Source organism: Flavivirga aquimarina (assembly GCF_030540835.1).
Taxonomy (GTDB): domain Bacteria; phylum Bacteroidota; class Bacteroidia; order Flavobacteriales; family Flavobacteriaceae; genus Flavivirga; species Flavivirga aquimarina.
Genome location: NZ_JAUOEK010000068.1, coordinates 57,672 through 102,447, shown reverse-complemented (window position 1 = coordinate 102,447; position 44,776 = coordinate 57,672). Strand labels below are relative to the sequence as shown.

Annotated in this window: 45 protein-coding genes, 1 tRNA gene and 1 pseudogene (1 of these 47 running past the window's edge); 27 read left to right on the top strand and 20 right to left on the bottom strand. The window is 30.9% G+C overall.

The genetic code is table 11. The features are described 5' to 3' along the window. The coding region (locus Q4Q35_RS05680) for a TlpA family protein disulfide reductase (protein ID WP_303276978.1) at positions 1-302 on the top strand (302 nt) is incomplete at its 5' end. Between the two features lie 270 nt (positions 303-572). Continuing rightward, positions 573-1,946, top strand: a complete 1,374-nt coding sequence (locus Q4Q35_RS05675) for a TlpA family protein disulfide reductase (protein WP_303276977.1) — start codon at positions 573-575, stop codon at positions 1,944-1,946. Between the two features lie 404 nt (positions 1,947-2,350). Here the strand turns inward: Q4Q35_RS05675 and Q4Q35_RS05670 are convergent. Next, positions 2,351-2,424: transfer RNA gene (locus Q4Q35_RS05670), tRNA-Ala, on the bottom strand. A 595-nt stretch (positions 2,425-3,019) separates the two neighbouring features. On the opposite strand from Q4Q35_RS05670, the gene Q4Q35_RS05665 reads away from it, so the two are divergent. The 6 genes from Q4Q35_RS05665 to Q4Q35_RS05640 all read left to right on the top strand — a co-directional run bounded on the left by Q4Q35_RS05665 (position 3,020) and on the right by Q4Q35_RS05640 (position 9,115). Next, positions 3,020-4,183, top strand: a complete 1,164-nt coding sequence (locus Q4Q35_RS05665; RefSeq protein WP_303276976.1) for a hypothetical protein — start codon at positions 3,020-3,022, stop codon at positions 4,181-4,183. A 13-nt stretch (positions 4,184-4,196) separates the two neighbouring features. Next, positions 4,197-4,859 (top strand): hypothetical protein, encoded by a 663-nt coding sequence (locus Q4Q35_RS05660; protein ID WP_303276975.1) that lies wholly within the window; start codon positions 4,197-4,199, stop codon positions 4,857-4,859. A gap of 9 nt (positions 4,860-4,868) precedes the next feature. Next, complete coding sequence (locus tag Q4Q35_RS05655) at positions 4,869-6,311, top strand: sensor histidine kinase (RefSeq protein ID WP_303276974.1); 1,443 nt, start codon at positions 4,869-4,871, stop codon at positions 6,309-6,311. Next, the gene (locus Q4Q35_RS05650) at positions 6,308-6,988 is read left to right on the top strand and encodes a LytR/AlgR family response regulator transcription factor (protein WP_303276973.1); all 681 of its coding nucleotides are present in this window, start codon (positions 6,308-6,310) and stop codon (positions 6,986-6,988) included. The genes Q4Q35_RS05655 and Q4Q35_RS05650 overlap by 4 nt, the downstream gene beginning before the upstream one ends. A gap of 725 nt (positions 6,989-7,713) precedes the next feature. Next, positions 7,714-8,385 carry an ATP-binding cassette domain-containing protein gene (locus Q4Q35_RS05645; protein ID WP_303276972.1) on the top strand — a complete coding sequence of 224 codons (672 nt, stop codon included), beginning with the start codon at positions 7,714-7,716 and terminating at the stop codon, positions 8,383-8,385. A 31-nt stretch (positions 8,386-8,416) separates the two neighbouring features. Beyond that, on the top strand, positions 8,417-9,115 hold the full coding sequence (locus Q4Q35_RS05640; protein ID WP_303276971.1) for a DUF6796 family protein: 699 nt from the start codon (positions 8,417-8,419) through the stop codon (positions 9,113-9,115). 11 nt (positions 9,116-9,126) lie between these two features. Here Q4Q35_RS05640 and Q4Q35_RS05635 read toward each other — a convergent pair whose 3' ends face one another. Beyond that, a complete protein-coding gene (locus Q4Q35_RS05635; RefSeq protein ID WP_303276970.1) occupies positions 9,127-9,783 on the bottom strand; it encodes a DUF4253 domain-containing protein in 657 nt (218 codons plus the stop codon). Between the two features lie 13 nt (positions 9,784-9,796). Then, positions 9,797-10,108 (bottom strand): helix-turn-helix domain-containing protein, encoded by a 312-nt coding sequence (locus tag Q4Q35_RS05630; protein ID WP_303276969.1) that lies wholly within the window; start codon positions 10,106-10,108, stop codon positions 9,797-9,799. Positions 10,109-10,215: 107 nt separating this feature from the next. On the opposite strand from Q4Q35_RS05630, the gene Q4Q35_RS05625 reads away from it, so the two are divergent. Continuing rightward, entirely contained in the window at positions 10,216-10,494 is a 279-nt protein-coding gene (locus Q4Q35_RS05625; protein WP_303276968.1) for a hypothetical protein, read from the top strand. Positions 10,495-10,521: 27 nt separating this feature from the next. On the opposite strand, the gene Q4Q35_RS05620 is transcribed toward Q4Q35_RS05625, so the two are convergent. The 6 genes from Q4Q35_RS05620 to Q4Q35_RS05595 are packed head-to-tail and all read right to left on the bottom strand — an operon-like array spanning position 10,522 to position 16,369. Then, positions 10,522-10,887 (bottom strand): hypothetical protein, encoded by a 366-nt coding sequence (locus Q4Q35_RS05620; RefSeq protein WP_303276967.1) that lies wholly within the window; start codon positions 10,885-10,887, stop codon positions 10,522-10,524. Positions 10,888-10,892: 5 nt separating this feature from the next. Next, entirely contained in the window at positions 10,893-11,249 is a 357-nt protein-coding gene (locus Q4Q35_RS05615; RefSeq protein ID WP_303276966.1) for a DUF6686 family protein, read from the bottom strand. Between the two features lie 27 nt (positions 11,250-11,276). Continuing rightward, positions 11,277-13,460: a PepSY domain-containing protein gene (locus Q4Q35_RS05610; RefSeq protein WP_303276965.1), complete on the bottom strand. Its 2,184-nt coding sequence runs from the start codon at positions 13,458-13,460 to the stop codon at positions 11,277-11,279. A 12-nt stretch (positions 13,461-13,472) separates the two neighbouring features. Then, on the bottom strand, positions 13,473-13,967 hold the full coding sequence (locus tag Q4Q35_RS05605; protein ID WP_303276964.1) for a DUF2271 domain-containing protein: 495 nt from the start codon (positions 13,965-13,967) through the stop codon (positions 13,473-13,475). Between the two features lie 4 nt (positions 13,968-13,971). Next, positions 13,972-15,459 carry an ankyrin repeat domain-containing protein gene (locus Q4Q35_RS05600; protein WP_303276963.1) on the bottom strand — a complete coding sequence of 496 codons (1,488 nt, stop codon included), beginning with the start codon at positions 15,457-15,459 and terminating at the stop codon, positions 13,972-13,974. Positions 15,460-15,463: 4 nt separating this feature from the next. Next, complete coding sequence (locus Q4Q35_RS05595) at positions 15,464-16,369, bottom strand: DUF6607 family protein (protein ID WP_303276962.1); 906 nt, start codon at positions 16,367-16,369, stop codon at positions 15,464-15,466. A 338-nt stretch (positions 16,370-16,707) separates the two neighbouring features. Between Q4Q35_RS05595 and Q4Q35_RS05590 the strand changes: the two genes are divergently transcribed. After that, positions 16,708-17,217: a DinB family protein gene (locus Q4Q35_RS05590; protein WP_303276961.1), complete on the top strand. Its 510-nt coding sequence runs from the start codon at positions 16,708-16,710 to the stop codon at positions 17,215-17,217. 40 nt (positions 17,218-17,257) lie between these two features. After that, the gene (locus Q4Q35_RS05585) at positions 17,258-17,608 is read left to right on the top strand and encodes a hypothetical protein (protein ID WP_303276960.1); all 351 of its coding nucleotides are present in this window, start codon (positions 17,258-17,260) and stop codon (positions 17,606-17,608) included. Position 17,609: 1 nt separating this feature from the next. Here Q4Q35_RS05585 and Q4Q35_RS05580 read toward each other — a convergent pair whose 3' ends face one another. Further along, the gene (locus tag Q4Q35_RS05580) at positions 17,610-18,080 is read right to left on the bottom strand and encodes a CBS domain-containing protein (RefSeq protein WP_303276959.1); all 471 of its coding nucleotides are present in this window, start codon (positions 18,078-18,080) and stop codon (positions 17,610-17,612) included. 213 nt (positions 18,081-18,293) lie between these two features. Between Q4Q35_RS05580 and Q4Q35_RS05575 the strand changes: the two genes are divergently transcribed. Further along, the gene (locus Q4Q35_RS05575; RefSeq protein WP_303276958.1) at positions 18,294-19,007 is read left to right on the top strand and encodes a tetratricopeptide repeat protein; all 714 of its coding nucleotides are present in this window, start codon (positions 18,294-18,296) and stop codon (positions 19,005-19,007) included. A gap of 60 nt (positions 19,008-19,067) precedes the next feature. Here Q4Q35_RS05575 and Q4Q35_RS05570 read toward each other — a convergent pair whose 3' ends face one another. Further along, a complete protein-coding gene (locus tag Q4Q35_RS05570) occupies positions 19,068-19,589 on the bottom strand; it encodes a hypothetical protein (protein ID WP_303276957.1) in 522 nt (173 codons plus the stop codon). A gap of 194 nt (positions 19,590-19,783) precedes the next feature. Between Q4Q35_RS05570 and Q4Q35_RS05565 the strand changes: the two genes are divergently transcribed. The 3 genes from Q4Q35_RS05565 (at position 19,784) to Q4Q35_RS05555 (ending at position 22,598) form a co-directional block, all read left to right on the top strand. Continuing rightward, positions 19,784-20,374 carry a HupE/UreJ family protein gene (locus Q4Q35_RS05565; protein WP_303276956.1) on the top strand — a complete coding sequence of 197 codons (591 nt, stop codon included), beginning with the start codon at positions 19,784-19,786 and terminating at the stop codon, positions 20,372-20,374. Between the two features lie 197 nt (positions 20,375-20,571). Beyond that, on the top strand, positions 20,572-21,003 hold the full coding sequence (locus tag Q4Q35_RS05560) for a deoxycytidylate deaminase (RefSeq protein ID WP_303276955.1): 432 nt from the start codon (positions 20,572-20,574) through the stop codon (positions 21,001-21,003). Next, positions 21,003-22,598 (top strand): S41 family peptidase, encoded by a 1,596-nt coding sequence (locus Q4Q35_RS05555; protein WP_303276954.1) that lies wholly within the window; start codon positions 21,003-21,005, stop codon positions 22,596-22,598. Before Q4Q35_RS05560 ends, Q4Q35_RS05555 begins: the two co-directional genes overlap by 1 nt. Positions 22,599-22,620: 22 nt before the next feature. On the opposite strand, the pseudogene Q4Q35_RS05550 reads toward Q4Q35_RS05555, so the two are convergent. Both Q4Q35_RS05550 and Q4Q35_RS05545 read right to left on the bottom strand, forming a co-directional pair. After that, positions 22,621-22,846 (bottom strand): annotated as a pseudogene (locus tag Q4Q35_RS05550) (hypothetical protein). Positions 22,847-23,058: 212 nt separating this feature from the next. Beyond that, positions 23,059-23,313 carry a helix-turn-helix domain-containing protein gene (locus Q4Q35_RS05545; RefSeq protein ID WP_303276953.1) on the bottom strand — a complete coding sequence of 85 codons (255 nt, stop codon included), beginning with the start codon at positions 23,311-23,313 and terminating at the stop codon, positions 23,059-23,061. A 392-nt stretch (positions 23,314-23,705) separates the two neighbouring features. Between Q4Q35_RS05545 and Q4Q35_RS05540 the strand changes: the two genes are divergently transcribed. Then, entirely contained in the window at positions 23,706-24,041 is a 336-nt protein-coding gene (locus Q4Q35_RS05540; RefSeq protein WP_303276952.1) for a hypothetical protein, read from the top strand. Positions 24,042-24,086: 45 nt separating this feature from the next. Further along, positions 24,087-24,503 (top strand): sigma-70 family RNA polymerase sigma factor, encoded by a 417-nt coding sequence (locus Q4Q35_RS05535; RefSeq protein ID WP_303276951.1) that lies wholly within the window; start codon positions 24,087-24,089, stop codon positions 24,501-24,503. Between the two features lie 33 nt (positions 24,504-24,536). Here the strand turns inward: Q4Q35_RS05535 and Q4Q35_RS05530 are convergent, their stop codons facing one another. Genes Q4Q35_RS05530 through Q4Q35_RS05520 form a run of 3 tightly spaced genes read right to left on the bottom strand, consistent with a single transcriptional unit; the run spans position 24,537 to position 25,948 of the window. Continuing rightward, positions 24,537-25,145, bottom strand: coding sequence for an FAD-dependent oxidoreductase (locus Q4Q35_RS05530; protein WP_303276950.1), 609 nt, complete (start codon positions 25,143-25,145; stop codon positions 24,537-24,539). Continuing rightward, positions 25,145-25,348, bottom strand: coding sequence for a hypothetical protein (locus Q4Q35_RS05525; protein ID WP_303276949.1), 204 nt, complete (start codon positions 25,346-25,348; stop codon positions 25,145-25,147). The genes Q4Q35_RS05530 and Q4Q35_RS05525 overlap by 1 nt, the downstream gene beginning before the upstream one ends. Positions 25,349-25,360: 12 nt before the next feature. After that, positions 25,361-25,948 (bottom strand): MarC family protein, encoded by a 588-nt coding sequence (locus tag Q4Q35_RS05520; RefSeq protein WP_303276948.1) that lies wholly within the window; start codon positions 25,946-25,948, stop codon positions 25,361-25,363. Positions 25,949-26,038: 90 nt separating this feature from the next. Here Q4Q35_RS05520 and Q4Q35_RS05515 point away from each other — a divergent pair, with 90 nt between their 5' ends. From Q4Q35_RS05515 to Q4Q35_RS05495, 5 genes are all read left to right on the top strand, one after another. Then, positions 26,039-26,611 carry a DUF3109 family protein gene (locus tag Q4Q35_RS05515; protein WP_303276947.1) on the top strand — a complete coding sequence of 191 codons (573 nt, stop codon included), beginning with the start codon at positions 26,039-26,041 and terminating at the stop codon, positions 26,609-26,611. A 292-nt stretch (positions 26,612-26,903) separates the two neighbouring features. Beyond that, entirely contained in the window at positions 26,904-27,884 is a 981-nt protein-coding gene (locus Q4Q35_RS05510; RefSeq protein WP_303276946.1) for a ribonucleotide-diphosphate reductase subunit beta, read from the top strand. Between the two features lie 205 nt (positions 27,885-28,089). After that, a complete protein-coding gene (locus Q4Q35_RS05505) occupies positions 28,090-30,576 on the top strand; it encodes a ribonucleoside-diphosphate reductase subunit alpha (protein WP_303276945.1) in 2,487 nt (828 codons plus the stop codon). A gap of 112 nt (positions 30,577-30,688) precedes the next feature. Continuing rightward, positions 30,689-31,183, top strand: coding sequence for an RDD family protein (locus Q4Q35_RS05500; protein WP_303276944.1), 495 nt, complete (start codon positions 30,689-30,691; stop codon positions 31,181-31,183). A 30-nt stretch (positions 31,184-31,213) separates the two neighbouring features. Next, positions 31,214-31,654: a DinB family protein gene (locus Q4Q35_RS05495; protein WP_303276943.1), complete on the top strand. Its 441-nt coding sequence runs from the start codon at positions 31,214-31,216 to the stop codon at positions 31,652-31,654. Between the two features lie 38 nt (positions 31,655-31,692). Here Q4Q35_RS05495 and Q4Q35_RS05490 read toward each other — a convergent pair whose 3' ends face one another. After that, a complete protein-coding gene (locus Q4Q35_RS05490; RefSeq protein ID WP_303276942.1) occupies positions 31,693-33,819 on the bottom strand; it encodes a Tex family protein in 2,127 nt (708 codons plus the stop codon). 391 nt (positions 33,820-34,210) lie between these two features. Here Q4Q35_RS05490 and Q4Q35_RS05485 point away from each other — a divergent pair, with 391 nt between their 5' ends. Further along, complete coding sequence (locus Q4Q35_RS05485) at positions 34,211-35,020, top strand: hypothetical protein (RefSeq protein WP_303276941.1); 810 nt, start codon at positions 34,211-34,213, stop codon at positions 35,018-35,020. A 43-nt stretch (positions 35,021-35,063) separates the two neighbouring features. Here Q4Q35_RS05485 and Q4Q35_RS05480 read toward each other — a convergent pair whose 3' ends face one another. Both Q4Q35_RS05480 and Q4Q35_RS05475 read right to left on the bottom strand, forming a co-directional pair. Continuing rightward, complete coding sequence (locus tag Q4Q35_RS05480; protein WP_303276940.1) at positions 35,064-38,357, bottom strand: DUF2723 domain-containing protein; 3,294 nt, start codon at positions 38,355-38,357, stop codon at positions 35,064-35,066. Positions 38,358-38,438: 81 nt separating this feature from the next. After that, positions 38,439-39,356, bottom strand: coding sequence for a response regulator transcription factor (locus Q4Q35_RS05475; protein WP_303276939.1), 918 nt, complete (start codon positions 39,354-39,356; stop codon positions 38,439-38,441). A gap of 828 nt (positions 39,357-40,184) precedes the next feature. Here Q4Q35_RS05475 and Q4Q35_RS05470 point away from each other — a divergent pair. The 4 genes from Q4Q35_RS05470 (at position 40,185) to Q4Q35_RS05455 (ending at position 43,454) form a co-directional block, all read left to right on the top strand. Continuing rightward, the gene (locus Q4Q35_RS05470) at positions 40,185-40,472 is read left to right on the top strand and encodes a hypothetical protein (RefSeq protein WP_303276938.1); all 288 of its coding nucleotides are present in this window, start codon (positions 40,185-40,187) and stop codon (positions 40,470-40,472) included. Positions 40,473-40,604: 132 nt separating this feature from the next. Beyond that, complete coding sequence (locus Q4Q35_RS05465; protein ID WP_303276937.1) at positions 40,605-41,390, top strand: MbnP family protein; 786 nt, start codon at positions 40,605-40,607, stop codon at positions 41,388-41,390. 53 nt (positions 41,391-41,443) lie between these two features. Next, on the top strand, positions 41,444-42,487 hold the full coding sequence (locus Q4Q35_RS05460; protein WP_303276936.1) for a cytochrome-c peroxidase: 1,044 nt from the start codon (positions 41,444-41,446) through the stop codon (positions 42,485-42,487). Next, entirely contained in the window at positions 42,462-43,454 is a 993-nt protein-coding gene (locus tag Q4Q35_RS05455) for a transporter family protein (RefSeq protein ID WP_303276935.1), read from the top strand. The genes Q4Q35_RS05460 and Q4Q35_RS05455 overlap by 26 nt, the downstream gene beginning before the upstream one ends. A gap of 513 nt (positions 43,455-43,967) precedes the next feature. On the opposite strand, the gene Q4Q35_RS05450 is transcribed toward Q4Q35_RS05455, so the two are convergent. Next, positions 43,968-44,776, bottom strand: partial view of an O-antigen ligase family protein gene (locus Q4Q35_RS05450; RefSeq protein ID WP_303276934.1) — the 3' portion only. Its footprint extends 589 nt past the window's final position; the window shows 809 of its 1,398 coding nt (coding positions 590-1,398); the start codon falls outside the window, past its right edge; it ends in the stop codon at positions 43,968-43,970.

Genomic DNA, 44,776 nt, shown 5'->3' with positions numbered 1-44,776 from the left:
TTAAGGAAATGCCACATATAGGAGAAATATACAATGAATTTCATCCTAAAGGTTTAGAAGTTTTAGGAATATCTTATGATAGAAAGGAAACTAAATGGCGTAATTTTTTAAAGAAAAATGAGTATGTTGTTTGGGATCAGGTTTCATCTTTAAAAGAATGGAATTGTCCTTCAGCAAAAGTATTCGCAGTAAATACAATACCAGAAACTATTTTAATAGATAAAAATGGGGTAATTGTTGCTAGAGGTCTTAAAGGCGATAAACTTAAAGCAAAAATTAAAGAAATACTTGCTGTAGAGTAATTTATACTTTCGAGAAATGTAATTATGATTTTATAATATTCTTTAGTCCTTGTATCATAACAATTTTAGTACCCAGTTAATGATATTAAAAAAGAATAAGGAATGCACTTTTTACAAAACAGTTATTTAAAATAAAATTATTACGTCGTGCATGTAGATAATCATAAAATTTTATTTTGAAAAGTCTTTGTTTGGAAAGATAAAGGAAATCTAAGTCACCAGTTTATACATAAGTAAATACAATTAACACATATTTTATTATTCCATCAAATGAAAAAAACAATATTAAGTTTAGCATTAGTTTTAAGTCTAATAGCTTGTAAAAAAGAAACTCCAGTAGACTATGCTTTATTTTCTGCTAAAATTGAAAATTATAAATCTAGACAAATAACTTTAACCAAAGTAGAGTCTCTTAAAAAGAAAATTTTGAGAGATACTAACGGTGTTTTCTTAGATACTATTAAGAATGACGAAGGGCTTTATTTGCTCAAAGCAGGTAAAAACAGTGTTAATATTTATTTGAATAACGGAAATGATGTTAATCTTAAAGCCGATTCTAAAGATTTTAATAATTCTCTTAAAATTTCAGGGAAAGGTGCGGGGACTACAAATTATCTACTGTTAAAAAATAAAACAAAAATACAGAAAGCAGATGAAGAAGCATTATACGTATTAGAGGAGGGAGAATTTAAAAATAAAGTCAAAAATATAAGCACTTTATTAAATACTGCATTAGACACTATGGAGGGGATAGATCCTGCCTTTAAAGCGTTAGAGAAACGTAAAAACAATTATAACTACTTGTTAGAGTTATCAAAATATGCAACAGGTAAACATAGTTATTGGACTAAAAAGAACGACTATAAGCCATCAGAAGGTTTTTTAGCAGAATTAAAGACCTTAGATGTAAATAATGAAGCAGATTTTATAAATTTTAATACATATAAACAACTAGTTACAGCTCACTATATTGATGAAATTAAAGATTTATCTAAAAAAGAATCAATTTCCTTTATGCTTGCAAAGCTTAAAGTGCATGGAGCTATTCCAAATGAAACCATTAAAAATGAATTGATATTTACTGGAGCTGAATATGGAATGAGGAAAGCAGAAGACGTTGAAGCATATTACCAAATCTTTATAAATGCATCAACAGATGCAGAAAACAATGCTAAAATCACTAAAGTTTACAATGAGTTAAAGATAGTAAATAAAGGACAACCCTCTCCAAAATTCACAAATTATGAAAAGCATTCAGGAGGTACTTTGTCATTAGACGATCTTAAAGGACAATATGTTTATATAGATGTTTGGGCTACTTGGTGTGTGCCTTGTATAAAAGAAATACCAGATTTAAAGCGTGTTGAAAAAGCGTATCATGGAAAGAATATCGTTTTTTTAAGTATATCCATAGATGAAGCTAAAAATCACGATAAGTGGAAAAACATGGTTAAAGATAAAGATCTAGGAGGAATTCAGGTCATTGCAGATAAAGGAGGGAAATCTAAATTCCTCGAAGACTATTTTATTTCTTCTATTCCACGTTTTATATTAATAGATCCAGAAGGGAAAATAGTATCTAGTAAAGCACCACGCCCTTCAAACCCAGAATTAATAGATTTATTTAATGAGTTAAATATTTAAATGAATACGCTGTCTATTTCTAAAAAAATAAAGACATATGTTAATGTATAATGTCTTTAAAACTATTGCTTTCAGTTAGTTTTTTTATCTAAAGCAGTAGTTGATAATATTATAAATACCATACCTACAAATAAAATGGAAAAAACAATTATTAGTTTCGTATTAGCCTTAAGCCTTATCGGGTGTACCATTAGATACTACTCAAGGAATTTCACAAGAATTTTGATAAATGTTAGATTTTAAAATTGAGCTTGTTATAGATAGATGGTATACGGTCTTGTAAAATTGAAGTTTATAAACTTTTACTAACTGGAATAAATAAGTTTTACAACTAAATAAAGTCAATTCATATCAAATCAAAAAAGCTTTAAAAGATAAAATCTTCTAAAGCCTTGTTATCACTGTGGAGAAGATCGGATTCGAACCGACGACCTCTTGACTGCCAGTCAAGCGCTCTAGCCAACTGAGCTACATCCCCTTTCTCTTTATTTACAGTGTTTGCAAGAGTTTACAAATATTTCACAACATTTAAGCTATGCTGCATTCACCTGCATTTTGATGCAAATGTATACATTTTGGTGCAAAAACCCACCACGAAAACCCACCACCTTTTTAAAATAATTATGATTATTTGTCTATAGGAGGTATCTTTAAAAAGTATTAGATAAGCGCACTTATTTGTTTATTCTTTAATCCAACAGAAAAGTAAAACATACAACCATAAAGTTTTATCTAAGGGCTTTAGTCATTATTATAAACAAGTATTTCCTGAACAAAAGCCAAGAAAGTTTAGGGTTCTGAGAAAAACTTATTTGTCATATTTAAACAAGTCTGTAGTGATGATATGATTGAGTTAAGTTCTCATGGAAGCATGAGAGTATTAAACAAGCATTATGTTGAGGTTGTGTCTAAAGGTTTGACTATGAATATTTTTGAGTAAAAATCAGACTAAGAAACTAGAGTTTACCTTAAAAAGGCACATTCATACCACCAATCCCCATAATTGTCACATTTTTTTTAATGCAATTTTAACTAGTAGTAGTTTTATAAAATAATTACTAAATATTTTATAAATGAAATCATATCAAGTTATTTTAGGTGTTTTGCTATTAGGATATATATGCAATGCTCAAACAAACAAAACAATAATTAAAGGTCAAGTTAAAGATTGGCCAACGGACTCCACTTATTTACAAACAATGCCATTTCATTCACCGCACTCAAGTGAATTATACGCTAAAATAATTTCTAAAAAAGGCACATTTAGTTTTGATTTTGAAGATATTAAAGCTCCTTTTGTCGTTCAAATTTTTGCAACAAAGGAACTAGCTAATTTTAATAAAGAAGAATTATTATATAATAATCTGACGGAAGATTATTATATAAGACAATGTGTAAAATTTTATACTTACGGGAAAGTCACACTATTAATTGAGCCAAACAAAACACTAGAAATTGATTTAACATATAATACATCTTTAACAACATTAAAACCAGAAGACGTAGAAAAGCATATAAAAATAGGTGCCAAAGTCTCTAAAAAGAATACTATAATAAATGATTCTCAAATGAGCATTAATTTTAAAGGGGGCGACATCTTTCAAAATGAATATTATCAAAAATCTTTTGAATTGGATAAAATGGTAGATAGACGATTAGAAATTTATAAGGACATGCCGTTAGACAACGCAATTCTAGGATACCAAAAGATAACGCAAAAACTTTTAAACGATTTAGAAGCAAAAAAAGAAAGACTCTCTCTAACATTTTATAATTATATTAAAGCAGAAATAGAGTTTGGGGCGAAGTATCAGTTCTTAAGATTTTTAATGCTAGACAAAAACAATGAAATGGATACCTTCTTTTCTAAAGGTATTCCTAAAGATATATTGGATGTTTTAAGCTTCGATAAAACTAAAGTTAACAAAACAATCATGGTAAGTGAAGAGTTTAATAATTTTATCGAAATGTATTTAAATTTTAAACTTAGTGAAAAAAACAAAAAACTAATACTTAATGATGGTTTTGGTTTTCATAAAATTAGAATCGCTATTCGAAATTTACCTAAGGCATCAGTTTACTATTATTTAGCTAACAACTTGTTACAAACTAATAGGGAAAAACTTATGAAAGTTATTAAAAGTGAAGAGGCGGTAGAGGAACTTATTACTAAAACAATCACTAAATATCCCAATGGAGAATTGAATGATAAGTTGATGGTTAAATATAATTTATAGAGTGTTTTAGTAAATGAACTATCTATTAAAAATACTAGGAATCGTATTAAGTTTCACTCTTATAGGTTATGCTTTAACCTATCCTTATGAGCTTTCTTATACGGGAGAAGATGGTGTAATTCTAATTGAAGATCCTAAAGAGTTTACTTCAATAGAACAAGTAATACATAGACCAGAGTTTAAAAACAAAGTACTTTATGTTCGTATTGGGGAGCCCCTAGAAGCTGAAATCCTTAGACCTAATTATAATGATAATAAAGCTAATAAAATTATAGTTCGAGACAACGGTGAAAAACAAATAATTCATTCAAAAAGTCAACCTTACTATTTTCAATTACAACGATTATCAGAATTAAAAGAACATTATAGTAATCAAGAGGTAGTTCTTGTTTTTATAGATTTTCCAGATAGTGATACCAATACACAAGAAGATGATATTAGAAAGTGGAAAGCTATTATTAAAAAATATAAGGTAAAAGGCTGCCACGTAATGATGAATTCAAAAGCTTATCTAAAAATGAGGCATGACATAGAAAAGGAAAAGGGAATCCCGTCGTACCTACATTATAACCTTCTTGTAAGTAAAAATGGAAAAATTGTAAATGATAATGCGCCTAGCCCAAGTTTTAATAAAGAAAAACTATATAGAGAGATAGATTCTCTTTTAGCACTATAATTTTTTTAAATGACAATAAAAACCATAGATATCAGTCCTAAAAAAATAGCAGTAAACCTTTTATTTTTGTTACTGTTCACTAGCTTACTAATTAATATCAATCCCAATTTCCCTTTTTATTATGATAAGACACATCGTGTAATAGCCTATATGATTTTATCTGGAGCTGCAATATTCTACATACATAACTTGGTTTTTTTACCGATTTTAACTTTAGAGAATGATAGAAAAAAATATAAAAGATTTATCGTTTTCTGTATTTTAACCTATCTGGCTTTAATGCTATGTTTCTGGACATATAATGCAAAAATCAGTCCTGACTCTTCTTATGTTTTTGATATAAACTTTCAAAAGCTTTTCACAATAAGTGAGTTAACGAAACTATTAATTATCTCTATAATCCCATTGGCGGTTGCGAGTTTATTGTCCTATGCATATTCTGCTATAATGTTAAGCAAAAAAATAAGAATGAGATTTCTTGAATTTTTCATAAATATGGTTATAGTCGTTTTACTTTATTTGGTTTCAGCCACAATGGACAATGGCTTTGCTTCCTTCTTGCTTACTATATTATTTGTGGTATTCTACGCCAATGCTTTTTACATAACCCCAATACTTATAACAGAAAAAAACAAAAGAAAACATAGAAAATTATTACTAATTCTTTCGACCTTTTATTTTGTTATAATGGTTAGCGTGTTTTTTGAAAAAATATCTAATTTTTTTAGGCTAGATAATCTTTTATATCTAACATTTAATCTATTTGGTGTATTGTGTTTAGTGTATTTGTTGTCTTATGTATATGGTTTTTATCGCTTAAAATTATTAACGAAAGAAAAAGTATTCATTCGAAAATTAGATGCTAAAGAATTGGAATTACATTTACTAAAGTCGCAAGTTAACCCACATTTCCTATTCAATACATTAAATACATTATACTCAACTGCTTTAGAAGAAGGTGCTTCAAAAACAGCAGAAAGTACGGCCAAATTAGCAAACCTGATTAGGTACATGCAAGAGGATATCAATAAAGGTTTTATTCCTTTAGAAAAGGAAATAAAATATGTACAGGATTATATTCTCATTCAAAAATTACGGTGTGTATTAGAACCAGAAATAAAAACTTGTTTCAAGAATATTGAAAATCATCATATTAGCCCGGGTTTATTAATTCCTTTTGTAGAAAATGCATTTAAATACGGTATTAATCCTTCAAAAATATCAAATTTAAAAATATCTGTTATTTGTACTCAAAATACTATCAACTTTGAGTGCATCAATAGTTATAACAATTCTTTTAAACCCCATTATAAAGAACAAGGTTTTGGTATAGGGATTAAAAATGCAAAACAAAGGTTGGAATTAGTTTATCCTAATAATCATACTTTTGAAGTAAAAAAAGAAGACAATATTTTTTCTATAAAAATAAGAATTACAGTTAAAAGATTATGATAAAAACCGTAGCAATAGATGACGAACCGAAAGCGATACATGTTATTCAACATCATATATCCAAGATTGATAATTTAGAGCTTGTATCTTATTTTTATAATGCCAAAGATGCATTGCAATTTTTAAAACAAAATCCCGTAGACTTAATTTTTATAGATGTCAATATGCCTCAGATGTCAGGTTTAGAAATGCTAGAAAAACTACAGTTAAAGCCTTATATTATTTTTACAACGGCTTATACTGAATTTGCTATCGATAGCTACGATTTCAACGCCATTGACTATTTGTTGAAACCGTTTGAATTTGATAGATTTCAAGTGGCTATCCAAAAAGTTCAACAACGCATATCTTCTCAAAAACAGATGAATACTTTCTTTTTTATTAAAGATGGATTCAAAAACATAAAAATTGAATTTGAAAATATATTATTTATAAAGGGCTCTGGTAATTATTTAGATATTACAACCAGAGAAAAAGTGTTTTCTCCTAGGATGACTTTTCAAGAAATTATTGCAAAATTACCAACTTCAGAATTTGTGAGAATACATCAATCTTACCTTTTAAATATTAATAATATTAACAAAATTGAAAATAATCATGTTTATATAGATTCTTATAAACTACCTATAGGGAATCGATATAAGGAGTTGTTATTTAGTCGATTGAATTTAGAATAAGCACCCTATATTGTTATAAACAACTATTTAAATAAAAACTTGTAGCATTAAAAACACTACCACCATCAAATATTAATTACATTAACTTCTGAGAGTCATTTATATAAGGGATACAAGAGATTGAATATTTGTCCGTAATTTGCTGTTAATCAATCGTTCTAGCCAAATGAACTATATCCCCATTGTCTTTATTTATAGTGTTTGCAAGAGTTTACAAACATTTTGAAACATATAGCTATGTTGCATTTAAGTGCAAAAACCCACCACCTTTTTAATTTATTATTCTAGATAATTATGATTATTTACTTATGGGAACTATCTTTAAAAAGTCTTAAATAAAGACACTTTTTGATGTATATATATTAAAAACAAACAACAAGTTATTTATTCCATTATTAGTCACAATATAAAACCCGTAACCAAAATGAAATTTATTACAAAGAATGTATAATAAAGCTATTTGGAAATACTTTTTGGATATTAATATGTTCAACATTCCTTTTTCTTTGGTTTTCGGTTTTACATCTGGTATTTTTTGGAGTATAGTTATCTTTTCTTCATTTGGAATTTTAATAGGTTATTTAGGCTTTCAAACTTTCAGAAAAAATGAATACTATGCATATTATAATCTTGGGTTTACAAAAACCAATCTAATAAAAAAAGTGTGGTTTCTAAATCTGACTATTTCTTCTTTAATATTTCTAATTTATATAATATTCAAATAGATGGATTTATTAAAAGTAACCAACCTTAACAAGTCTTACGGAAAGAAATCCATTTTAAAAAACATTAGTCTTGAATGTAAAACTGGCGAAATAATTGGGGTTTTTGGTCGCAATGGAACTGGAAAATCAACTTTATTAAAACTAATATTTGGAACAGTAAAAGCGGATTCCATTATTATAAAAATAAACTCAGAAACGATTCCTCAAAAAAATGTTATTCCTTCAAAAAAGATAGCATATCTACCTCAAAATACTTTCTTACCAAAAGAACAGAAAGTAAGAACAATAATTCCTTTATTCTTTCCAAATGGAGACGACCAAGACAAAATTTTCTATTCTCCACAAGTATCAAGTTTTGAAAAAATAAAAGTAGGGAAACTATCTCTAGGGCAATTACGCTATCTTGAGTTACTGATTATAGGAAACCTAAACCATCCATTCTTAATGCTAGATGAGCCCTTTTCAATGATTGAACCAATTTATAAAGATACAATTAAGAGTTTGTTAATAAAACTAAAAGAATCGAAAGGTATAATTTTGACTGACCATTATTACAACGATGTTCTTGAAATAACTGATAAAAATTTCGTTTTAAAAGACACCGAAAAAATTCAAATAATGGACAAAGATGATTTGGTTAAGCATGAATATTTGAGGTCAAATAAACAATAAACGTTTTGTTTAATAAATAACAGAGCTAAAAATGAATATAAATCACTTTTGGGTAAGAGTTATGGGGCTATCAGGTATACTAGGTGGTTTAATTTTATTTGCAGGAGATATGCTTTTATATTACGACCCAATTAACACAAGTTTAAATCAAAATATGGGTAATGCTTCAGACCTTAGAATTATAACTAGTGGAGTTTCTGCTTTGTTCGGAACTTGGTTTTATATAATTGGAATGGGTCAGGTGTATTATGCATTCAAACCAACAAATACAATTTCAAAAAATATTGTTATGGCTAGTTTCGCAAGTATATTAATTGCTTTTGGTATTGTTCATGGAGCATTTATAGCTATTGCCACTTCTGCAAAACTAGCAACTGAGTATAATCTAGATATGAAATCAACAATTTCTCTTGCTTTAGAAACAAATAATATAATGAGGCTATTTGTATATCCTATTTTTGCGATTTTATCATTTGTGTTTATAACTCAGGTTTGGAAAAAGAGAACATCATACTCATCAGAAGATTGTATAAAGAAAGGTTTAGGGCAATTACTAAGCTATGTTTATCATGAGGAACAAACATTCGATAACTATAAAGGCTTAAAAAAGAAGATTGTTATTTGCGGTAAACCTAAAGCTAAACCAAATGACTTGAAATTTATAAATTATATAAATAACTCGCTTAAAGTTAAGTTCGAATACCTTTCTATTGAAGATATTACCTTTTAAAAGATAGAATTTCAATCCCACCAAAGCCAAAAATATTTATTCTGCTTATAGTCCAAAATCATTTTATCTATTGAACTATACCCTTGGTCAATTACATCTGGACAAAATTTGTAAACTTCTTTAGCAAATTGTTTAATATCCTTTGGTAATTTACCCATATAAGCGTGAATTCTGGCTACATCAACAACATCTATGGTAAAATCTACTTCCTTATGCCATTCTTTCATTTGAGTTACTATATCATTATTGTAAACATCATAGTTCACACCATTAGTACCAATTAGTTTTATAAGTTCAAATTGGTTAGAACAGTTAACAATAACAATGTCATAGTAGGTCTTATATGAATCATCAAAGTCCATATTAGTTAGAAATAAATAGTTGCCTGATTCAATTACTTCTTTATGATATTTCTTAAAAATGGAATATGCTTGGGATTCTTTAACAAATTTAAATACTACACCTTTATTTAATGTATAATTATCTTCATTTCCTTCACTATCGTAGTTCCAGACTTCTCTATTTAGTGGCTCACTTCTTTTACCAATATCCTTTTGAATAGAAGAAAGTAATTTATCAGATATTTGCAAACCATTTTTATCTATTTGTTGAGAACAAGCTATTTGCTGGAATATAATTAGAAGCAATAAGATTAGTTTAGATTTCATTGGATGTTATAAGTTATTCTCCAATCATTTGAAAAAGTTCTGATATTTTAATTTCACGAGCCTCGCATATTCTTTCTAATGTAGTTAATGAAATTCCACTTCCTTCTGGTTTTAAAATTCTTCTAACTACTTTTTCATCTATGCCATGGTCATCAGCAAATTGTCGGTTAGATTTGGATTTACTAATCCATTCTTTAGCAATATAATTACAGATTTTTTTCTTTAAACTAACCATAATAAACAAAGTAATGGCTTGTCTTAAAAAATAATGCGGAAATTTTTCCGCAAAACATTGATTTTTCCTATATTTGAATCCACAAATCAAATTTTTACCATGAAAGAATATCTTATAGACCTTTATAAAAAAGGTGGTGGGCTTCTAACAAGGAAGGCTAAGGCAGGTTTAATTAAATCCTTAAAAAACTTTAACATATGAAATCAGAAGAATTTAAAACAAGGTATGGTAATACCCTGCAATCAGACCCCGAAACTAAAAAAAGTTATATAAAGCTACCCATTATCGATTTAAACGAACTTGCCTATATGCAGGAATCGTTACTTGATGGTATATTGTTGTTGACCCAACTGGAAAAAAGACACTATAAAAATGAGCAGATGCAAAGTACGATGTATTGGCTCTGTAAGTTGCTTTTAATTAGTTATCCCAATACAGAACTTGACGGACTATCAGAATGGTTAAAAAACGAATAGCCTTCTTGAAAATAATAAATATGAAAACTAATAATTATAACGAACCTTTTGCTTAGCTAAAAGTGTATCTAACCCTAACTGAAATATAGTTCTTTTAACTAAATCGTGTATTCCATGTAATTCATGATAACACATTGCAAAACTTATTTGAGGATTAGGAGCTTCCAACAAAAATAACTCATACGTTTTGTTTTCGGGACAATCATTATATAAATGCATTCTATTTAAGGCTTGTTTAATATTTTTAAAAAACAGCAAAAGTTCCTCTTGATTAAGGAATAGCCCTGTATTTTTAAACACCAATTGAACTTTATTAAAATCTTTTGCGGCACACCTTTTCCATTGAAAAGCGATTCCAAAATCATTGTGATAAATGGTGTTTATATCCTCCATAGTGATCAGTTTAAAATTAAAGTATAATCAATATCTTTTATGTTTAGCAATGTTGTATAAATGTCATCAGATATATTTAACACCAATGTTTTTAATTCATTTATTTCTTCTTGTTTAAACATTAAAACAAGATTATGTTGCATTGAAGGAATTGGGATTTTCCTTTTTAATTTGGTTGAAGCATATCTTTGTTCCCAATAACCCATTTCAAGATCAAGGATATATGTTTTAAATTGTTCAAACTCTTTTTGTTCAAATTCCAGGTAAATATTATTGAATTCAAGACGGTATATGTTACATTGTAAGCATATAGACAGTTCGCCGCTTTTCACCTTCGATATAGTTTTAATAGTATTACACATAGAATAAAATTTTAAGGAGAATAATGTTTAGTAGCAATCTGTTTTTATTTGGTTCATATTTAAAGGGATATTTAATTTTGAGGACGAAATGTTTTCTAGTGTTTCCAAAACACCATTTCGCATGGTAATAGAACCACAAATCATAATTACACCTTTGTTTTTTAGAACACGAGAAATAAGCTCTTCGTTTTCTGCTAAAGCATTTTGAACATATTTTTTTTGGTTTTCCTCATTCGAAAAACTCAAATAAATACCCGATAATTTTTTGTTGTAAAATGCTTTATCAATGTGCTTAGAATACATTTGATAAGATTCTTTAGTCCGTCCACCCCAAAATAGGTAGGTTTTTATGTGATTATGGTTTTCATTATTAATCATTCCCAGAAAAGGAGCAATTCCTGTTCCGTTAGATATCATAACCACTTCTTTTGCCGAAGTAGGAAAATGAAAGGCCTTATTTTGTTTTATATCTGCAAATAACATATCGTTTTCTTTTAGTTGATTAAGGTAGTTTGAGCATATTCCGAATTCATGTTTTTTTATACTTAGTAACACATTATTACCTATTTTTCCGATAGAATACAAACGTTCTGTGTGAGTATTTTTCGGATAAATACTAAGTAGGTCGCCTGAGGCAAAATGTGTTTTTTGAGTAGGTTCTAATTCAATTAAAAAAGAATGGTCTGAATTGATTTTAGACTTATTTATTACTTTAAATAGTTTAGAATGAGATATCTTTTCGGGCTTTTCAATTTCCAGATTTAAACCTTTGCTTTTACTCCAAAAATCAACCCAATTTTTAAAAGCTATAAAAGATTGATTATTTATTTTACGAAGTGATAAATTTGGAATAAACTTTTGATGGGATTGTAATAAAGCATCAACGATAATAGCGTATTTACAAAAGCTTTTATAATTTAAAGAGCCAAAACCAACAACCGAATATTGGAGCTTGTTTTTTTGAGGAATAGTACGAACTAATTTTTCAAAATACCGTGCATTAGCAGGGGCTTCACCATCACCATAAGTAGAAGTAAACACCACCAAATGTGCTGCTTTTTTATAACTGGAATAGGTGTTTAATTCTGAAACAAAAACCGACTTGCCTTGAGCAATTAAAGCATTATATAAGACTTTAGCAAACCCAAAAGTACTGCCTGTTTCCGAGCCAACCAGAATAATATATTCAGCAGCGTCTTTACTAAACTTATTTTTAATTTTAATGCGATTCTTTCTACGATCAAAGGTCATAGAAAATCCCGAAAACATAAAAAACAAGATCGAAAAACATGTTAGTAGTAAAACAATAGCCCATATTATTGTGCCTTGCCCAGTGTGCAATATCATACTATAACTAGAAGCCAAAGTAACAAAACCATCCTTCTTTTGACTTATAACCTCCCCGTTATATTGGTTTACATACAATTCTTTGTCTTTTAGTTTTAAAACAAAGTAATCCTCAACATCATTAGAAAAAGGAAATTCAACACACTCTATATCGTTTAAAGTGATGGATTTAAAAAGGTCAAAATCTGTCATATTCAATTTCGAAGCTTCAGTTGAAATCTCTTTGTTTGAAATATGGACGTTTTTATCTGAAGGCAATAATGAAAATTTTTCTAAGGATAAATAAACTCCAGAAATGGTGATGATGATAAGAGGAATTAAAGCATACCTACCAATGATGATATGATAATACTGATTGCTTCCTTCTTTAATAATCTTTGAAAAGAAATGCTTTTTGCCTCCCTGCCGTTTTATAATTAAAAGCACACCTGTAATTGCCATTAATAACAGTAAAAAAGAAATAAAACCAATGATGGCTCTTCCTGTGGATTTTAAAAATAACGATCTATGTAGGTTTGTAGCAAACTTAAAAATGGGAGCTTTTTCAATAAGGTTGCCTATTTTTTTAGCAGTGAAAGGGTTTATATAAAAGGTTTCGTTTTTCCCTTCATTAGTAAATACAGTTGCGATTACAAAATCGTTTTTATCCATTTCTATACTTATAATGTCATCATATTCACTCTTCAAATTTTCAATAGTTTTAGAAAGTGAGAACGTATCAGCATTTTTAACCGCATAAGGTTTTAGTTGATTTGAAACAGGTTCAAAAGCTAAAACAATACCAGTTAAAGTTGCTAATAGGATAAAGATGGAAGAAGATATAGCCAATGTTAAGTGGCTATATCTCCATATAGAAATAGTCATAATATCTCCATATTATTGGGGGATAATACGAACGTAACGTATAAAACCATTTCCATCTACTTTACTTTTTACAGATTCTGAAGTAAGTTCGAACTCGACATCATCTTTGTAATATTCTTGGTCTTCGACAGCCGATTCAAAACGGATTTTGTAACCAACGTCTATTTTATCATCATCTATTTGGATAACACTTATGGTGCGTCCACCACCACTTATGGTTGCCCCGGTAATCGCATCTATATCTGCACGGATTTTTCCATGAAATTTCCACCATTCAGTTATGTCCGAATACCATTCGTCATCGTCTCCCTGTATATATAAGGTTTTTTCGTATGTTCCGTCCGGGTTAAGAAGTGAAATGGCGATGTAAGCACCTTCCCCTGTATAATTGGTCATTTGAATCATACATTTATAAGACGTTGTATTTACTTTATTTTTAAACCCGAAGAAAACAAATAAGGTTATTACAAGTATTGGAAGTGTTTTAAAAACTAATGTATGTTTCATAATATTATTTTAGAAAATTGATATTGTTTTTATTTAATAATTCATTTTCTCTAGCTAGATCATAAACAGATTCCTCGAAGTCGGTTTTAATATTTTTATTCGCTCCAATAGACAGTAAGTATTTTAAACTATTGGTGTCCTTAGCTTTCATAGCACATAAATGCAAAGCTGTTAAACCATTTTTATTTTTATTATTTACTTGAATACCTAACGAGTTTGCTTGTTTTAATAACTCTAAATTATCGGAATCTACTGCTAAATGAAATAAAGTATTACCATCCTTTTGAATCGATTTAACATCAAGTCCATTATTAGATAGTATTTCTAGTTTTTGATTGAATGCTTCTTGCTTTTCTGTACTAAAAGATTGAACCAAATAGTAGAGAAGATTATTTCCTTTTTTATCGATGACATGGACATCTGCACCTTTTTTAATTAAAAATTTGAGAACAGAGGGGCTGTTGTTCACTGCTTTTGTTAAAGCCGACTGTCCATTATTATTAACATGATTAATGTGTTTTGTGTTAAGAGTAAGTTTTGTTATAACTTCTAATGAGTTTCTGCCAGATGCATTGATAAGTGCTGTATTCCCTTCGTTATCAACTTGATTTGCATTGACTCCTTTACTTAAAAAATAATCAAATGTTTTTAAGTCTTTATTTCCATAAGCCAAATTATGAAGTGGCGTAATACCTTCTTTATTTATAATATTTGCATCAATTCCTAAGGTTTCCAAATAATTAAAAAACGCTAGTGTATTATACCCTCTTCTTGAGCCTTGGGTAGCTAGCAACATGGCATTGCCCCCATTATCATTTGGTGTATGGGAAATACCTTTTTTAATTAGTTTTTCAAGCATTACTTTATTTCCGGCTTTAGCAACATAATTAAAAACACCATTGCCGTTATTGTCTTTACTATCTATATGTAATCCTTTTTTTGTAAAATAATTAACGAGTTTAAAATCTTTAAGATGAGGCATTAATAATAATAAAGCATTGGCTCCATGTTCGTCTAGATCACTTTTTATATCGATACCATTTTCAATACACAAATCATAAATATCAAGATTGGTGATACCTGCTACTGCTGCAAATGTTAGAACAGAAAAGTTATGAGAATCTTTTAGGCCCATTCTGGCACCTTGGGCTATTAAGTATCGCATTAGTTCCAGATTGTTCTTATAGGCTGCCCAAAAAACATAGGTACGTTTATCGTGTGTTAATTTATTGACATCGTTACCTTTTTTAGAAAGCAAATATTTAATAGTCGCATTGGGTGCTTTCTCAAGAATAGCATATACAACAGCATCAAACCCATATGAGTTTAATACTGTTTCATCATGGCCTTCAGCTATTTTTTGATCTATTATTTCTATAGATGGGCTTGTTTTCCAGAAAGTTCTGTCCAATAAGACATTAGTGTTTTGGCCGAATGAGTTTACCGCTATAATTAAAATGAAAAATGTAATTTTTTTTATATATCTATTCACAGTGTTATTTTTTAACAAAAGATTCTATGGTTTTATTGATATCATCTGTTTGAGTTAAGTCATCTGCAAATAGATGTTTATAAAGAGGTTTATTTTCAACCTTAGATTCAAGAGACAAGTTTTGATTTCTACCATAAACATTAGACCATTTGCTTCGAACTAAAGCCCATTTCTTTTGGTTTTCAACCCACCAATCATTAGCAGCTTGACATCTGCTATCATCAACTTTAACATAAGTGTTATAGCCTTTTTCTTTTGCTAAAAGCATATCCTCTTTTCCATTTTCACGAATCACTTTTGCATTATCTTGGTCATGTAACCAACCATATTCAGTAATTTCATGTCTGTTACCTCTAACCGTTATATTGTAATCGCTACGTTTGGTATATTCTCTTCTGGGAAGTGGTGCATCAGTTGTGTTTTCCCAATAACTTTTTCCATCTACATGTACCCAAGTAGCAGAACCTTCATAGCGGGGACTGTCATCCACTTGATATACTTTTTGGGTCCATTGCCCTTTAACTTCGGCTTTTGGTTTAGTCACAAAATTCCAGGTATTATCACCATTAAACATGTAGAAATCTGTATTTTGATACAGCCAATCTTGACGCCAATGTTTTACTATATGTGGTTTAGATGGGTCTCCCACTTGAAGTAAATGCTGAATGGAAATTTTATTTTTATCGTTCTCTACTAGCTCTGCCCATTCCAAACCCTTAGCAATTTTTGTTTCGGATGGCTTATAAAGAGAATCTTTACTGTAGTTAAAAGTCTCGGTAAAATTGAAGGTTACTTCATAACATCCACACATTTTCTTAATGGCTTCAGTATCTTGTTTTTTCTTGTTTTGGGCGTTTCCATGTATTGAAAATGTTAAAACAAACACTGTTAAAATATATAATAGTCTCATTTTTAATGTTTTCTTTATTTAAAGAACAAAATTTATTTAGACTTAATTAAAATAAAATTTATTCACAACAAATTTAATTAAGAATGATTCTAAATAAAAGGTTTTTCTGCTTTTTTTTACATTTTTTTTTCTTGCTTGATATTTTTATAAAAAATAAAACAAGATTTAGTAAAAGTTAATAGTTTGGATGAGGTTGTGGTTACCGGACAATATAATCCGCAATCCATAAAAAAATGAGTTCAATATCATTTTTTTAAATTTATAATTGTTAATTAACTAACATTTAGATGCAATATGCTATATTAGTTTTTAATATTGTAAGAATAATCATCTAGCCTATGATAATTAAAGACATTATAAACCAATTACAACAGAATAAACAAGTATTTGAAAATCTTTTGTCGTCTAAAAAAGAAGAAGAGTTTTTATGGCGACCTGAACCGGAAAAATGGAATTTGTTAGAAATAGTATGTCACTTATTTGATGAAGAACGGGAAGACTTTAAGGCTCGTGTAAAGCATGCACTTGAAAACCCTTTTAAAGATTTAACCCCGATTAATCCTCAAGGTTGGGTTAAGGAACGAGATTACATTTCAAAAAATTATAACGAAACCCTTCAAGCTTTTTTAGAAGAACGTAGTAAATCTGTGATATGGTTAAAAAGTCAGATACATGCTAATTGGAACAGTACGTTAAAGCATCCAGAATTAGGGGATTTGTCTGCAAAACTATTTTTAACCAATTGGTTGGCACATGACTATTTGCATATTAGACAAATTTTAAGGTATGGTTATAATTATTTAAAACAGACAACGAACCTTGATTTGGGATATGCAGGTAATTGGTAAAGACTAAATATTTGGCGATATAAATTGAAAACAAATAGCTATGCAAAAACAATGCTTAGAATGTGGCGATAACATAGTTGGTAGAATAGATAAAAAATTCTGTAGTGATGGATGCCGAAACGCTTACAACAATAAAATAAATAAAGACAGTAAAAACTTAATACGGAATACTAATAATAGATTGCGTAAAAACTATAGAATCTTAGAGACATTAAATCCAGAACAAAAAACAAAAACATCTCGCGCTAAATTAATAGAAGCTGGTTTTGATTTCAATTATTTTACAAGTATTTATACAACTAAAGCAGGAACTATTTATTACTTTGTATACAATCAAGGATATTTACCTTTAGAAGGCAATTATTATGCGTTGGTAAAGCGTGAAAGTTAATCTACTTCCAGTTTTGACCTTTTAGTTTTAATGCCGCTTTAAGAATGTCTTTTTGGCTTATTTGTCCTACTAGTTTCCCGTTTTCAACAATAGGAAAACGTCTTCGCTTAGATTCTAGAAACTTATTAGCGGCATCGAAGATATTCATATTGCCATCAATAGTTTCAACGTTTTTTACCATATGTTTTTCAACAGTATCATTATTCATGGGCATATTATAATATCTGCTTTCACTTATTTGCTTAATACAATCACCTTCAGATATAACACCTATTAATTCGTTCTTTTCATTTATTACAGGTGCACCAGAAATTCTATATTTTATTATAGCATCAATAACTTGTTCAATCCTTTGGTTAGATTTAAACGTAATCAAATTTGTGGTCATATAATCACTAACCTTAATTAAAGAGTTGGATGTCGTAGCCTTTTTTGTTTTTTTTCGTGAAGCCAGAAAACTTTTTATTCCCATAAATAATCAAATTAGTAATCTTAAATATAGGCATAATTTTTAAATTTTCCTAAAAAATGACTATTTCATTTTAGGGAAGTTTTAATAAATTATATGATGACATATAATTTCTGGAAAGAAGATTATTTAACTTAAACAAAATAATTAGCATACTTTTAAGAGTTTAAATGTTAATTTTTTATAGTTTTAGCACGTAAAATAAATATAAGAGGAATGAAAAGATTATTTGGATTGATTTTATTAGCGAGTAGCTTTATGTTAAACGCACAAAGTAACTCAGAATTAATAAAACATTATGAGGCTTATTATAAGCAAATGAAAGCCCAAGGAGATGTTCAAGGTATTATAAATGGGATGACACATTTAAATTTATTATCACCATCTAAGGCAAGAAAAGATACTTTAGCTTATTTGTATATGAGCGAAGGGAAATATATGCAAGCTCTTAATACAATAGGAATAGAAAAAAATGCTACAGATTCTGATATTGCAATAGAAGTAAAAGCATTGTCTTTAAAATCTGTTAAACAACCAGAATTGGCCATTAAGTTTTTTGATGAAATATTTACAAGAAAACCGAGCGCTTTAATTGCTTACGAATTAGCAGAGCTTAATTTGCAAACTCAAAAAATAGCAGAAGCAGAAAAACATATTACCTACGGTTTAGCAAATTCGAAAGATGATATGAAGAAAGCTTTTTACGAGACACAAACACCCTATGAAGTATCTTTAAAAGCAGCGTTTATGTACTTAAATGCGTTAGTCCTTTATAATAAGGACACAAAAGCAAATATTGATGCAGCAGTTGATATTTTAGACGAAACTTTAAAAACAGCTCCTAACTTTAATTTAGTTCAAATAACAAAAACTGAATTATTGCGACAAAAACAAATATTGCAAGCTCAAGCTGCACAGCCAAAAAAATAACAGAAAACATTCATTCGTAATTAAAAGGGGTTGGTGCATTAAGTACGAACCCTTTTTTACTTATTGAGGCTTTTCAATTTTTTGGGAATTAAACTCTATTTTCTTGTTTATTTGTAAATTCAAACTAGAAAAAGCTACTAAAAAGTCTTTAATAGTAGCAATGAGTTCTTCTTTACCTGTGGTAGATAAATTTGATAAACTTTCTAATTTATGAAGCTTTGTTTCTAAAACTGTAATTCTTGCAGAAATAGAAGGGGAGTTAATTTCCATAGGAATATTTTTTTTAAAATCTTTCAATAACGTTTTAATAGTTTCTTTACTATCATAAAAAAAACTAAGGTTCCCTTTTTTAATATTTGTTATAGCATCTTGTAATTCATAGTATTCTTGCCAATCTTTAATAAGATCTTCAGTCTCTATGCTTAATGCAAAATCGATATAATCAATTTTTGAAATGTCTTTTTCTGTTATTTCTTTGCTCTGATTATTTTCAGCATTATTTTCAGAGTTATTTTCTTGACCCCTTTTACAAGAAAAACATATAACAATAACACTTAAAATACTTAAAGTTTTAATACGCATTGGCCTTCATTTAATGGTGCTGTACAAAGATATAGTAATAGTTTATTTCTGCTTAATAATTACAAATCAAATTGCTAATTTATCATACAATATGCGGGTAGTTTTAACGAGATAAAAATCTAATAGCATTTTAAAAGAATCTAATTAATCGTATCTTTGAACAGTTCCCTAATCTAATCTTATTAATAATTATTATGTTTCAAAATTTTTGGTTTAATGTAGAGTATGGTATCAATCATGTCTTAGACATAAACGCATACGATCATGTTTTATTTCTTATTGTTTTAACCGTTCCGTATATGTTTAAGGACTGGAAACGTATTTTATTATTAGTTTCTATGTTTACATTGGGACATACATTATCACTTATTTTAGCCGCTTATAGTGTGATTCGTGTCAATGCACAAATTGTAGAATTTTTAATTCCTATTACTATATTAATTGTAGCGTTTTTTAATGTCTTTACATCTGGTAAAGGTGCTCAAAAAGAAAAAATAGGTGTACTGTTTTTATCAACATTGTTTTTTGGTTTGATACATGGTTTAGGTTTTGCGCGCGAATTTCAAATGCTATTGGGAGACTCCGATAATAAATTAGTCTTATTATTAGAGTTTGCATTAGGAATAGAAATTGCCCAAGTTATTATCGTGTTTTTAGTATTATTTTTAGGTTACATAGTACAGACTATTTTTAGATTTTCTAAGCGTGATTGGATCATGGTAGTATCTGCCATAGTTGTTGGTTTGGTTATTCCAATGATATTAAATAGCGATTTCTTGTCTTAAACTTTAAAATCCTATAGAACTTTCATAAAACTTTAACGAACTTGCGTTGTAATTAAAATACGAACCAAGTATCTTCGTTGTATTGTTTTACATACATAATTGAGGCATTCGTTGAAACCATCACGATTTTTGTTAAGAAGCAACTTTCAAAAACTCATTTATCGTTTAAAAGCACACCATAATTATAAAATAAATTAATGCCAGACAGTAAACAACTTAAGTACGATAAAGCTTATTTAAGAATAGCTCAAGAGTGGGGGAAATTATCTTATTGTAAACGCAGGCAGGTTGGTGCGCTTATTGTAAAAGATAGAATGATAATTTCTGATGGCTATAATGGAACCCCGTCAGGATTTGAAAACTTTTGTGAAGATGAAGAAGGCTACACAAAATGGTATGTATTACATGCAGAAGCGAATGCCATTTTAAAAGTGGCAGCATCTACTCAATCATGTAAAGGTGCTACTCTATATATTACCATGTCACCTTGCAAAGAATGTAGTAAATTAATACACCAATCAGGTATTGTAAAAGTAGTATATCATGAAGCATATAAAGACGATTCTGGATTAAAATTCTTAAAAAAAGCAGGAATAGAACTTAAATTAATAGAAGATTTAAAAGCATAATGTCATTTCAAAAAAAATATTTACCATTAATTTTGGGTGTTGCGATAGCAGCAGGCATTTTTATTGGCGGGAAACTAGATTTTAGAGATTCGTCCGATAGGTTGTTTTCTACTAATAGTAAAAAAGATAAACTTAACAGGCTTATTGATTACATTGATTACGATTATGTTGATGACATAAATACAGACAGTATTGTCGATGTTACGGTTAATGGCATTTTAGAGAATCTGGATCCACATTCAGTATACATTCCTAAAGAATCTATGGAACGGGTTGCCGAAGAGATGAAAGGCGATTTTGTTGGTATAGGAGTTAGTTTTTATCCTTATAAAGATACCATAGCTGTTATTAGAGCGATTGAAGGTGGTCCAAGTGATAAAGCAGGAATAAAAGGGGGTGACAGGATTATCATGGCAGATAACGACACACTTTTTGGTGATAGAGAGAAATTGAATAATGGCGAAATGGTTAAAAAACTAAAAGGACCCATTAACACAAAAGTTAATTTAAAAGTATATAGAAAAGGAGAACCAGAACTTTTAAATTTTACAGTAAAACGAGGCAAAATCCCTATTAAAAGTGTGGATGCAGCTTATATGCTAACAGAAAAACTAGGATATATAAAAATAAATCGTTTTGCAGAATCCACCTATAAAGAATTTAAAAAGGGCTTAGACAAACTTTTAGAATTAGGAGCTACCGAAATTGCATTGGATTTAAGAAATAACCCCGGTGGAATTTTAAGCATATCAGAGCAAATAGTGGATGAGTTTTTAGAAGATGACAAACTTATCCTATTCACTAAAAATAAGCGCGGAAATATTGAAGAAAGTTTTGCAACAAGCAAAGGAGATTTTGAAGAAGGACAATTATATGTGCTTATAGACGAGGGTTCAGCATCGGCAAGTGAGATTGTTGCCGGAGCTTTGCAAGATAACGATAAAGGTACCATAGTAGGACGTCGTTCTTATGGTAAAGGTTTGGTACAACGAGAAATGGATTTAGGTGATGGTAGTGCAATACGTTTAACCGTATCACGCTATTATACGCCAACAGGGCGTTCCATTCAACGCTCATACAAAAATGGTAATAAAGATTATTACGATGAGTATTTTGAGAGGTTAAATAGTGGTGAACTGTTAGATCCTGAAAAAATTAAGGTAGCCGATTCATTAAAATTCACAACACCAAAAGGAAAAGTTGTGTATGGAGGAGGAGGTATAATTCCGGATGTATTTGTGCCAATAGATAATAGTATGCTAAATGAAACACTTACCTATTTACGAAGAAGCGGATTTATTGGTTATTTTGTATTTGAAGAACTAGAAAAAGACAGGCATCTTAATGACGGTATTTCAAGACAGGATTTTATTGATTCGTTTGAAGTGAGTGACGACTTTGTTCTTGCTTTTCAAGATTACGTAAATGTGCGTGTCGGTTCTAAAATAACTTTTGTAGCATATCATGAAGAAGTAAAGCATTACATAAAAGCAACTTTAGCAGATCAACTTTATGGTGGTGGTGCTTTTGAAGAAGTTTTCAATCAACGAGATATTATGATTGATGAGGTTATTAAGTTGAGTGATGGGGAATAATCGTTTTTCCTAGTAATTTGGTTTATTCTAAAATTTCGTAGTCAATACTTAGTTTTCGCAAAGCTCTTAAAGCAGAACCAGAGTTTCTATCTTCCTATCTCAATATCTACAGCATCTCCTTCTAAGAGTATATCTGTAAGTTCATTCGATAAGGATTGATCAATGTTAGATGAAATCTCTGCAATACATTTGGCTATCGCTCTTCTATCTGGTCTCTGAGCATCACAAGACAATAAGTTTAATTTCATAATAATAATTTATTAATGCAATATCAATATATTAGAGTTGAGATAAGTCTGGATTATACTTACACCATTATTCATTTTAATGACGCCCAACAATTGTCTATATCCAGATTATAAGACTAAGATAGTAAATGTTTTATGTATATAAATGATCTATTAGTTACAAACTTCGTATAGCTGAATTTCCTTACTAAAAACAAGTATCCGAGATACAATCACATAAAAGCTTCATCCTTCCATTCATGCTCAAAATTAAATAATTCTTTTGGGTGTACTTTAAATGCTCCTGCTAACTCTACAATAGTATGAAACCCTATATTTGCTTTACCACGTTCAATTTTACTTATGTAGCTATTATCAATATCACATTCTTTTTCTAATGCTCTAAGACTTAATTTTCTCTTTAAACGTAATTCTTTTAACTTTTCCCCAAATAGAACTAATACTTCTTCTTTATACTTATTTTTCATATTCAAATTTTTGCATGCTTGAAAGTTGCCCTATTTTTGATAAAAAAATGCGGTAATATTTTACCGCATAAATATTTTTATATATATTAGCTTGTATTTAATAAATTTGCGATTCTTCGTATAGAAAATATTTGAAGCTATCGCTTTGAGTCTCGGAAAGAAAACTGGTAATTTTAAACCGCGAGATGATAAGTAGATTGGCTCACGACCTAGGCGTGGGCTCTCTTATCGTGGTTGGGTATACCAGTACCTCTTTCCGTTAAGTTGAGTTCCACGCCTTTTTGTTTCCAAACATTACAGGTTTAATGGCGTGTCTGCCCAAACAGGCAGGCATTAGGTTCAACTTCCAATTTTAAGCACCTCTAATGGTGTAAAATATAAACATTTAATCTATGGAAAAAACTGAAGACCTTACGTTTCCAGATAATTTAAATATACCAAATCACTATGCTATTATTGCTACTTTGTTTGTGTTGCTGGACAGATCTGGGTTATCTCATACTGTTACAACGCATTGTAAAATGGGTTTAAGGGCTATTGCAATTATTTATGATGATCCAGACTTTAACTCGCGAACCGAGCTTTTATCTGCTAAGGAATTTAACGCCTTTTTTTCGTTTTTCCCTGCTGCCTTTTTTAACTCCAGAGATTTAATTCCTGTTGATAAGTTATTTGATAGTGTGCTATTATCTCTTAAATCGAATAAGGTAATTCGTATTACCTGTTAGTCTAAAACACTTTTCCTTGAGATGCTTTTGGATCTCTTTTATATTATGAACAAAAATAAACTAACACTTAATCAGCTTAAGGTACTTTTTGAAGGCTTATATCCACAACTTTGTGTGTTTGCATACAAGTATCTTAATAATTTGGAAACCTCAAAAGACATGGTGCAGGCTGTTTTTGTTAAAGTCTGGGAAGATAAAACGGAGTTTCTAAATGAAAACCATGCCACTGGATATTTTTATAAGTCAGTAAAGAATACATGCCTCGATTATCTTAAAAGCAAACAGGGAGAGAGTACTATGCCTTATGAGCTTGTAGCACTAGAGAACTATGACACTGAAGCTTTTTTTATGTCTACGGCTGTGGGTATAGAAACGACCGCTGTTATAGAAAACGCCTTAAATAAACTACCAGAAGAAGCTGCTAAGTTGATTAGACAGAGTATAAAAGATTATAGAAATTAAGAGCGTGCTAATTGGTATAAAGAGATTGCCTAATTAAACCTCCACTTTATCGTGTACCTTAGTATGTTTCCCATCATTCCAAAGCGTTAAAATATCGGTAGCCACATGGGCGCCACTACCAGAAGCTATAGCAAATTGACTACGCCATCCGGCAAGGGTACCAGCAACATATAAATGGTCTTCAATTACATGATCCGTATTTTTTAACCAAATACGATTTTTTTCAATAGCAGCTCTTGGATGTGGTTCTATATAATGTTCCAGCCCTTTAATTGCCATTAAGTTTGTATAACCAACAGCAATGACAATAATTTTTGCTGTGTAACTGTTTTTATTCGTACTTATATTAAAAGAATCTTCAAATTTGGATAACTCTAAAACTTTTTCATTTTCAATCAAATCAACATGTGGGTATAAATCGATTAACTGCTTTTTTCCACTTTCTAAAATAGAAGCTCCCGTAGTTTCAGGAGTTAAACCCAATACATTGTTAAATAAAGCGGTTTGAAGATGCGATGTTTTTTGATGTGCAATAATGCCAATACGTTTGCCTTTAGTAAAAGGCTTGTTTTTAGCAGAGCCTAAAACCAAAGCACAAGATAACCCTGCGGCACCGCCACCAATAATGAGAGCGTCGTACATTAATTGCGTTCTTTTACTTTTTGCTCAATGCGTTTAGATATTCTTAAAATAAGCATCATAAGGATGGCACAAAGAGCAGCTACAATCGTAATTAAAGCAATCAAGCTATCGTCTTTAAAAGGAGCATTAAAATCAACTTGTGTAAAATTGAAAATCATTAAGCCAAAGGCAATGATACTTATAATAATAGTTAAATATTTCATTCTAAATAAAGTTTAAGTAATTTCAAATAGTGCTTTAATATTATGAGCAAACAGTTTAACGGCAATAGCTAATAAAATAACACCAAATACCTTGCGAATTATGTTTATACCGTTATGGCCAATAATGCGTTCTATCTTAGCCGATGTTTTAAGTACTATAAAAATAATAATAACATTCATAATTACAGCAACAACAATATTTTCTATTCTAAATTCTGCTCTTAGAGATAATAAGGTTGTTAAACTACCAGGACCAGCAATTAACGGGAAAGCTATAGGAAATACAGCTGTAGTCATAGCGTTGCTTTCTTCCTGTTTATATAGAGTGATGCCTAAAATCATTTCTAAAGCAATAAAAAACAAAATAAAAGCACCAGCTACTGCAAAAGAGTTTACATCAATACCAATAAGGTTTAAAATACTTTTCCCTAAAAACAAGAATAAAACGAGTATAACACCGGCAATTACAGAAGCCTTTTCGCTTTGTATATGACCCGCTTTTTTTCGTAAATCTATTATTATTGGAATACTTCCAATAATATCTATAACGGCAAATAACACCATAAAAGCCGTAAAGATTTCTTTAAAGTTTAATTGCATTTTTTTGGTTGTTAAATTTGTAGGCAAAGTTCGGTATTAAATACGAGACTATTACATTAAATAATTCTAAAGATTGTCTATTTTTGTACGATGTTTCAATTAGGAAAAACCATCATATCCGAAGATATTATAGAGAAAGACTTTGTTTGCAATCTTTCAGCTTGTAAAGGAGCATGTTGTATTGATGGAGATGCAGGTGCGCCGCTAGAGGCAGATGAAGCTAAAATACTTGAAGATATATACCCTAAAGTAAAGCCTTTTTTACGTAAAGAAGGTATTATGGCTATCGAATCTCAAGGAGTATTTGTAACCACCGAAGAAGGTGAGTTAGAAACACCTTTGATTAATGATGCAGACTGTGCCTATGTTATTTTTGACGAAAAAAAGGTAGCTCTTTGCGGTATAGAAGAAGCTTACAACCAAGGTGAGGTTTCCTGGAAAAAACCAGTGTCTTGCCATTTATATCCTATACGAGTTCAGAATTACACCGAATTTTCGGCAGTTAATTACCATAAATGGCAAATTTGCGATGATGCCTGTGTGCTAGGCAAAGAATTGCAAATACCCATTTATAAATTTGTAAAAGAAGCCTTAATTAGAAAATTTGGTGAAGATTGGTATATGGAATTAGAGAAGGTGGCAAATTCCAAAAAAAGAAGTTAAAATTTATGTCATTTTTTTAAAATACGACTTCCATTTCTTTGCATTTTTTGTAAACAAAGAACCCTTATTCTATAAGGCTTAAGCGAGTATCTTTATATTTAAATATCTGATAATCAGTATTTTAAATATTGTAAATTTTGTCTTAAAAAGACAAAATTTGATAAATTTTGTTAAAAACTTGTTGACAATGTTTATAACTAAGCCTTTCATTTTTAACTTCTATTTTCAATCTTTGTTACTCCCAAATCGAAAGAAATTTTCGTCCAATATTTTATAAAAATTTTAAAAAACAATGTCTCAGGCTATAGAACCGATTCTACAAGAAAACAAAGATCGTTTTGTTATTTTTCCAATTCAACACCATGATATTTGGGAATGGTATAAAAAATCAGAGGCTAGTTTTTGGACAGCAGAAGAAATTGATTTACATCAAGATCTTACAGATTGGGCTACAAAGCTTAATGATGATGAGCGTTATTTTATAAAACACATTTTGGCATTTTTTGCTGCAAGTGATGGTATTGTAAACGAAAATTTAGCAGAGAATTTTGTTAACGAAGTACAGTATAGTGAGGCGAAATTCTTTTATGGATTTCAAATTATGATGGAAAATATTCATAGTGAAACCTATTCACTTTTAATAGATACCTACGTAAAAGACGAAAATGAAAAAGATCTGCTATTTAATGCTATTGAAAATTTCCCTGCTATTAAAAAGAAAGCAGATTGGGCTTTAAAATGGATTGATTCGCCAAGTTTTGCCGAACGTTTAATAGCGTTTGCAGCAGTAGAAGGTATTTTCTTTTCCGGGGCATTTTGCTCTATTTTCTGGTTAAAGAAAAGAGGATTGATGCCAGGATTAACATTTTCTAACGAACTAATCTCTCGAGATGAAGGTGTACACTGCGATTTTGCAGTACACTTACATAATGAGCATTTAGTAAATAAAGTACCTAAATCTCGTATTAGAGAAATATTAATAGATGCTTTAGATATAGAACGCGAGTTTATAACAGAGTCTTTACCTGCCAGTTTAATAGGTATGAATGCAGTCTTAATGGCACAATATTTAGAATTTGTGACAGATAGATTGTTAAATGAATTAGGCTGCGAAAAAGAATACAATACAGCGAACCCATTTGATTTTATGGATATGATTTCACTACAAGGAAAAACCAATTTCTTTGAGAAACGTGTATCCGAGTATCAAAAAGCAGGTGTCCTTAATAAAGAAGAAGACGAAGATAAATTCAGTTTTGACGCCGATTTTTAATTGATCCCCTAATTTTCAAAGATTTCTTTTTTTGAAAATTCAATTAGAATGACATTCCATGATAAATGGAAAATTAAGTACCTTTTATTGAAAGTAATTAAAGCAACTGAGTTTTGTCTAAATTAACCATTAGAACTAAATTTTAGAGTAACAAACTAACCATTTTTCTGAAGGTGTATCAGAAAACCTAAAAAGTGTAATATATATGTATGTAGTAAAAAGAGACGGCAGAAAAGAGCAAATCATGTTCGACAAAATCACCGCTAGAGTGAGAAAATTATGTTATGGATTAAATGAATTAGTAGATCCGTTAAAAGTAACAATGCGTGTTATTGAAGGATTGTACGACGGTGTTACAACAAGCGAACTTGATAATCTTGCTGCAGAGATTGCTGCAACTATGACGACAGCGCACCCAGATTATGCGCGATTAGCAGCACGTATTTCGGTTTCTAACTTACATAAAAACACCAAAAAAACGTTTAGTGATGTTATGGAAGATTTACATAAATATGTAAATCCAAGAACAGGGAAAGATGCACCACTTTTAGCAGACGATGTCTATGACGTAATTATGGCTAATAAAGAACGTCTGGATTCCACTATTATCTATAATCGTGATTTTGGTTATGATTATTTTGGTTTTAAAACTTTAGAGCGGTCATACCTTTTAAAATTGAATGGTAAAATTGCCGAACGCCCTCAACACATGCTTATGCGTGTTTCAATAGGAATTCATTTAAACGATTTAGATGCTGCCATTGAGACCTATGAGTTAATGTCTAAAAAATATTTTACACACGCTACACCAACACTATTTAATGCCGGTACACCAAAACCGCAAATGTCATCTTGTTTTCTTTTAACTATGAAAGAAGATAGTATTGATGGTATTTATGATACTTTAAAACAAACAGCTAAGATTTCACAATCAGCAGGAGGAATAGGTTTGGCTATGCATAATGTTAGAGCAACCGGTAGTTACATTGCAGGAACTAATGGTACCAGTAATGGTATTGTGCCAATGCTTCGTGTATTTAATGATACAGCTCGTTATGTGGATCAAGGAGGAGGAAAACGTAAAGGAAGCTTTGCTATTTATTTAGAAACCTGGCATGCCGATATTTTTGACTTCTTAGATTTAAAGAAAAACCATGGTAAAGAAGAAATGCGTGCACGCGATTTATTTTATGCGATGTGGATTTCAGATTTATTTATGAAACGTGTTGAAGAAAATAGTGATTGGACCCTGATGTGTCCAAACGAATGCCCAGGATTACCAGAAACACACAGTGAAGAGTTTGAAGCGCTTTATTTAAAATATGAAGCAGAAGGTAAAGGGCGTAAAACAATTAAAGCACGTGAGCTTTGGGAGAAAATATTAGAATCTCAAATTGAAACAGGAACCCCATATATGTTGTATAAAGATGCGGCTAACCGTAAATCTAACCAACAAAATTTAGGAACCATTCGTTCATCTAATTTATGTACAGAGATTCTGGAGTACACATCTCCAGATGAAGTTGCTGTATGTAACCTAGCATCTATTGCGTTGCCAATGTTTGTTAAAAATGGTGAATTCGATCATAAAGAATTATTCAGAATTACAAAGCGAGTTACTAAAAACTTAAATAGAGTTATTGATAGAAATTACTATCCAGTAAAAGAAGCTGAAAATTCTAATATGCGTCATCGCCCTATCGGATTAGGTGTTCAAGGATTAGCAGATACCTTTATACAATTACGTATGCCTTTTACAAGTGATGCTGCTAAAAAATTAAATCAGGATATTTTTGAAACACTTTACTATGCAGCGGTTACTGCAAGTATGGAAGAAGCAAAAACAGATGGTCCTTACGAAACATATGAAGGCTCTCCAATTAGTAAGGGAGAGTTTCAACATAACCTATGGAATTTAAAAGATGACGAGTTAAGTGGTAACTGGGATTGGGAGAAGCTTCGTAAACAAGTACTTAAAAATGGTGTGCGTAACTCGTTGTTAGTGGCGCCAATGCCAACAGCATCAACATCTCAAATTCTTGGTAATAATGAGTGCTTTGAGCCTTATACCTCTAACATTTATACACGTCGTGTATTATCTGGTGAGTTTATTGTTGTAAATAAACATTTATTAGAAGATCTTGTTGATCTTGGACTTTGGAATGAAAATTTAAAACAGGATATAATGAGAGCCAACGGCTCCATACAAGCTATTGATATAATTCCTCAAGATATAAAAGACCTGTATAAAACAGTTTGGGAATTAAGTATGAAAGATATTATAGATATGTCTCGCCAGAGAGGTTACTTTATAGATCAATCACAATCGCTTAACCTGTTCTTAGAAGGTGCTACGATGGCTAAACTAACATCAATGCATTTTTATGCATGGAAAAGTGGCTTAAAAACAGGAATGTATTACTTACGTACTAAGAGTGCTGTAGATGCTATTAAGTTTACTTTAAAAACGACTAAGAAAGAAGAGCCAGCAGCAGAAGTTGTAGAAGTTAATGACTCTAATTTAAAGGAAGAACAACAGGTAAAAAAGAAAAAAGTAGCAGCTAAAAATGCTGCAAAATTTGCGCAGCAAAATGCGCCTGAAGTTGAGCCCATGACTGCAGAGGAAATGAAAGCGCTCATTGCCCAAGCGAAAGCAGGAGAAGGTGATGATTGTTTAATGTGTGGATCTTAACTAATTAACAATTTTATCTAAATAGATTATGGCGCATAAAGGCATCTTTTTAAAGATGTCTTTTTTGTTATAAAAAAACTTATATTTATTTTACCTAATTAAGTAGATTCACATGGAACATAGTTTTCAAATTACTGAAGATATTCTCGCTAGCAATAATATGCGTTTTGTAAATTATCTTATTGATTTAGTACCTCAATACGGAATAGTTTATGGAGTGATTTATCTGTTTTTTTATATTGGAGAGTTTACTGGAAATTACGTTCTGAATAATTTTCTTACTGAGTTATCAACCATACAAGATTATATATTTACATATACAATAATGTTAGGGTATTATTTTTTTATGGAAAGTTTTGCCAACAAAACTTTAGGGAAATATGTTACTAAAACAGTTGTTGTTTTACACAATGGAGATAAACCTTCATATCTGGATATTTTGAAAAGAAGTTTTTGTCGATTAATTCCTTTTGATGGATTATCTTTTTTGGGAGCAAAAGGCAAAGGATGGCACGATGCTCTTTCTAAAACGTATGTTGTTGATATTAATAAGTTTGAAGCAAAAAAGAAATTACAGGGAGAGTTGGATCAAATTGGGACACTGTAAGGAACAATACAATAAGCTAAAATTAAAAAAATGAACAAAACAGTATATAAATTAGAGGGTTTAATAAATAAGGGGTTAGAATATATCTCGCAATCTTCCGAAACAGAATGGGTTCAAAAACCATCACCTAATAAGTGGTCCAAAAAAGAGATTCTGGGACATCTTATAGATTCTGGAATAAATAATCTACAGCGATTTACCGAAATTCAGACGGCAAATAAACCTTATAAAATAAGACAGTATAAGCAAGATGACTTGGTAAAAGTGAATGACTACCAACATGCAGCGTTAAAAGAAATCGCTAATTTCTGGGAGGCAATCAATAATAGAATTTGCTGTGTAATAAAGCTACAAACAGAGGAAACCCTTAATTATAAAATTGAGATTAGTGATGGTGAGATATCCGATTTAAGGTTTCTAATGACAGATTATGTAGATCATTTAGAGCATCACCTAAATCAAATTATTTAAAACTTATACCAAGATTTATTTTAAATAAACACCCTCTTTTATTTATGTAATTTTAATTGAATCCGTTTTCTCGGAATATCAATCTCTAAAACTTTAACAATAATTTGTTGATGTAAATGAACATGTTCACTCACATCCGATACATAAGCATCTGCCAGATTAGACACATGGATTAAACCACTTTCTTTAATTCCGATATCTACAAAACAGCCAAAATTGGTAATATTATTTACAATACCGGGTAAGAGCTGACCTTCACGTAAATCATTGATTGTTTTAATATTTTGATTAAAGGTAAATACTTTAGCTTGCTCACGAATATCTAAACCCGGTTTCTCCAGTTCTTTAACAATATCTTGAAGCGTAGGCAATCCAACCGATTCGGTACAATAGGTTTTTAAATCTATTTTTTTAAGCAATTCGGAGTTTCCAATTAAATCTTGAATACCCTTCCCTAAATCTTTAGCCATTTTTGTGACTAGAGGGTAACTTTCGGGATGCACAGCAGAATCATCTAAAGGTATTTTAGATTCTTTTATTCTTAAAAATGCAGCGCCTTGCTCAAAAGCTTTTCCTCCTAAACGCGGTACTTTTTTAATATCATTTCTTGATGAAAACACGCCATGTTCATTACGGTAATTAAAAATATTTTCTGCCAGTTTAGGTCCAATCCCAGACACATAACTTAGTAGCGATTTACTGGCAGTATTAATATTAACACCTACCGAATTCACACAATTAGACACCACCCTGTCTAAAGACTTTTTTAATTTGGTTTGATCGACATCGTGCTGATATTGCCCTACGCCAATCGATTTGGCATCTATTTTAACTAATTCTGCTAAAGGATCTGCCAATCGTCGTCCTATGGAAACAGCACCCCTTACAGTGACATCGTAATTAGGAAACTCTTCTCTGGCAATTTTCGAAGCCGAGTAAATACTAGCTCCAGCTTCACTCACTACAAAAACCTGAATCTCGTTTTTAAAATGAATCTTTCTAATGAGGGCTTCTGTTTCTCGTGATGCTGTACCATTACCAATCGCAATAGCTTCAATTTTATAAGCATCGGCAAGTGAACTAATTTTTTTCATTGCACCAACCGTATCATTTTTTGGCGGGTGCGGATAGATAGTTTCGTTATATTTTAATTGTCCCTGGGCATCTAAGCACACAATTTTGCAACCTGATTTAAATCCAGGATCGATAGCCAAAATGCGTTTTTCACCTAGTGGAGACCCTAGTAACAATTGCTTTAAATTTTTTGTGAATACAGAAATGGCTGCATCATCAGCTTTCTCTTTAGCTATTTGTAATGCTTCGTTGCTTAAAGATGGTAATAATAAACGCTTATAAGCATCTTTAATCGCTATTTCGATTTGTTCTGCGCATGCATTTCTTGAGCGAATGATTCTGTCTTCTATTTTAGCTAGTGCTTTATCATCATCTATATTGATTTTAACTTTAATAAATCCTTCTTTTTCTGCTCTTAAAATAGCCAGTAATCGGTGAGACGGTATGCGACTTAAGGATTCTTCCCAATCAAAATAATCCCTGAATTTTTGAGCACTTTCATCATCTATTTTTGCCTTTACTGCTTTCGAGGAAATCATGGCAAAACGGTTTAATTGGTAGCGAATATTATTTCTAACATCAGTACGCTCGTTAATCCATTCGGCAATAATATGACGCGCCCCTTCTAAAGCTTCTTCAACAGAAGTAACATCGCCTTTAGTATATTTAAATGCTATCGATTCCAGATCATTCGCATTCTGGCTCATAACAATTTTTGCTAGAGGCTCAAGTCCCATTTGCCGTGCTTTTTCTGCTTTTGTTTTTCTACTTTTCTTAAACGGCAAATACAAATCTTCAAGTGTGGTTAAATCCTGAGTCGATGCTATTTTTTGTTGTAAATCGGGAGTTAAAACATCCAGTTCGTCCAAAGCTTTTAAAATAGCTTTTTTTCGCTTTTCAAGCGCTTCAAACTGTTCTTTATGTGTTACAATAGTTTCTATTTGAACCTCGTCTAAATTGCCTGTGCGCTCTTTTCTATATCTCGAAATAAAAGGAATGGTACAGTCTTCATTTAAAAGTTGAATGGTGTTTTTAACTGAAACCTCAGGGAATTGTGTGTGCGTGATTATATATTGTAAAAGCTCGGTCATTAATATTAAAAGTTAAATGCAAAGCGAATGTAATAAACTTCGAATAAAACCAAGAATATAATTCTTATTGGAAATAATAAATAAAAAAATAAAATGAAAAAGAGCTAAGTTTTGTCCTAGCAATTACTAAAGATTTCCCTTGTTTTTTTAAGGCTTTTTAAAATGATCTTTGAATAAAGCTCCTCAAAAAGGAGTTTTTTTAGTTAATTTCTATATTTTTTAGAGCCTTGTGCAACGATTACCATGGTTAGCGCACGTAGTTTTATTTGTTGTATAACTTTTAGATTTGTCGGAATTACTAATTGCATTTTGTTTGAGATAGATTGTCGTTTTTGATAAGTTGTTACTAATTTGAATTTGTTACTTTTGCCTCCTAAGAAACCCGTCTCAAATGAAAAAACTACTTGCTTTTCTATTAATTATAAGTATTTTAAATTCTTGTAGTGAAAATGATACTTCACAAGAAACTCAACTTTATGTGGCTCCCTCAGTGAGGTCTTATACAACTTATACATCTGAGAACTCTGTAACTTTAAATGGTTTTATTGATCTATCTAATATTGTTTTTCAAGAACCAGATACTTATAATGTGGGTTTTATATTTAGGACTGGAAGCGAAAATGATTCTAGTAATGATCAAGTAATCGAACTACAAGGTGATGTAGAATATTATAATGGTACATATACGTTTAATCAATATATTGGCTCTTTAGAACCAAATACGACTTATTACTACACTGCCTATACAAAAAATGGTTCTAGTGAAAAAGATGATTGGGAGGTATTCACTACTTCTGATTTTCCTTGTACGTATGCACAAGATAATTATTTAAGTATTTCTGGAACATGGCAGAATGCTAATTTAGAAATTACCGAACCTCTATGTTGTGATGAAGGAAACGTTGGATTTAGGTTTGGGAGTTGGCCTAATATTTATGAAATCAATTTTAATGAACTGAACAATGGGTACCCAAATACGGGACAATATTTTGGTGTTGATTACTGGTTTGACATTTCTTATATCGAAAGAGAGCTTGTAAAATCTACCAATCAAGTATTGATAGGAAATGACTCTACTCCCGAGACTGAATTATTTGTTAATAATGATGGTGAAACAATAACATTGGTTTTTTGTAATACGATTTTAAGAGATGGAAATATTTTAAACGGAAAGGTTTCTGTTGCAATTCCCCAGAATTAAATTGGATGAGTAAACTTTGTTAATTGGCTTATTTGCAAAATTATTATTTATCCTTTTCTAATGCCCTATCGCTGTAGAAATGTTGAAATTTTATTATTTCCTCATTAAATAATAAAGTTTCCTTTTCGGCAAAATCCTTATTATCGTGTCTAATGATAGTTTCTAAATTCCTCCGATAGGCTTCCATGCTCGACATGATCGTTTCTATCCCATTATATTGTTCGTCTAACGGAATACCAGCATAATAGTTAAGTCTTTCTTGGTATACTTTTTTCAATTTTTGAAATAAACCTCTGGCCTTAGTGGTTTCCCCAACCTGATAGTAACTATCAACATAGGGCTCCAAAAAAGTATAATAACCAAAATAGTCTACAGGAATGTTTGTCATAGCTATATCAATTATCTCCTTGGCCTTATCCATTTTGTCTTCCTCTATCAATTTTTCTATCAATTTGGCCAAAGCGGTGCGTAGCATAAGACCACCCTGTTTCCGTGTCTGTGGGTCATGATATATGTGGGGACTACCGGAATTACCCCAATCTAAACTCTTAACGATACTATGCCCTAAATCTTCATCTACCCTTCCCATATATAATCCGCCCTCATACTCAGTTTTTATCGGCACTAATTTATAAGCAATGCCATCTAGTTGCAAGTAGTCTTTCATCCAGATAAATTCTTCGTCTTCATAACTCCCTCCTGAAAAGTAAATAGGGCGTTCCCAATTGTTATTTGCAATGACATCTAGCATCATAATTCTATTTTTAGTCAATACCGTTTTTGGTAGATCGATGTCAATATAATCAACGATAAGCGCAGCGTCTTTTTCTTTTACCAAACCATTACGCAATACAGTATGTTTGTTAACATCTATGCGAATTTTGTTGGTAGGATAGTAAACAAGATTCAGGGTACTCTCAGAATATTGGCTTAAGTCAGCTCCCTGTTTTTTTAAGATATGTTTTAATTTTGTTTGAGGGTTATCACTTCCTACCCAATTCATAAAATCTTTAATATTCCAGCGTTTTTCGGCTATTCCCGGAAGCCCTTGATAATAAATAGCATCTCTTGTACCGTATTTGTACTTATCATGTGTGAGTTGTGATGGGATGGGATCGCTTTCGTATGATTTTCGTTTCGCTTGATCAATATACCAATCTGTTGCGAAATAACTGGTAACAAGAATTCGAACATCGGTGCGGTAACCTTCAATTTCCTGGATATACCAAAGAGGAAAATTATCGTTGTCTCCAATCGTAAACATGATAGCCCCTGAGTTTTCTTGAGTAGAATCTAGATAGGATTTAGCAGAAGAGCGAGCAGTATATCGATTAGACCTGTCATGGTCATCCCAATTCTGATAGACCATAACACAGGGAACAGCCAAAAAACAAATAACCAAAACAGCTGGTACTAATAGTTTAGATCGAATCAATTTTTTAAATACATCAAACATTCCATAAACTCCGAGACCTATCCAAATCGCAAAAATATAAAAAGAACCCACCAAAGAATAGTCTCGCTCACGAGGTTGAAATATTGTAGGGTTGGTGTAAAACTGGATAGCAATGCCTGTAAAGATGAAGAATACAAAAAGCACCCAAAACTGTTTGAGGTTTCGTGAAATCTGAAAGATTAGGCCAATAATACCTAATAGAAAAGGTAAAAAGAAATAGGTGTTTCTACTCTTATTATGCGTTACTTCATCTGGTAAATTATTCTGACTACCATGATGTAAACGATCTATAAAGCTAATTCCGCTTATCCAATTTCCATGGCCGTTATAGCGACCTTGAATATCATCTTGTCTTCCAACAAAATTCCACATAAAATAACGCCAATACATATACCCAAATTGGAACTTAAACATGTATTCCAAGTTGTTCCAGACAGTGGGTGGCTTGACTTCAATAAAGTCGCCGAACTCATTTAAGAATTTTATGTATTGTGCTTCATCAATCTCACCGTCGGCATACCTTCTTCGAAGTTGATTTACGGCACTTACAAGTTCTTTATTCGACCTAAATTCAGATTTAATGTCGAATTCTAAAGCACCGAAATATTTCATATAATTTTCAGCATTCATTTGACTCCACATGCGAGGTAAAATTCCAATATGTTTTTCATTAGGACCTTGTAAGGCATTTTTATAAAGATTTACGATTTTGTAGCTGCTCAATTCCTTATTTCGTTCATACTTTGGATGATCATCTTTATCCTCTCCAGATGGAGCAAATCTGTCAGAGTAATAAGCGCCATAAAATGGACTATCTGTGCTTGGGTATTGTTCCCGGTTATAATAAGCAAGAAGTGCTCTGGCATCTGAAGGATCATTCTCGTTAATCGTAACATGAGCGTTAGCCCTTAATGGTAAAACTAGCCAAGAAGAAAAGCCTAAGCATAAAAACATTATGGAAAGAACCAATGTATTTGCCATTCGATAATGGTACTTATGAGTATATCTCAAGGCAAAAAAGAAGGTGAATATTAAAAGAAGCCCAACAATAATAGTCCCTGAGTTAAACGGGAGTCCAAAGCTATTTACAAAAAATACTTCACCCCATCCAAAAAGCTTAAGCATATAAGTTAAAGGAAACTTAAAAACTAACATAAGTATGGCCACTGCAATTATATTGGCTAGAATAAAATTTCTTATCGTAATAATCTTGTGTCTTTTAAAATAATAAAGCAGTACAATTGAAGGAATAGCTAAAAACCCCATAAACTGGACGCCAAATGTTAAACCAATCACAAAAGCAATGAGAATTAGCCACTTATCACTCCGAGGGTCATTCAAATTATCTGTCCATTTTAATCCTAGCCATAACAATAATGCCATGACTAAACTGGCCATAGAGTATACCTCTGTTTCCACAGCATTGAACCAAAAACTATCTGAAAATGTATAGGTTAAGGATCCGATGAGTCCACTTCCTAACACGGCAATGGCCATATCATCTGTGAGTTTTCTTTCCTTGAAACTGAGCTTTCGAGTTAAATTAGTTATTGTCCAGAACATGAAAAGAATGGTAAAGGCACTAGACACACAAGAAACATAGTTTACCATAAAGGCTATTTTATTAGATTCGAGGGCAAATAGAGCAAAAAAAGCTCCTATCATTTGAAATAAAGGTGCTCCTGGAGGATGCGCGATTTCTAACTTGGCAGAAGTGGCAACATATTCTCCCGAATCCCAAAAACTTACCGTAGGTTCAACGGTAACTGAAAAGGTGAAAAGGGCAATAAAAAAAGCAGCCCAGCCCAACCATTTATTCCAAAATTCAAATTTCTGTGAAGGACTAGAAAAGAACTGTTTTAATTGTATAAGATTTTGCATCGTTTCTTTTGAGATGCAAATACGGAGCTATTGGTATGAAAAAAAGGAAAAATGAGTAGGATTTAAGTACTAGTACCGGTACTAATTATGTATTTTATGTAGAAGTTCCTGTCGGTTGGATACTTTTAGCTTACTATAAATATTGGTGATGTGTGTTTTTACTGTACTCAGGCTAATAAAAAGTTCGTTCGCAATCTCCTTATTGGATTTTCCCTCAAGAATTAGTTTTTTGATAGTACGTTCTTGTTTGCTAAGTTCAGGTAAAGTCTCTACATATTTTCTCTTAAAGAATGTAAAACAAATCAATCCGAAAACAATTACTACTAGAATAATATTTATGGCCTTGCTCCAAGCGTATTTGTGTTCCACAACCTCTTTGGTCAAAAAAGCCAGTTTCTTTTCGAAAAATTGGTATTGTGTGGATGGTAGTTTGCTTTCCTGAAGCTCTTCCAATAAGGTTAAATAGTATTCTGGGTTTTTGGCAATGTCCTGATTTAATAAATTTTTATCTTCTAACTGCTGAACAGCTACCAATTTTACAATTAAAATATGCAAGGAGTCTTTAAAAAAGGATTTTCTTTCTTTATCATTATGCCCAAACTCGTCATCTGCCTTTTGAAGCCTTTGTTCAAACTCTCGTAAACGTTTCCATTCCTTATCAGCTAGATTAGTGGTGTTATATTTTGCAAAAAGCTGAACCCCAGATTTAAAATTAATACTATCGTGACTTGAAAGAATAAAGGGTTTACTTTTGGCAATAGTATCGTTTCGTATTCCTAAGCGATTTAAATGTAGTTGGTAAAAAGTATCCTGATTTGAGAGAAGTTTGCTACTAAAAGAGAATGACCCGTCAGCTCCAAGAGGAGACCATGCAACTTCTTTAGTTGTTTTGGGGTTTTTAAGGTCTTTAAGGTTTAATTTGTATAAATATACTTTATGCTGTTTCGTAATTTGATCCTTTAAGTCAAGTCGACCCGAGATAGCGGTTTGCGCTTGCATTCCGAAGCTGAAGAGAAGAACATATATAAGGTGTTTTTTACACAAAATAGTTATCTAAGAAAATGAGTTATTAATGGATTTAAATTTACTCAAAATATTTTTTATTATATCAATATAATGATTGGGATTTAAGGTTAGACTTTTAGCCTTATAAAACGACCATTTTTTGTGACAGTTTTATCAAAGTACAAGGCTTTTCCTAGAAGTGTTTTATTCGAGGTTTCTTTAGAGGTCTTCTAATAAATAAAAAGGCTTCAATATTTTTGTTAAAGCTTTTGTGCTGAATGCAGAACTAGCTAAAATTCCAAATTGTAAGTATTAATAGGTCATTTCAAAGGATAGAAATTCTGCTGACACAGAATCGACCTCTTTTTATGAAAATATTAACATTTAATTCAGGGTTATAAACAATTTAAACTAAATGGAACCAAATTTAATGAGGTTTTTAAAAGGTCTATTTTTGTCATATATATGGAAGTTTCCATGAAAATCAATTATAAGTTATGAGTCAATTAATTTTGTTAACTGGTTCATTTGTAAGATTATTAGTTGAACAATGTGGTTATAGCTCACATATAGATAATCGTTGATTATTCATCTATCAAAATCCCTTTTTATTCACTTTGTTTCTTTAATCTATTTGATTCTATTTCTACTTTAATTTTAACAAAACTCACTTCCATTTTAGAACAAAATATAATTGAAGTTTAGTAATTTCGCATCTGGATTATTTAGACATTGAAAAAAGTATTCTTCATATTACTGTTGCTCGCTTTTATTGCAAAGCCAATATATAATTTAAGTTATTTGGTATATTATCAAGTTAACATGGATTATATTATAAATACTTATTGTGTTAATAAGGAAAAAGTAGAGTTAGCTTGTAATGGTAAATGTCATTTAGCGAAACAATTACAAATAGAATCAAAAAATCAAGAGGATAATAAAGCCGTACAATTATTTACAGAATTTTTTTCTTTAGTTTTTTACCAAAAAAATGCTCCTTACAATTTAATCGAATTTATAGAGCATCAAGATAGAAAAATGAACAGTGCCAATAATCAAATCTATACTTACACTTTTGGCTATAAGCATTTCAGACCTCCCTTAGTATAAATTATTTTCTTCGAATGAGAGCCTTTGAGCTTTCAAAAATTCAAAATAACATAAAAACTAGTTAAATACGATATCCTAAATATTACGTACGGATGGTATTTATATTACTTTAAAATAAAACAAATGAAAATCATGAAATTTACATTTGCGCTACTACTATGCGCAGTACTATCGTCATGCTCATCTGATGACGATATGGAGGATCTAGCAGGTCAAACAGGAGATTTGGTAATTAAATTCGATAATGGTGTTGGCGACCAAGATTTTATTTTTCAAACTTCATACAACAAATCTAATGGCGAGTCATTCAAATTGGAAACGTTAAAATATATTATTAGTAACATAAGGTTTAAAGATGATGAAGGCAATGTGTTTATGTACCCATCTGAAAAGAATGTGTTTATAGTAAATGAAGCTGATGGGAATAATGCGGGAGAAATATGGGTAACATTAGAAGATATTGATGCCGCAAACTATACAGAAGTTACTTTTGGAATCGGTATCGACCAAGACCGTTTTGCTTTAGGCGCCGATGGTCAAGGTGATTTTTTGACCGAAGCAGAAAATGAAGGAATGTTGTGGAGTTGGGCTACAGGTTTTAAGTTTATAAGATTTGATGGCACGTATTCTACAAGTACAGTAACAGATGAAGGTTTAAATCTTCATATGGGAAGCGTTGGAACAGCTTTAGATAATTATAAGGAAACAATCTTAAGTTTACCAAACACTGTTTTAGTAAGAAATGAAAAAACGCCTGAGATTCATATTAAAGCTGATATTCTGAAAGCTTTTGAAAGTGTAACTTCTGTTAATTTCGCAGATGGCTATGATCAAGTACATGTTGATGCTGTTGAAACACCTGTTATAGCTGCTAACGTAGCTACTATGTTCTCTGTACATCACGTGCATAACGACTAACCCTATAAAGACCTATTGGGTGTTTTAGCATCCAATAGGTTTCATATTTTATCATGAAAAAAGAAATTTTAGTTATAATAGGACTAATACTATGGTCATGCTCAAAGTCGTCAGAAGAGGTTGCTTATGTACCAGTTCCTATGGAGGTGGAGATACCCACTAATTTTCCAGATATAGTATATAATCTAGATAATAATCCAGTCACAGAAGCAGGTTTTGAACTAGGTAAGCAGTTGTTTTACGAAGGAAAATTATCTGCGAATGACGCCATTCCATGTGCCTTTTGCCATGAACAAGCGTTTGCATTTACCCACCATGAACATACTGTAAGTCATGGATTAAATGACGGTGTAGGTAGAAGAAATGCACAACCCATTCAGAATTTAGCTTACCAATCTGAATTTATGTGGGATGGAGCAGCAACACATCTAGATTTACAGCCTGTGATACCCATAACAAGTGAAGTTGAAATGGGAGAAACGTTAAGCAATGTTATTTCAAAACTAAATGCAGACCTTTATTATCAAGGGCAATTTGATAAAGCCTTTGAAGATGGTGAAATCAATAGTGAAAATATGTTAAAAGCACTGTCTCAATTTATGATAATGATGATATCTTCAAACTCTAAATATGATAAGTATGTTAGAAATGAAGAAGGCGGCACTTTATCCACTCAAGAATTGGATGGCTTAGAATCGTTTAAAGCTAAATGCACTTCATGTCACGCAACAGATTTATTTACAGATCAGAGTTACAGGAATAATGGGTTATCAATAAACCCGAAGTTAAATGATAAAGGCCGTTTTAATATTTTTGAAAACCCTGACGATTTGTATAAATTTAAAGTACCAAGTTTAAGAAACGTAGAGAAATCCAAACCATATATGCACGATGGAAGATTTTTAACGCTTGAGGCGGTTTTGGAGTTTTACGATTCTGGTCTTGTCGATAATGGTAATGTAGACCCAGTCTTTGAAAGAGTTGATGGTTCTTTGGGAATTACATTATCAGATTATGAAAAAGAAAGTATTATTGCTTTCCTGAAAACACTAACAGATTACGAATTTTTAAATGATGATAGATTTGCAGAGTTTTAATAGAAAAATAGTACTATTAGTGTTTCTTTTGTTTCAGATATTAAGGTCTGAAGCTCATGTAAATAACCCGCCATGTGGCGAACATGAGTTACTGAGTTTTATGTGCGATTTATGTAGTTGTTCTACAAGTAGTGGAAGTTTTGGCTTTGGCACGTTAAGTAATACTAATTTTATAGGGTTGCGCTATATTTATCAAAATTTTGAATCCAAGGATGGGATTTTTGAAAATTCACTTACAAGTATGGAAACCTTTAATACTTATCAATTATGGGCACAAGTTCCTCTTAATGAAAAGGTGTTTTTGAGCGTTAATATTCCCTACCAAGATTTAGAAAGAAAGATAGATAATACTACTGAAAGTATAAACGGTATTGGAGATGGTAGTGTTATGGGATGGTATAAATTACAATTCTATAAAAAGCAAAAAGATTCGGTCGATTTTAATATGAATCGAGAAGTGTCAGGACATTCCTTACTATTTGGAATTGGTTTAAAACTACCAACAGGTAAGTTTGAAGAAGCATTAGCCGATAATGTTAATCCAGGGTTTCAAGTAGGCACTGGTAGTTTTGACGGCATCTTTTCTATGGGTTATAATTATGGAAAGGATAAATTTGGTGTAAATACCCTTATGTCCTATTATCTCAAGGGCGAGAATAAAAACGAATATCGGTTTGGAAATCAGTTCAGTTATTCGATGAATTTTTATACTGTTTTTCAAAAAGAAAAAATAAATATCATGCCTTTTATTGGGTTTTCGGGTGATATTTATGATGCTATAATACAATACGGAGAAACCTTGAAAGATACAGATGGCAATATTACAAATGCTACCATTGGTTCAGAAGTGATTTTAAAGAAAATTATTTTAGGCGTCAATTATACGTTGCCAGTACATCAGGATTTATTTGGAGGTAATGTGGAATCAAAGAACAGGTTTTCTTTATACTTAAACTATGCTTTGTGAAAAAAAGTTTTTGAAAACGTCTTGTATAGTTTCCACGACTTAAATATCAACAAATCAAAAAGGATAGGACAGTGCTATGAAATTGTGCTATCCTTCACATAACGGTCTTCGAAAGCTGTTAGTAACACTCAAAAGAATTATTATCCATAGGATTACTAAAGGCTTTGGAAAAAGTCAAGCAATTGAAGAAATGGTTATTCTCTTTTTGTTAGGTGACATCAAAAAAAGATTAATATTATCGATAAACAAAAACCACCTTAAAAACTATAGATTTGTTGTACCTGAAAAAATAAAAAGGCTTCAACATCTCTGTTAAAGCCTTTTGTACTCAAGGTGGAGTATTTAGTTATTTATAATATTTTGTAAATCAATAAGTTTAGTTGTATGTTATTTTATCACTTACTTTTTATAGATTCAGTATAATTAATTATAGAACTTACATGTCTTAAGATTTACTTTTATAAGATTACTAAATTTTTATTTCAAAACAAACAATCTCTCATTATTAATCTGTTAATAAGTTTTTTTACAGTTTTCTTTTTCTATTATTCTTTTACAGCTTTTTTTGTAGTTCGTAATTTTTTCTGAAGGTATTTTTATAGGGAAATCTATAAGTTCTTGAGCTTTTTGGCATAAAATATCTTTTTTCCCCCCAGTTTTAATGTAATATTTAATTAAATCCATTTTAGGTTCAAAACGAAAGGGTTGTGTGTATATATTTAACTCAAAGAGCTCTTCTGCTTTTGAGAAATCTTTTTCTTTTAAGTAATAATATGCTAATTGCCTTATGTTTTTAGGTTTAATGTTTTTCGATAAGCTTTCTCTCATAATATTTAAGCCTTCTTCTTTTATTGGATAATATTTATAAAGAATTTTTCCATACCCAAATTTTGATAGTCCATTATTTGAATATACATAAGTCCATTTTCGCCAATTTTCAATAGATATTTCTGAAATATTTTCTTTATTTTTATAGTTGGTAATTATAAACTTCTTAGCATATATTCTCAAACTGCCAATAGTAATGAGTATTACGAATAGTAATACAAATAAAGTTTCCAAAAGTTTATAATGCTTGGTCTTAAGCTTTTTTTCAGCAAAACAAATTTTGTGTTGTGAAAGAATAAAACCTATTATTCCATAAATTACTAAATTGTTATGCCTATGTACCGAAGAAAAAAGTGCTACAATTAACATAAAATAAAAAATTAAAATTCCTAGTATGGCATAATCCGAATTTGATTTTTTTAAAAAAATAGTTGTAAAAATCAATAACAAAAGTAACAACCCTATAAAACCGGTTTCATAGGTAATCTGCAAAT

Excerpts from the sequence above, each read along its gene's own strand:
- Q4Q35_RS05545 (WP_303276953.1), bottom strand. The coding sequence starts at position 23,313 with ATGAAAAATAAGTATAAAGAAGAAGTATTAGTTCTATTTGGGGAAAAG.
- Q4Q35_RS05465 (WP_303276937.1), top strand. The coding sequence starts at position 40,605 with ATGAAATTTACATTTGCGCTACTACTATGCGCAGTACTATCGTCATGC.
- Q4Q35_RS05655 (WP_303276974.1), top strand. The coding sequence starts at position 4,869 with ATGACAATAAAAACCATAGATATCAGTCCTAAAAAAATAGCAGTAAAC.
- Q4Q35_RS05645 (WP_303276972.1), top strand. The coding sequence starts at position 7,714 with ATGGATTTATTAAAAGTAACCAACCTTAACAAGTCTTACGGAAAGAAA.
- Q4Q35_RS05635 (WP_303276970.1), bottom strand. The coding sequence starts at position 9,783 with ATGAAATCTAAACTAATCTTATTGCTTCTAATTATATTCCAGCAAATA.
- Q4Q35_RS05480 (WP_303276940.1), bottom strand. The coding sequence starts at position 38,357 with ATGCAAAATCTTATACAATTAAAACAGTTCTTTTCTAGTCCTTCACAG.
- Q4Q35_RS05485 (WP_303276941.1), top strand. The coding sequence starts at position 34,211 with ATGAAAAAACTACTTGCTTTTCTATTAATTATAAGTATTTTAAATTCT.
- Q4Q35_RS05515 (WP_303276947.1), top strand. The coding sequence starts at position 26,039 with ATGTTTCAATTAGGAAAAACCATCATATCCGAAGATATTATAGAGAAA.
- Q4Q35_RS05525 (WP_303276949.1), bottom strand. The coding sequence starts at position 25,348 with ATGAAATATTTAACTATTATTATAAGTATCATTGCCTTTGGCTTAATG.
- Q4Q35_RS05660 (WP_303276975.1), top strand. The coding sequence starts at position 4,197 with ATGAACTATCTATTAAAAATACTAGGAATCGTATTAAGTTTCACTCTT.
- Q4Q35_RS05540 (WP_303276952.1), top strand. The coding sequence starts at position 23,706 with ATGGAAAAAACTGAAGACCTTACGTTTCCAGATAATTTAAATATACCA.
- Q4Q35_RS05560 (WP_303276955.1), top strand. The coding sequence starts at position 20,572 with ATGCCAGACAGTAAACAACTTAAGTACGATAAAGCTTATTTAAGAATA.
- Q4Q35_RS05590 (WP_303276961.1), top strand. The coding sequence starts at position 16,708 with ATGATAATTAAAGACATTATAAACCAATTACAACAGAATAAACAAGTA.
- Q4Q35_RS05610 (WP_303276965.1), bottom strand. The coding sequence starts at position 13,460 with ATGACTATTTCTATATGGAGATATAGCCACTTAACATTGGCTATATCT.
- Q4Q35_RS05460 (WP_303276936.1), top strand. The coding sequence starts at position 41,444 with ATGAAAAAAGAAATTTTAGTTATAATAGGACTAATACTATGGTCATGC.
- Q4Q35_RS05495 (WP_303276943.1), top strand. The coding sequence starts at position 31,214 with ATGAACAAAACAGTATATAAATTAGAGGGTTTAATAAATAAGGGGTTA.
- Q4Q35_RS05520 (WP_303276948.1), bottom strand. The coding sequence starts at position 25,948 with ATGCAATTAAACTTTAAAGAAATCTTTACGGCTTTTATGGTGTTATTT.
- Q4Q35_RS05490 (WP_303276942.1), bottom strand. The coding sequence starts at position 33,819 with ATGACCGAGCTTTTACAATATATAATCACGCACACACAATTCCCTGAG.
- Q4Q35_RS05530 (WP_303276950.1), bottom strand. The coding sequence starts at position 25,145 with ATGTACGACGCTCTCATTATTGGTGGCGGTGCCGCAGGGTTATCTTGT.
- Q4Q35_RS05615 (WP_303276966.1), bottom strand. The coding sequence starts at position 11,249 with ATGTGTAATACTATTAAAACTATATCGAAGGTGAAAAGCGGCGAACTG.
- Q4Q35_RS05500 (WP_303276944.1), top strand. The coding sequence starts at position 30,689 with ATGGAACATAGTTTTCAAATTACTGAAGATATTCTCGCTAGCAATAAT.
- Q4Q35_RS05475 (WP_303276939.1), bottom strand. The coding sequence starts at position 39,356 with ATGCAAGCGCAAACCGCTATCTCGGGTCGACTTGACTTAAAGGATCAA.
- Q4Q35_RS05565 (WP_303276956.1), top strand. The coding sequence starts at position 19,784 with ATGTTTCAAAATTTTTGGTTTAATGTAGAGTATGGTATCAATCATGTC.
- Q4Q35_RS05505 (WP_303276945.1), top strand. The coding sequence starts at position 28,090 with ATGTATGTAGTAAAAAGAGACGGCAGAAAAGAGCAAATCATGTTCGAC.
- Q4Q35_RS05665 (WP_303276976.1), top strand. The coding sequence starts at position 3,020 with ATGAAATCATATCAAGTTATTTTAGGTGTTTTGCTATTAGGATATATA.
- Q4Q35_RS05470 (WP_303276938.1), top strand. The coding sequence starts at position 40,185 with ATGGATTATATTATAAATACTTATTGTGTTAATAAGGAAAAAGTAGAG.
- Q4Q35_RS05675 (WP_303276977.1), top strand. The coding sequence starts at position 573 with ATGAAAAAAACAATATTAAGTTTAGCATTAGTTTTAAGTCTAATAGCT.
- Q4Q35_RS05620 (WP_303276967.1), bottom strand. The coding sequence starts at position 10,887 with ATGGAGGATATAAACACCATTTATCACAATGATTTTGGAATCGCTTTT.
- Q4Q35_RS05595 (WP_303276962.1), bottom strand. The coding sequence starts at position 16,369 with ATGAGACTATTATATATTTTAACAGTGTTTGTTTTAACATTTTCAATA.
- Q4Q35_RS05555 (WP_303276954.1), top strand. The coding sequence starts at position 21,003 with ATGTCATTTCAAAAAAAATATTTACCATTAATTTTGGGTGTTGCGATA.
- Q4Q35_RS05535 (WP_303276951.1), top strand. The coding sequence starts at position 24,087 with ATGAACAAAAATAAACTAACACTTAATCAGCTTAAGGTACTTTTTGAA.
- Q4Q35_RS05585 (WP_303276960.1), top strand. The coding sequence starts at position 17,258 with ATGCAAAAACAATGCTTAGAATGTGGCGATAACATAGTTGGTAGAATA.
- Q4Q35_RS05580 (WP_303276959.1), bottom strand. The coding sequence starts at position 18,080 with ATGGGAATAAAAAGTTTTCTGGCTTCACGAAAAAAAACAAAAAAGGCT.
- Q4Q35_RS05575 (WP_303276958.1), top strand. The coding sequence starts at position 18,294 with ATGAAAAGATTATTTGGATTGATTTTATTAGCGAGTAGCTTTATGTTA.
- Q4Q35_RS05455 (WP_303276935.1), top strand. The coding sequence starts at position 42,462 with ATGATGATAGATTTGCAGAGTTTTAATAGAAAAATAGTACTATTAGTG.
- Q4Q35_RS05625 (WP_303276968.1), top strand. The coding sequence starts at position 10,216 with ATGAAATCAGAAGAATTTAAAACAAGGTATGGTAATACCCTGCAATCA.
- Q4Q35_RS05640 (WP_303276971.1), top strand. The coding sequence starts at position 8,417 with ATGAATATAAATCACTTTTGGGTAAGAGTTATGGGGCTATCAGGTATA.
- Q4Q35_RS05650 (WP_303276973.1), top strand. The coding sequence starts at position 6,308 with ATGATAAAAACCGTAGCAATAGATGACGAACCGAAAGCGATACATGTT.
- Q4Q35_RS05510 (WP_303276946.1), top strand. The coding sequence starts at position 26,904 with ATGTCTCAGGCTATAGAACCGATTCTACAAGAAAACAAAGATCGTTTT.
- Q4Q35_RS05570 (WP_303276957.1), bottom strand. The coding sequence starts at position 19,589 with ATGCGTATTAAAACTTTAAGTATTTTAAGTGTTATTGTTATATGTTTT.
- Q4Q35_RS05605 (WP_303276964.1), bottom strand. The coding sequence starts at position 13,967 with ATGAAACATACATTAGTTTTTAAAACACTTCCAATACTTGTAATAACC.